At 64.3% G+C, this 55,146-nt stretch carries 57 protein-coding genes and 1 riboswitch (1 of these 58 only partly in view); of the genes, 28 read left to right on the top strand and 29 right to left on the bottom strand.

Annotated features, from left to right (window positions below; all coding sequences use genetic code 11):
• The 4 genes from C0V72_RS06645 to C0V72_RS16370 all read left to right on the top strand — a co-directional run.
• Nucleotides 1-389: the final stretch of a phosphotransferase family protein gene (locus tag C0V72_RS06645; protein WP_101792476.1), read on the top strand. Its footprint begins 694 nt before the window's first position; only the last 389 of its 1,083 coding nucleotides appear in the window; its start codon lies beyond the left edge, outside the window; its stop codon occupies nt 387-389.
• A gap of 275 nt (nt 390-664) precedes the next feature.
• Entirely contained in the window at nt 665-1,501 is an 837-nt protein-coding gene (dapD, locus tag C0V72_RS06640; RefSeq protein ID WP_101792474.1) for a 2,3,4,5-tetrahydropyridine-2,6-dicarboxylate N-succinyltransferase, read from the top strand.
• 111 nt (nt 1,502-1,612) lie between these two features.
• Nucleotides 1,613-1,870, top strand: a complete 258-nt coding sequence (locus C0V72_RS06635; RefSeq protein ID WP_199797773.1) for a hypothetical protein — start codon at nt 1,613-1,615, stop codon at nt 1,868-1,870.
• Between the two features lie 81 nt (nt 1,871-1,951).
• Entirely contained in the window at nt 1,952-2,113 is a 162-nt protein-coding gene (locus tag C0V72_RS16370; RefSeq protein ID WP_172438935.1) for a hypothetical protein, read from the top strand.
• Here the strand turns inward: C0V72_RS16370 and C0V72_RS06630 are convergent, their stop codons facing one another.
• Nucleotides 2,114-3,409 (bottom strand): dipeptidase, encoded by a 1,296-nt coding sequence (locus tag C0V72_RS06630; protein ID WP_101792471.1) that lies wholly within the window; start codon nt 3,407-3,409, stop codon nt 2,114-2,116.
• A gap of 52 nt (nt 3,410-3,461) precedes the next feature.
• Between C0V72_RS06630 and C0V72_RS06625 the strand changes: the two genes are divergently transcribed.
• From C0V72_RS06625 to C0V72_RS06615, 3 genes are read left to right on the top strand one after another with little or no spacing between them, the layout of a single operon-like run.
• On the top strand, nt 3,462-3,917 hold the full coding sequence (locus C0V72_RS06625) for a cupin domain-containing protein (protein ID WP_101792604.1): 456 nt from the start codon (nt 3,462-3,464) through the stop codon (nt 3,915-3,917).
• A complete protein-coding gene (locus tag C0V72_RS06620; RefSeq protein WP_101792602.1) occupies nt 3,914-4,312 on the top strand; it encodes a DoxX family protein in 399 nt (132 codons plus the stop codon). Before C0V72_RS06625 ends, C0V72_RS06620 begins: the two co-directional genes overlap by 4 nt.
• Entirely contained in the window at nt 4,309-4,554 is a 246-nt protein-coding gene (locus C0V72_RS06615; protein ID WP_101792468.1) for a DUF3253 domain-containing protein, read from the top strand. The genes C0V72_RS06620 and C0V72_RS06615 overlap by 4 nt, the downstream gene beginning before the upstream one ends.
• Before the next feature lie 46 nt (nt 4,555-4,600).
• Here C0V72_RS06615 and C0V72_RS06610 read toward each other — a convergent pair whose 3' ends face one another.
• Together C0V72_RS06610 and C0V72_RS06605 are read right to left on the bottom strand one after the other, a co-directional pair.
• The gene (locus tag C0V72_RS06610; RefSeq protein ID WP_101792465.1) at nt 4,601-4,852 is read right to left on the bottom strand and encodes an SWIB/MDM2 domain-containing protein; all 252 of its coding nucleotides are present in this window, start codon (nt 4,850-4,852) and stop codon (nt 4,601-4,603) included.
• A gap of 27 nt (nt 4,853-4,879) precedes the next feature.
• Nucleotides 4,880-5,470 (bottom strand): YbhB/YbcL family Raf kinase inhibitor-like protein, encoded by a 591-nt coding sequence (locus tag C0V72_RS06605; RefSeq protein ID WP_101792462.1) that lies wholly within the window; start codon nt 5,468-5,470, stop codon nt 4,880-4,882.
• A 241-nt stretch (nt 5,471-5,711) separates the two neighbouring features.
• Here C0V72_RS06605 and C0V72_RS06600 point away from each other — a divergent pair, with 241 nt between their 5' ends.
• Nucleotides 5,712-7,193 (top strand): S41 family peptidase, encoded by a 1,482-nt coding sequence (locus C0V72_RS06600; protein ID WP_101792459.1) that lies wholly within the window; start codon nt 5,712-5,714, stop codon nt 7,191-7,193.
• 16 nt (nt 7,194-7,209) lie between these two features.
• Here the strand turns inward: C0V72_RS06600 and C0V72_RS06595 are convergent, their stop codons facing one another.
• The 3 genes from C0V72_RS06595 to C0V72_RS06585 all read right to left on the bottom strand — a co-directional run bounded on the left by C0V72_RS06595 (nt 7,210) and on the right by C0V72_RS06585 (nt 8,793).
• Nucleotides 7,210-7,617, bottom strand: a complete 408-nt coding sequence (locus C0V72_RS06595; RefSeq protein WP_101792456.1) for a GFA family protein — start codon at nt 7,615-7,617, stop codon at nt 7,210-7,212.
• Nucleotides 7,618-7,644: 27 nt separating this feature from the next.
• Nucleotides 7,645-8,085: a COG3650 family protein gene (locus C0V72_RS06590; RefSeq protein WP_101792454.1), complete on the bottom strand. Its 441-nt coding sequence runs from the start codon at nt 8,083-8,085 to the stop codon at nt 7,645-7,647.
• A 126-nt stretch (nt 8,086-8,211) separates the two neighbouring features.
• Nucleotides 8,212-8,793, bottom strand: a complete 582-nt coding sequence (locus tag C0V72_RS06585) for a fasciclin domain-containing protein (RefSeq protein ID WP_101792452.1) — start codon at nt 8,791-8,793, stop codon at nt 8,212-8,214.
• 199 nt (nt 8,794-8,992) lie between these two features.
• Here C0V72_RS06585 and C0V72_RS06580 point away from each other — a divergent pair, with 199 nt between their 5' ends.
• Together C0V72_RS06580 and C0V72_RS06575 are read left to right on the top strand one after the other, a co-directional pair.
• On the top strand, nt 8,993-10,228 hold the full coding sequence (locus C0V72_RS06580) for an FAD-binding domain-containing protein (protein ID WP_101792449.1): 1,236 nt from the start codon (nt 8,993-8,995) through the stop codon (nt 10,226-10,228).
• 74 nt (nt 10,229-10,302) lie between these two features.
• Nucleotides 10,303-11,526 (top strand): hypothetical protein, encoded by a 1,224-nt coding sequence (locus C0V72_RS06575; protein WP_101792446.1) that lies wholly within the window; start codon nt 10,303-10,305, stop codon nt 11,524-11,526.
• A 21-nt stretch (nt 11,527-11,547) separates the two neighbouring features.
• Here C0V72_RS06575 and C0V72_RS06570 read toward each other — a convergent pair whose 3' ends face one another.
• From C0V72_RS06570 to C0V72_RS06555, 4 genes are all read right to left on the bottom strand, one after another.
• On the bottom strand, nt 11,548-11,901 hold the full coding sequence (locus C0V72_RS06570; RefSeq protein ID WP_233999823.1) for an HPF/RaiA family ribosome-associated protein: 354 nt from the start codon (nt 11,899-11,901) through the stop codon (nt 11,548-11,550).
• Between the two features lie 90 nt (nt 11,902-11,991).
• On the bottom strand, nt 11,992-12,204 hold the full coding sequence (locus C0V72_RS06565; protein ID WP_101792443.1) for a hypothetical protein: 213 nt from the start codon (nt 12,202-12,204) through the stop codon (nt 11,992-11,994).
• 87 nt (nt 12,205-12,291) lie between these two features.
• On the bottom strand, nt 12,292-12,504 hold the full coding sequence (locus C0V72_RS06560) for a cold-shock protein (RefSeq protein WP_101792440.1): 213 nt from the start codon (nt 12,502-12,504) through the stop codon (nt 12,292-12,294).
• 358 nt (nt 12,505-12,862) lie between these two features.
• Entirely contained in the window at nt 12,863-13,390 is a 528-nt protein-coding gene (locus C0V72_RS06555) for a hypothetical protein (RefSeq protein ID WP_101792436.1), read from the bottom strand.
• A gap of 299 nt (nt 13,391-13,689) precedes the next feature.
• Here C0V72_RS06555 and C0V72_RS06550 point away from each other — a divergent pair, with 299 nt between their 5' ends.
• Entirely contained in the window at nt 13,690-14,142 is a 453-nt protein-coding gene (locus tag C0V72_RS06550) for a YaiI/YqxD family protein (RefSeq protein WP_101792433.1), read from the top strand.
• Nucleotides 14,143-14,168: 26 nt separating this feature from the next.
• On the opposite strand, the gene C0V72_RS06545 is transcribed toward C0V72_RS06550, so the two are convergent.
• On the bottom strand, nt 14,169-14,774 hold the full coding sequence (locus C0V72_RS06545) for a DUF4276 family protein (protein ID WP_172438934.1): 606 nt from the start codon (nt 14,772-14,774) through the stop codon (nt 14,169-14,171).
• Entirely contained in the window at nt 14,767-15,945 is a 1,179-nt protein-coding gene (locus C0V72_RS06540) for an AAA family ATPase (RefSeq protein WP_172438933.1), read from the bottom strand. The genes C0V72_RS06545 and C0V72_RS06540 overlap by 8 nt, the downstream gene beginning before the upstream one ends.
• A gap of 224 nt (nt 15,946-16,169) precedes the next feature.
• Between C0V72_RS06540 and C0V72_RS16725 the strand changes: the two genes are divergently transcribed.
• Together C0V72_RS16725 and C0V72_RS06535 are read left to right on the top strand one after the other, a co-directional pair.
• Nucleotides 16,170-16,304, top strand: coding sequence for a hypothetical protein (locus C0V72_RS16725; RefSeq protein WP_267886197.1), 135 nt, complete (start codon nt 16,170-16,172; stop codon nt 16,302-16,304).
• A 195-nt stretch (nt 16,305-16,499) separates the two neighbouring features.
• Nucleotides 16,500-17,129, top strand: coding sequence for a hypothetical protein (locus C0V72_RS06535; protein WP_172438932.1), 630 nt, complete (start codon nt 16,500-16,502; stop codon nt 17,127-17,129).
• Nucleotides 17,130-17,188: 59 nt separating this feature from the next.
• On the opposite strand, the gene thiC is transcribed toward C0V72_RS06535, so the two are convergent.
• The 3 genes from thiC to C0V72_RS06520 all read right to left on the bottom strand — a co-directional run bounded on the left by thiC (nt 17,189) and on the right by C0V72_RS06520 (nt 21,637).
• On the bottom strand, nt 17,189-19,093 hold the full coding sequence (thiC, locus tag C0V72_RS06530) for a phosphomethylpyrimidine synthase ThiC (protein ID WP_101792424.1): 1,905 nt from the start codon (nt 19,091-19,093) through the stop codon (nt 17,189-17,191).
• Nucleotides 19,094-19,133: 40 nt separating this feature from the next.
• Nucleotides 19,134-19,242: riboswitch (TPP riboswitch) on the bottom strand.
• A 33-nt stretch (nt 19,243-19,275) separates the two neighbouring features.
• Nucleotides 19,276-20,559: a metal-dependent hydrolase family protein gene (locus C0V72_RS06525; protein WP_101792421.1), complete on the bottom strand. Its 1,284-nt coding sequence runs from the start codon at nt 20,557-20,559 to the stop codon at nt 19,276-19,278.
• Between the two features lie 91 nt (nt 20,560-20,650).
• Nucleotides 20,651-21,637, bottom strand: coding sequence for a MipA/OmpV family protein (locus C0V72_RS06520; protein ID WP_143704537.1), 987 nt, complete (start codon nt 21,635-21,637; stop codon nt 20,651-20,653).
• A 129-nt stretch (nt 21,638-21,766) separates the two neighbouring features.
• Between C0V72_RS06520 and crtY the strand changes: the two genes are divergently transcribed.
• The 7 genes from crtY (at nt 21,767) to C0V72_RS06485 (ending at nt 30,451) form a co-directional block, all read left to right on the top strand.
• Nucleotides 21,767-23,029, top strand: coding sequence for a lycopene beta-cyclase CrtY (gene crtY / locus C0V72_RS06515; RefSeq protein ID WP_101792419.1), 1,263 nt, complete (start codon nt 21,767-21,769; stop codon nt 23,027-23,029).
• Between the two features lie 59 nt (nt 23,030-23,088).
• Nucleotides 23,089-24,597: a phytoene desaturase gene (locus C0V72_RS06510; RefSeq protein WP_101792593.1), complete on the top strand. Its 1,509-nt coding sequence runs from the start codon at nt 23,089-23,091 to the stop codon at nt 24,595-24,597.
• A 71-nt stretch (nt 24,598-24,668) separates the two neighbouring features.
• Complete coding sequence (locus tag C0V72_RS06505) at nt 24,669-25,094, top strand: endonuclease domain-containing protein (protein WP_101792418.1); 426 nt, start codon at nt 24,669-24,671, stop codon at nt 25,092-25,094.
• Entirely contained in the window at nt 25,091-25,672 is a 582-nt protein-coding gene (locus tag C0V72_RS06500) for a TIGR00730 family Rossman fold protein (protein WP_101792417.1), read from the top strand. The genes C0V72_RS06505 and C0V72_RS06500 overlap by 4 nt, the downstream gene beginning before the upstream one ends.
• 8 nt (nt 25,673-25,680) lie before the next feature.
• A complete protein-coding gene (locus C0V72_RS06495) occupies nt 25,681-26,637 on the top strand; it encodes a phytoene/squalene synthase family protein (protein WP_101792416.1) in 957 nt (318 codons plus the stop codon).
• Nucleotides 26,638-26,764: 127 nt separating this feature from the next.
• The gene (locus tag C0V72_RS06490) at nt 26,765-28,690 is read left to right on the top strand and encodes an acetyl/propionyl/methylcrotonyl-CoA carboxylase subunit alpha (protein ID WP_101792415.1); all 1,926 of its coding nucleotides are present in this window, start codon (nt 26,765-26,767) and stop codon (nt 28,688-28,690) included.
• Between the two features lie 207 nt (nt 28,691-28,897).
• Entirely contained in the window at nt 28,898-30,451 is a 1,554-nt protein-coding gene (locus tag C0V72_RS06485; protein ID WP_101792414.1) for an acyl-CoA carboxylase subunit beta, read from the top strand.
• A 139-nt stretch (nt 30,452-30,590) separates the two neighbouring features.
• On the opposite strand, the gene C0V72_RS06480 is transcribed toward C0V72_RS06485, so the two are convergent.
• The gene (locus C0V72_RS06480) at nt 30,591-31,862 is read right to left on the bottom strand and encodes a multidrug effflux MFS transporter (RefSeq protein ID WP_233999822.1); all 1,272 of its coding nucleotides are present in this window, start codon (nt 31,860-31,862) and stop codon (nt 30,591-30,593) included.
• 128 nt (nt 31,863-31,990) lie between these two features.
• Here C0V72_RS06480 and dinB point away from each other — a divergent pair, with 128 nt between their 5' ends.
• Complete coding sequence (dinB, locus tag C0V72_RS06475) at nt 31,991-33,124, top strand: DNA polymerase IV (RefSeq protein WP_101792412.1); 1,134 nt, start codon at nt 31,991-31,993, stop codon at nt 33,122-33,124.
• Nucleotides 33,125-33,195: 71 nt separating this feature from the next.
• Here dinB and C0V72_RS06470 read toward each other — a convergent pair whose 3' ends face one another.
• The 5 genes from C0V72_RS06470 to C0V72_RS06450 all read right to left on the bottom strand — a co-directional run bounded on the left by C0V72_RS06470 (nt 33,196) and on the right by C0V72_RS06450 (nt 36,891).
• On the bottom strand, nt 33,196-33,669 hold the full coding sequence (locus tag C0V72_RS06470) for an NUDIX domain-containing protein (RefSeq protein ID WP_101792411.1): 474 nt from the start codon (nt 33,667-33,669) through the stop codon (nt 33,196-33,198).
• A gap of 4 nt (nt 33,670-33,673) precedes the next feature.
• Entirely contained in the window at nt 33,674-34,288 is a 615-nt protein-coding gene (locus tag C0V72_RS06465; protein WP_101792590.1) for a 6-phosphogluconolactonase, read from the bottom strand.
• 78 nt (nt 34,289-34,366) lie between these two features.
• Entirely contained in the window at nt 34,367-34,828 is a 462-nt protein-coding gene (locus C0V72_RS06460; protein ID WP_101792410.1) for a Dps family protein, read from the bottom strand.
• Nucleotides 34,829-34,952: 124 nt separating this feature from the next.
• Nucleotides 34,953-35,516 carry a hypothetical protein gene (locus C0V72_RS06455; RefSeq protein ID WP_101792409.1) on the bottom strand — a complete coding sequence of 188 codons (564 nt, stop codon included), beginning with the start codon at nt 35,514-35,516 and terminating at the stop codon, nt 34,953-34,955.
• 10 nt (nt 35,517-35,526) lie between these two features.
• Nucleotides 35,527-36,891, bottom strand: a complete 1,365-nt coding sequence (locus C0V72_RS06450) for an alkaline phosphatase PhoX (RefSeq protein ID WP_101792408.1) — start codon at nt 36,889-36,891, stop codon at nt 35,527-35,529.
• Nucleotides 36,892-37,059: 168 nt separating this feature from the next.
• Here C0V72_RS06450 and C0V72_RS06445 point away from each other — a divergent pair, with 168 nt between their 5' ends.
• The 7 genes from C0V72_RS06445 (at nt 37,060) to C0V72_RS06415 (ending at nt 47,054) form a co-directional block, all read left to right on the top strand.
• Nucleotides 37,060-37,854 (top strand): SDR family oxidoreductase, encoded by a 795-nt coding sequence (locus C0V72_RS06445; RefSeq protein ID WP_101792407.1) that lies wholly within the window; start codon nt 37,060-37,062, stop codon nt 37,852-37,854.
• 157 nt (nt 37,855-38,011) lie between these two features.
• Nucleotides 38,012-39,082: an NAD(P)-dependent alcohol dehydrogenase gene (locus tag C0V72_RS06440; protein WP_101792406.1), complete on the top strand. Its 1,071-nt coding sequence runs from the start codon at nt 38,012-38,014 to the stop codon at nt 39,080-39,082.
• Nucleotides 39,083-39,347: 265 nt separating this feature from the next.
• Nucleotides 39,348-40,316 carry a DUF6733 family protein gene (locus tag C0V72_RS06435; protein ID WP_101792405.1) on the top strand — a complete coding sequence of 323 codons (969 nt, stop codon included), beginning with the start codon at nt 39,348-39,350 and terminating at the stop codon, nt 40,314-40,316.
• A gap of 460 nt (nt 40,317-40,776) precedes the next feature.
• Nucleotides 40,777-41,577: a TorF family putative porin gene (locus tag C0V72_RS06430; protein WP_442792564.1), complete on the top strand. Its 801-nt coding sequence runs from the start codon at nt 40,777-40,779 to the stop codon at nt 41,575-41,577.
• Nucleotides 41,578-41,703: 126 nt separating this feature from the next.
• Nucleotides 41,704-43,983: a penicillin acylase family protein gene (locus tag C0V72_RS06425; protein ID WP_101792587.1), complete on the top strand. Its 2,280-nt coding sequence runs from the start codon at nt 41,704-41,706 to the stop codon at nt 43,981-43,983.
• Between the two features lie 96 nt (nt 43,984-44,079).
• Nucleotides 44,080-45,294 carry a nucleotidyltransferase family protein gene (locus C0V72_RS06420; protein ID WP_101792403.1) on the top strand — a complete coding sequence of 405 codons (1,215 nt, stop codon included), beginning with the start codon at nt 44,080-44,082 and terminating at the stop codon, nt 45,292-45,294.
• Nucleotides 45,291-47,054, top strand: coding sequence for an ATP-binding cassette domain-containing protein (locus C0V72_RS06415; RefSeq protein ID WP_101792402.1), 1,764 nt, complete (start codon nt 45,291-45,293; stop codon nt 47,052-47,054). The genes C0V72_RS06420 and C0V72_RS06415 overlap by 4 nt, the downstream gene beginning before the upstream one ends.
• On the opposite strand, the gene C0V72_RS06410 is transcribed toward C0V72_RS06415, so the two are convergent.
• The 8 genes from C0V72_RS06410 to C0V72_RS06375 are packed head-to-tail and all read right to left on the bottom strand — an operon-like array spanning nt 47,041 to nt 54,683.
• Entirely contained in the window at nt 47,041-47,298 is a 258-nt protein-coding gene (locus C0V72_RS06410) for a TrbC/VirB2 family protein (RefSeq protein ID WP_101792401.1), read from the bottom strand. The genes C0V72_RS06415 and C0V72_RS06410 overlap by 14 nt on opposite strands.
• Entirely contained in the window at nt 47,295-48,269 is a 975-nt protein-coding gene (gene virB11, locus C0V72_RS06405; RefSeq protein ID WP_101792400.1) for a P-type DNA transfer ATPase VirB11, read from the bottom strand. Before virB11 ends, C0V72_RS06410 begins: the two co-directional genes overlap by 4 nt.
• Nucleotides 48,269-49,342 carry a TrbI/VirB10 family protein gene (locus C0V72_RS06400; RefSeq protein ID WP_233999821.1) on the bottom strand — a complete coding sequence of 358 codons (1,074 nt, stop codon included), beginning with the start codon at nt 49,340-49,342 and terminating at the stop codon, nt 48,269-48,271. Before C0V72_RS06400 ends, virB11 begins: the two co-directional genes overlap by 1 nt.
• Nucleotides 49,339-50,049: a TrbG/VirB9 family P-type conjugative transfer protein gene (locus tag C0V72_RS06395; RefSeq protein WP_101792399.1), complete on the bottom strand. Its 711-nt coding sequence runs from the start codon at nt 50,047-50,049 to the stop codon at nt 49,339-49,341. The genes C0V72_RS06400 and C0V72_RS06395 overlap by 4 nt, the downstream gene beginning before the upstream one ends.
• Nucleotides 50,046-50,816: a virB8 family protein gene (locus tag C0V72_RS06390; RefSeq protein WP_101792398.1), complete on the bottom strand. Its 771-nt coding sequence runs from the start codon at nt 50,814-50,816 to the stop codon at nt 50,046-50,048. Before C0V72_RS06390 ends, C0V72_RS06395 begins: the two co-directional genes overlap by 4 nt.
• The gene (locus tag C0V72_RS06385; RefSeq protein WP_101792397.1) at nt 50,813-52,027 is read right to left on the bottom strand and encodes a type IV secretion system protein; all 1,215 of its coding nucleotides are present in this window, start codon (nt 52,025-52,027) and stop codon (nt 50,813-50,815) included. The genes C0V72_RS06390 and C0V72_RS06385 overlap by 4 nt, the downstream gene beginning before the upstream one ends.
• Nucleotides 52,027-54,417: a VirB4 family type IV secretion/conjugal transfer ATPase gene (locus C0V72_RS06380; protein WP_101792396.1), complete on the bottom strand. Its 2,391-nt coding sequence runs from the start codon at nt 54,415-54,417 to the stop codon at nt 52,027-52,029. Before C0V72_RS06380 ends, C0V72_RS06385 begins: the two co-directional genes overlap by 1 nt.
• Entirely contained in the window at nt 54,396-54,683 is a 288-nt protein-coding gene (locus C0V72_RS06375) for a type IV secretion system protein VirB3 (protein ID WP_101792395.1), read from the bottom strand. Before C0V72_RS06375 ends, C0V72_RS06380 begins: the two co-directional genes overlap by 22 nt.
• Between the last annotated feature and the right edge of the window lie 463 nt (nt 54,684-55,146).

Here is a 55,146-nt window from a genome sequence, read left to right as displayed (position 1 = left end):
AGACGGAAGCCCGCATTATCGCGGTGCTCGACTGGGAGTTGTCGACACTGGGTGATCCGATCGCGGACTTCAGTTATCTGATGCTCAACTGGCACAACCCTGCCGATGGCCGCGCTGGGCTGGTGGGGCTGGACCTCGAAGCGCTCGGCATCCCGTCTCAGGACGAAGCGGTAGAACGATATGTGGCGCGCACCGGCTATCCCGTGCCGCCGATGGACTGGTACTTTGCCTATAACCTGTTCCGCCTCGCCGGGATCATGCAGGGCATCAAGAAGCGCGTGATCGACGGGACGGCCTCCTCTGCCCACGCGCAGGCGATGAGCGAGCGGGTGCGTCCACTGGCAGAGCGGGCTTACGAATTCGCACGGGCAGCGGGGATGGATTCCTAGATTTTTCGCATGCGCAGCCGCGCTTGTGGCCGTGCGTGCTGAAAAACTGGGCAGGTCTGCGTGACTTACGTATGCGTGCCTCATCCGTGTGCAGCGCGCGCTTGCCGCCAGCGCGCAGCGCGGCTACGGCGAGGCCGAATTCTGACCCGTTCCCGTTCATCCTGCGCCCGTCGAAGGGCCGGAGCTTCTCTTTTTTGTGCGCTGGCCCCGAAGGAAAGACAGTCCTTCGGCAAGCTCAGGATGAACGGGGATCGGAGTCTTTCTGGAGACCGCGCATGACCGAAGCCCTTATCACCGCCATCGAAGCTGCCTGGGACGACCGCGCTTCGGTCACCGCAGGCCATCCGGTGGGCGATGCTGTGGAGAAAGCGCTCGCCCTGCTGGATAGCGGTGCGGCGCGGGTGGCCGAGCCCGATGGCAACGGCGGGTGGACAGTCAACCAGTGGCTCAAGAAAGCCGTGCTGCTCAGCTTCCGCCTCAACGACAACCGCGTGATGGATGGCGGCGCAGCCAGCGCGCCCGCCTATGACAAGGTGCCGATGAAGTTCGCAGGCTGGGGCGATAACCGCTTCCGCGAGGCCGGCTTCCGCGTCGTGCCCGGCGCAGTGGTGCGGCGCGGTGCGCATATCTCCAAGGGCGTCGTGCTGATGCCAAGCTTCGTCAACATCGGCGCTTATGTTGGCGAAAACACCATGATCGACACTTGGGCCACCGTCGGCTCCTGCGCGCAGATTGGCGCGAATGTCCACATCTCGGGCGGGGCCGGGATCGGCGGCGTGCTTGAGCCGCTTCAGGCCGAACCCGTCATCATCGGTGACAACGCCTTCATCGGTGCCCGCGCTGAAGTGGCCGAGGGCGTGCGCGTGGGGACAGGCGCCGTGCTGTCGATGGGCGTCTATCTCGGCGCGTCGACCAAGATCGTCGACCGGGCAACCGGCGAAATCCATATCGGCGAAGTGCCGCCCTATGCGGTGGTCGTCCCCGGCTCGATGCCCGGCAAGCCGCTGCCCGATGGTTCGCCCGGCCCCAGCCTGTATTGCGCGGTGATCGTCAAGACAGTCGATGCGCAGACACGCTCCAAAACCGGCATCAACGAACTGCTGCGCGACTAGGGCAAGCCCCGCTTCTGCCTGCGGCGTCGGGCGCTGATGGATCGGTGACGCGGCGGAACATTCCTGCTGCGCTTCGGCTTATCCTCTGCGTGAACCAAGCAGGAGACTTCAATGCCGACCCCCGAACCGCAAACCCGGATCGACCAAGCCGATGCCAAGGCGGGCAGCAGGGAAGGCGTGGTGCGCTGGGTCTTGCTCATCAGCCTCACTCTGGCCATCCTTGCCATGACGCTGATTTGGGTGACAGGCGCGCTGACGCAGGACAACGTCGAAAGCCAGGGGACCGCCACCGGCAGGGTCGAGGCTGAGGCCGAAGCGCGCGATGCGCCGCCTGCTGACAGTGCAGCAGCAGTCCCCAGCCCGGACTGATCGGGAACCAATCACGGCCGCTTGACTTGATTGACGTAGCGGAAGATGTTTCCGTTACGTCAAACCATGGGGAGAGCCGTGATGTCCGATCAAAACGACGCCATTCGCATCAACGACGAAGCCGCACGCGGGGCCGTTACCAACACCGGGCTGCGCTATGTGCTGGGCTTCAGCCTGGGCTTTGCAGTGATCGCGATGAGCCTCGTCTGGATCATTCCAGCGCTCTACAACGCGAGCCATTGATCATTTCGGTTTGGCGGGCGGGCTGATCAGCGTCTCAATCGGCGCTTCGCCCGCCATGCTTGCCGCATAAGCCTCGGCTGCCCGCATCACGCGCAAGGCATTGCGGCTGGCGATCATCTCCAGTTCGGCTTGCGAATAGCCGCGCTGCGCCAATTCGGCAAACAGCAGCGGATAGCCGCGCACGTCCTCGAAACCGACCGGGCCGGACGGCATCCCGTCAAAATCGCCGCCAATTCCAATCGATTCGACCCCGGCAACCGCCCGGATATGGTCGATATGGTCGGCCATGTGCTTGATGGTGGTGGCCGGTTCAGGCGAAGCCTTGTCCCACGCCGCCATCGCTTCGGTGACCTTGGAGGGTTGTCCCTGCCACAGCGCCTTCAACCGCGCTTCTTCTGCCGAACGACGCGCAAACCACTGCCGGCGCTCTTCATTGAGGAAGCCCGGCAGGGCGACCACCATCACGATCCCCCCGTTTTCAGGAAGCCGCTTCAAGACACTGTCGGGCACATTGCGCGGATGCCCATTGACCGCGCGCGCGCCGGAATGGCTGAAGATCACCGGCGCCTTGGCCACATCCAGCGCATCAAGCATGGTATCCTCGCTCACATGGCTGAGGTCCACCAGCATCCCGAGCCGGTTCATCTCGCGCACCACATCCTTGCCGAATTCGGTGAGGCCGCCGTGCACCGGCGTGTCGGTGGCCGCATCGGCCCAGGGCGTATTGCTGTTGTGGGTAAGAGTCATGTAGCGCGCGCCCAGCGCATGCAGCTGGCGCAGCACCCCAAGGCTTGACCCGATCGAATGGCCGCCTTCCATCCCCAGCAATGACGCGATCTTGCCCTCGGCCATCGCGCGTTCGACCTGATCGGCGGTTTCGGCGAACCGCAGGCCTTCAGGGTAGCGCGCGATCAGACGGCGGGTCACATCGATCTGCTCGATCACCTCGCGCACGGCTTCGTCCTCATCAGGGTTCGAGGGGACATAGACCGACCAGAACTGCGCGCCCACCTTGCCTTGCTTCAACCGCGCCAGATCGGTCTGCATCACCGCACCTTGCGGATGCGCTGCGCCGGTGTGGCTGGTGTCCTCGAAGTCAAAGGCGTTGATCTGGTTGGCGACGCGCGCGCGCAGCTGATTGGGCACGTCATTATGCCCATCGAAAATCGGCGCTGCTTCCAAGGCCGCATTCGCGACTGCGGTGGCCGCATCGGCAGGCGCATCTTGCGCAGCCAGCGGGCTGGCCAGCACCAGACCGGCAGCAAGAGCAAGACGAGAGGGCGCGAAACGTTGCATGGAGGTGGCTCCCGAAGCTAGAGCGCCCGGATACATGGGCAAGGACACTGGCATGGGTGATAGCGCGGCCGCACTGATCGAACAATTGGGCCTGACCGCCCATCCTGAAGGCGGGTGGTATGCCGAAACCTGGCGAGGCGGCGCAGGCCCCGACGGGCGCGCCAGCGGCACCGCAATCATCTTCCTGCTGCGCGCAGGCGAGGCCTCGCACTGGCACACAGTCGACGCAGCGGAGCTATGGCTGTGGCAAGCGGGCGATCCGCTGGAATTGCGACTGGCCGCCGACCATTCAGAGCCGGCGCGGTCCGTGATTCTTGGCAGCGACGTGGGCGCGGGCCAGCAGCTACAGGGCCTTGTCGCTCCGGGCGAATGGCAGGCGGCCAGAGGATTTGGCGAACCGCGTCATGGCTACAGCCTGGTATCTTGCGTGGTGGTGCCGGGGTTCGATTTTGCCGGATTCACGCTCGCACCGCCGGGGTGGGAACCGGGATGCGGACAGCCCGCATGATCCGGCCTGTCCTGCGCTGGGTGTTGGCCGCGTTCTACTTTGCGGCGGGCGTGATCCACCTGATCAACCCCGCCCCCTTTCTGACCATCACTCCAGCATGGGTTCCAGCGCCTGACGCTGTGGTGCTGCTGACAGGCGTGGCCGAGATCTTCGGAAGCCTTGGGCTGGTGCAGCCGTTCTCCTTGAAACTGCGGCAGGCGGCAGGATGGGGGCTGGCGCTGTATGCGCTGTGCGTGTGGCCCGCCAATATCAACCATTTCGCGCTGGACATGGCGCGCGGCGATGGTGGGCTTGGGCTGGGCTATCACGTGCCGCGCATGTTTGCACAGCCGGTGATTATCTGGCTCGCTCTATGGGTGGGCGATTGCTTGCCCCTACCCCGCCGCCGCGCGTGACCGGGGAAGAAGCGATCCTCAGCCTGCTGGACGAGCGGGCAGCCGGGGCAACAATCTGTCCGAGCGAGGCCGCCCGCCGCCTTGCCGAGTCCGTGGCGGGGCCCGAGGGCAATTGGCGCGAACAGATGGACACCATCCATGCGGCCACCGACGCGCTATCCACACGCGGCGCCATCGTTCTCTCGTGGAAAGGCATCGCCATGCAAAAGCGGCGCGGACCCTATCGGATCGCGCGCCGCTGATGTCTGGCCAAAGCCATGCGGTGCCGCACGGACACCGCAGCCACTCTTAGCTGAGGTGCTTGGAAACCGCAGCCGTCATCTTGAACATCGAGATCTGGTCCTTGCCGATCACCGCGCCCAGCTTGGCATCGGGATTGATCTGACGCTTGTCCGTCTTGTCCTGCAGGTCGTTCGCCTTGATGTATTCCCACACCTTCGAGGTCACCTGAGCGCGCGTCATCGGGCCTTTGCCGATCACCGCTTCAAGATCGCCCGAAAGCGTTACCGGCTTTTGCAATGCATTCGTCGTGCCAGCCATCGTCTACTCCCTTATGTAAGTGGCAGGTTAATCGAGATCATCATCTTCCCAGCCTGCATCATCGTCTCCGCCGCCGGTGAAGGTGGCATGGAGCACTGCACAGGCCGTAATCGTCCCTTGCAGCGATGCAAGCAGTTCCGCTCGTCCCGCGCCAGGCATCAGCACCAGCGGCAGGTCGGTCGCGAACAGTTGAAACAGGTAATGGCGCGTTTCGCCCTCGGGCGGGTCGGGCAGCAGCCATTCGGAATTGCCGACCGCATTCTTGCCGGCGCGCGGCGGGGTTTCGCCTTCGAGCAGCTTGCCGCGCTGGCCTTTCAGCCCCCAGACAAGCCAGTGGCAAGCCGGTTCGGCATTGGTGGTGGACGCCTCTTCGACCACCAGCACCAGTTCGGCAGAGCCGGGCGGCGGCGCGCTCCATTCGAGCGGCGGGGCCACCGCGTCTTCTTCGGTCGCGGTGAAGCTGGGGTCGAGCGGTTCGCCAGCGGCAAAGGCCGGGCTGGTCAGAGCAAATCCGCCGCGCGCAAAGGTCTGCGCCGACCCCAGCTTCGCAATCGCGAGGCCGGGATGGCGTGCGGCCGCAGGCACACGGGGTGCAAGCCAATCAGGAAAATCAGGCATGATTCTGTCGTTTCATCGCCCTCGTGCTAGTCTCTTCGGCTGCGCGATACGAGACTTGTCACCGCGGTTTTGGGCAGTTTCTGCGGAAAACCCAGCAAATGCAGACAAAAAGGTCACGCTTTGGGCTGGATTCACAGGGATAATCACCCGCGCGCCTTGCTCTTGACCCGGTGCCATTGCATTCCTCCTGCATCCGGCCACGCCGCGTGGCCCGACGGTTTCTTCCGGAGATGTCCGCCGCATGAAGGTCGCCCGCACTGCGCTTAGTCTGGTTTTGGCAGCACAGCTGGCTGCGTGCGGCGGAGGCGGGTCTTCATCGTCGCCGCCGACCAGTGGCGGCGGTGTGGTAACCCCCACGCCGCCAACCACGCCGCCGCCCGCCGCGGCCTGCGGTCTGCGGGCCCAGCAGGATTTCGCCGATCAGGTGTTGAACGAGTGGTATCTGTTCCCCAATCTGCTCGCAGCCGCCAGCCCGGCATCGTTCAACAATCTCGATGATTATCTTGATGCCCGCGTTGCGCCGGCCCGCGCGCAGAACCGTGACCGGTTCTTCACCTTTGCGACCTCGATCGCTGAAGAAAACGCGCTGATCAATTCCGGCTCCTCGGCCGGGTTCGGCATTCGCTTGTCCTATGACACCGCGGCACGGCGGGTGTTTGTGGCCGAAGCCTATGAAGGTGCGAGCGGTTTTGCGGCCGGGCTCGACCGCGGGGCCGAGATCACGGCGATCGGGACAACGGCCAACACCTTGCAGAGCGTCAGCAACTTATTCACCACCGGCGGAGCGCAGGCGGTGGCCGACGCACTGGGCCCGTCCACCGCAGGCACGGCGCGGGTGCTGCGGTTCACGCAGCCTGGCGGCGCCGTGATTGAGCGGGCCATCACCAAGACCGACTTTGCGCTTGATCCCCTGTCGGACCGTTATGGCGCGCTGATCCTGAACGATGGCGCCAAGCGGGTCGGTTACATCAACCTGCGCACTTTCATCATCGCCGATGCCGCCGCCCAGCTGCGCGCCGCCTATGGCCAGTTTGCCGCACAAGGCGTGACCGAACTGATCCTCGATTTCCGCTACAATGGCGGCGGGCTGGTCAGTGTCGCTGATACAATGGGCGATCTGATGGGCGCGGGCCGGGTCGGGCAGGTGTGGAGCCGCGATGTGCTGCGCCCGTCCAAGGCGGCGGAAAACTCCACCCGATTGTTTCGCACCGAACCCAATGCGATTGCCCCCACCAAGGTCGCGGTTATCACCACCGAGGCCAGCGCATCGGCAAGCGAGCTGGTCACCAATTCGCTGATCCCCTACCTCGGCAATGGTCTGGCACTGGTGGGCCGCAATTCGTTTGGCAAGCCTGTCGGGCAGTTCGGGTTTGATCTGGCGGCCTGCGACCTCAGAGTGCGCGCCGTGGCGTTCCAGACAGTCAACGCCAGTGGTCAGGGCGAATATTTCTCCGGGCTCGCCAGCGTGGTGCCCAATACCTGCCGCGCGGCCGACGATCTCACGCGCCCGCTGGGGGATCCGCGCGAAGCATCGATTGCCGCCGCGCTCGATTTTCTGGGGGGTCGCAGCTGCACGCCGATCAGCGGCGCTGTTGCCGCCAGCACGGCAAGCGCGCCGGTGCAGCGGCAAAGCGCGCGGCAGGCCGCCAGCTTCACGGATCACGAACTGCTCCAGCCGGACCGGCCCAATACCGTCCAGCGTGAATTGCCGGGCCTGTTCTAACCCGGCCTGGCGCGTGTCATAGCCCCTGAGGCACAGTCTCGAAGGCCGGAATGTCGCCGAGATCGACCCAGTCCTGCTTGCTTTTGGCATAGCAGTGAAAGGCCGGCTTCAGAATGCTCGTATCATCCAGCGTCCCGGCCTTGATGAACATCATGCCGGGCGGGCTGTCGACGCGGGTGAATACCGGCGATCCGCAAGTGCCACAAAACTGCCGCCGCACGGTCGCGCCGCTATCGCCGGCGTCATTATAGGTTGTCAGCTCGCCTTGGAAGGTCACCGCGGCATCCGGCACACCGACAATCACCGATAGCGCGCTACCCGCCTGCCGCTGACAGTTCTTGCAATGGCAGGTGACGCATAGCAGCGGTTCAGCGTCGCACGTGTAAAGCACCGCGCCGCACAGGCAGCCTCCGGTGATGGTCATGGCATCTCTCCCCCCGTTTGCGCATCACTACGGCGCGTCGTCGCCGGCCGGCGCTTGACTGGTGGTATAGCCGCACCCCGCCAATGTCTCCCCGCCCAAAGCGATAGTGGCAACGAAGGGGAAGCGCCGGTCGCTCATGCCGTCGCTGCATTCACCCGGCGTCAGTGTCGCCGTCAGCGACTTGCCATCAAGCATGCCGGTAAAGCTGAGGCCGTTGTTCCCGGCAAAGCGCGTGACGGCAATCTGCGTGCCCGGTTGATTATCGGGCGTGGTCCAGACACCGTTCTGCCCGTCGACCACGAGGTTCCAGAATGGTTCTGTGCCGGTCAGAGTGACCACCTCGTCCGGCGCAACGGCATCGAAGGTCTTGCCGGCGGGGTCGATCCCGTCAGCTGCCGGGCTGCATGCAGCGGGAAGCGCGGCGGCCAGCAGCAGGCTTGCAGCGACGCGGTACGAGTGAATGAACATGACAGGCCTCCTTTAGCCCCCCTTGGTAACCCGCACCCGGCACGATGGCAAAGGCCGGACGTGCCAAGGGCGGACCCCGCTTGCGCGGCGCCCGCCCCTGATGTGGCTTGCGATGATGCGCCTGGCTTACTTGGGCATCAGCACCGTATCGATCACGTGGATCAGGCCATTGGACGCGGCGACATCGGTCGCCGTGACCTTGGCGATATTGCCCGCTGCATCGGTCAGCACAACGCCGCCATCAACGATCTTGGCGTTCAGCGTGCCGCCGGCCACGGTCTTGATGGTGTAACCAGCATCGCCGGCCTGCGTAATGGCCGTTGTCAGCGTGGCGGCATCAACAGCGCCTTCCACCACATGGTAGGTCAGGATCGCCTTCAGCGTGTCCTTGTCATCGGTGGTCAGCTTTTCCACGGTGCCGGCAGGCAGCTTGGCAAAGGCATCATTGGTCGGCGCGAACACCGTGAACGGTCCGGTGCCTGACAGCGTTTCGCCAAGCTCGGCTGCGGTCACGGCCGTCACCAGCGTCGAGAATGTGTCATTGCCCTGCGCCACTTCGACAATCGTGCCCGCAGCCGTGGCATCGTCAGCAACGGCGGTGGTGTCAGCGGTCGTGTCGGTTGTCGTCTCTTCAGCGGGGGTTTCGCTGGCACAGGCGACCAAAGCGAGCGCAGCAACCGAAGCGAGCGTGAGATGCATGATCTTCATAGGGTAATCCTCAATAAGGGGGCAGAGGGCCGCGCGGCGCCCCGGTTCAGCGATTGATCCGTGGCAGGCAGGGGTATGGCCAATGCAGCGCGGCCTGGTAACACTACGAAGGCCCGGGGCGAACAGATGTTCCATCCAAGCGGCGTGTTGACCTCAGTTCGTCCGGAACCATGACCGGGTCACCGGGTTGCCGTCTTGCATGACCCACACTCCCACTCGCGCGGCCGCTCTTGCCCGCCTCGCCCAGTTCCTTCCCGCCGCGGGCCGCCGCTATGCCGAAACCCGCAATGCTGATGACGGTCCTGCCGGGGGCGGCCGAAGCAATGTCAGCGAGTTATCGCCCTGGCTGCATGCAGGCCTGATCGGTGCCCCCGAAGTGCTGCAAGCGGTGCTGGCCCAGCACAGCCCCCGCGCGGCGGAAAAGTTCATCGCCGAGGTGTTCTGGCGGATCTACTTCAAAGGCTATCTCGAACAGCGTCCGGCGGTCTGGGCGGATTATTGCACAGGCCGCGACGGGGCGCTGGCGGCGATGGCGCGCAATGCCGGGCTGCAAAAAGCCTATGCCGAGGCCACCGACGGTCGCACCGGGATCGAAGCCTTCGATGTGTGGGCACAGGAACTGGTGGAAACCGGCTATCTCCACAATCACGCCCGGATGTGGTTTGCCAGCATCTGGATTTTTACCCTCAAGCTGGACTGGCGGCTGGGCGCAGACTTCTTCCTGCGGCACCTGATGGACGCCGATGCCGCATCGAACACGCTGTCGTGGCGCTGGGTTGCCGGGCTGCACACCAAGGGCAAGCATTACCTTGCCCGGGCTGATAACATCGCCCGCTACACCGCCCGGCGGCCCGGCGGCGCGTTGGCGGCCAAGGGCTTGGTGCAGGATGCCGAGCCTTTGTCCGAACCGCAGGATTATGGACGGCAGAGGCTTGATCTTCCTCGCCCCATCAGCCCGGCTGACCTTACCGAACCGTTTGTCTTGCTGCTGCACGATGAAGCGGCGCACCATGCCCCGCTGGCCCTTCCCGCGGCGCCCGCCTTCATCATCGGTGCCGCCCGGCCCGATGCGCGATCACCCGGTGATATCGGCGCGAAGGCGCGTGCGTTCGCGGCCGGTGCTGTCACGAGCGGAATGGCAGAGGCTGCGGCGACCTTTGGCTGCCCCGCAGCCGAATGGCACGCGGGCGACCGGTTGGCAGATGTGCTTGCCCAAACCGGGGCCAAGCGCATTGCTCTGCCCTACCTTCCCACTGGCTGGACTCGCGATTCGCTGTGGCCTGACCTCGCCCCGCTTGTAGCAAGCGGGAAAGTGACCACGATCCTCAGCGACGTCGACCGCGCGACCTGGCCTTATGCCAAGGCCGGGTTCTTCGGCGTGGCCAAGGCGATCGATGACGTGCTGCGCGAATGCGGGATTGGCACCGCGGGCTGACGGCATCAATCGGGGCTTAACCATCTGGCATTATCGCTGAGCAGACGTTCCCCACGCCTGAGGCTTTGTGCGCCATGCTCTACCCCAATCGCCTTCAGGCCGCGCTGCTGTTTGATCGCCCGCTTCATACCCTTGATGCGATTGTGCGCGATTTCATCCGGATCGAGGCCATGCGCAGCGGCGCTGCCTTTGCCGTGAGTGAAGAGAACCCGGGCCGCTTCACCCGCCTGTTCTGCCCGACCGAAGAATTGATGCTGACCTTCGAATACTGCGATATGCCTGCGGTAGCCCAGGTCTTTCGCGGGGCCTTGTCATCGCCTTATACGGGTATCCTGACGCCCGATATCCGTGACCGGATCACCGACAGCCGCAGCCACATCCTGCTCGAAGTGTCGCACGGCGTCATGGCCGGGGTCGAGGATGATCCCAAGATTGCCGCCATGTTCGAAGCCATCGGGCGCCCGCCATCAGGCGCAAGCCAAGCCCAATTCGAGCGGCGGCTCGGCGTCCTGTCGTTGATGAGCCGGATTGCGACGGACCATGCTATGCCGCAGGCCGTCCACTGGGTGCAGTCCGACCAGTTGATGAAGGGCGAGATCTTCGACACGCTGGCTGCCGGTGACACCATGCCGGGGCCGCTCCATATCCATCCCTTCCTGTTCGGGCCGCGGCCGGCGCCCGGTGAAGACGCGCTGATCGGCATCCGCAGCTTCGGCGCCCGGCACTGGCTGGGGCGCGAGGTTATCGTCCAGCCCAACGTCTTGCCGTGGGCTGTCAACTTCGAAACGATGCTCGCCTTTATCCGGGTGGCGACAATGCCCAATGGTTACGTGATCCCGGATGGCGACACCTTCGGACCGGAGGATCGCAGCCTGTCGTACCGCGTCATCCACCATGCCGCCGGCGCCGATATCGGCTATGCCGTGGCCGAGCCGGCCGACATGGCGCTTTATGAACTGATCCCCTTGAAGCATGTCGCGCAAAGGTTTGTCGCACCCGACCACGTGCCTGACGCGAATGTGTTCGATGATCGCGCGTTCCCCGCCGCCATCATGCCAGCCGGTCAGGACGAAAAGGCCGCCCTTGCCAATGAATGGGCGCACAAACGCCGCCTTGCCGAAGGGATCGGAGGGCAGTTCGAGGTGCGCGCGGCGAGCGGGGCGGATGCTCATCAGCCGCCGCCCGCGCCCACCACGCCGCCCACACGGGTCGCATCCCCCACCCCAAGCCAGCCGGCCATGCCGGGGCTTAGCGGCAGAGGTCTGCGGACGCGCGTCTTCGGGCGCAAGGGCCTGTAAACCCTCGTCTCTTAGGCCGCGTCAGTCTTGCTTGTCGGGGGACGGATCGCGGTGGTGGCGCTCGGCCTTGCCCAAGATGCGCCCGAGCCGTTCGGCCATCGTGTTGGCCGCGATCCGCGCCGCAGCGTCGACATCTGCAGCCTTACCAGTGACCCCGATCGGACGACTGCCGCGCGGGCGGGCTTCGATGGTGCAATGCTTGTCATCCGCGCCATGCTTGCGGCCATTGACGTCCGAGACATGGACTTCGATCCGGGTCAGACGGTCGGAAAATCGCTCCAGCCGCTTGCGCACCTGCGCCTCGATGCGCTGCGCAACATCCCGCGTGCCCATCACCGAACTATCGGTGTTGAACTGGAATTGCATGGTGGTCATAGCTGATTCTCCTTTGGCTTCAGTATCCTGTTGCCCAAGAAGAATATGGAGCGGGCGTATCGCGCTTGCCAGCACAATACGCCGAACCGTTCAGGAGAGCAGGCTTTCTGCGGCACGCTTTTCCGTGCGCGCCAGATCGGCCTTCACCCGTTCTTCGGTGGTCTTGCGGGCCTGTTCGGCAAGGCCGCGCCACGTTTTCTCGGAGCGCAGCTCACGGTCGCGCACATTGTCCAGCGTGGCTTTTTCAGCGAGCACTGCGGCCTCATCGGCGCGTTCGGAGTAGAATTCGTAGGTCTGAGCCATCGGGATGTCCTGCCGCAGGAGGGGGTAGGCGGGAGTCTGTCGTGGCGGGGCAGGACGCGGCTGCGCCCTGCCCCGGTATGCAGTGGCTTAGGCAGCCGAAAGGTTGACGGCGCTTTCCTTGCCGTTGCGCCCGCGCTCAAGCTCGAAGCTCAGACGCTGGTCCTTTTCGAGGCTGTGCATGCCAGCGGCCTGCACGGCCGTGATGTGGACGAAGCTGTCCGACGAACCATCGTCAGGCTGAATGAAGCCGTAGCCCTTGTCGGTGTTGAAGAACTTAACGGTTCCGGTCTTGGTAGTCATAGTCTGTTCCCTTCAAGAACAATGTATTGCGCCCGGCAACAGGCCGCGCGGTTAGTGCGTCGTATCGTCCGATGAAAGGAAGTCGTCTTCTGGTATACGCCGGGGCCCGAGGGTAAACCTGTGGCAAGCGGCGGAGCACAAATTTCGAAGTCCGTCGCAAATTTCGACGTCAGCGGGAATGCTGTAGCACACAACGGGGGTATCTCCTAATCGTGGGATGAAACGACTGTTCCGGCGCGCAGCACCGCATGCGCGGCCGCGCGCCCGCAGGTGCCCGCGCGAAGCGCCAAACGCACCGAGGACGCCTGCCCGCATGAGCCGGCGGAACGCAAAAACGGGTGACGAAGGTTACACCCTGTCACTCTGGCGCTTTCCAGCCATTCTCTTGTAATGCCGCCATTAATTCGTCATCGCCGAGGCCGGACGGACAGGGGAACGCGGCCCGTTTGCGGCCCTGTCCGGGGATGCTGGAAAAGGCGCGATGCAGCGTCTCGATCTCGCCCGGCTCGTGCGGCAGCAGCGCGCCGGTATCGACCAGTTCGCCCTGTTCCAGCTTGTCCAGCAGCGTTTCGAAATCGCGCGCATGGCGTTCGGCCACCGGCGCCAGCCGCCCGAACAGCGGATTGCCCCCGGCCGTAAACCGCCCGAGCAAGGCCACCGTCAGCCGTTCGTCATAGCGGCGATAGGCGCCCACCTGCTCACCCTGAAAGAACACCGGCACCTCGACCCCGTTCAGCGCCCTTTCGAGCGCAGCATGGGCCAGCACATCATAGGAATGGTGGAAGGCCACCTCCCACGCCAGATCAAACGGCAGGCCTTTCAGCCGTGATCGCAGGCGGTAAGCCGATTGCCGGCTCATCCCGACCGATCGCGCCGCTTCGGACACCGAGTGGCTGGCCGAAAGCGCGCGCAGGAACGCGGCCTGCTTGGCCCGAGTCCAGCCATCATGGCGCGGCGGCGGTTCACCTGCGCCGGGACCAGTAGCGGGCCCAGTAGCAGGCGCAGTGGCGGGCGCAGTAGCGGACGCAGCGGGGGAGGACGGGACGGCTTTCAACCGGGGTGATGGACGCGAACTGCGCGGGGGGCGGGCGTTTGGCATCCGGGCAGGATGACGCCAGAACAGCCAAGTAGGAAAGAGGGCTCGCACCCCTTACCGCACGCATACCGCTCGGCTAGAGCAGCGCGATGACATCCATCACCATCCTGATCGACGCCGACGCCTGCCCGGTAAAGGACGAAATCTACCGCGTCGCCGAGCGGTTCCGCGCCGAAGTCCGCGTGGTCAGCAACGCCCCGTTCCGCATTCCCGACAGCCCGCGAGTGAAGCGTGTGGTGGTGAGCGATGGCTTCGACGCGGCGGACGACTGGATTGCGGAGGCGGCGGATGCGCGGTCGGTGGTGGTGACCGCCGACATCCTGCTGGCCGACCGCTGCCTGAAAGCCGGCGCGCGGGTGCTGAAACATAACGGCGAGGAGTTTACGGCGGCCAGTATTGGCGGCGCGATTGCGACCCGCGCGATCATGGCTGATTTGCGCGCCGGGATGGACGGGGTTGGGGGTGGCCCTGCACCGTTCGGGAAGGCGGATCGGTCGCGGTTTTTGCAGGCGCTGGACCGGGTGCTGGTGGGGATGGGGTGATGGGGGGTGAAAGAAATCGGGGGAAGTTATAGCGCCAGCATCAGATCAAGATCAGGATACTCGATTCCAGTTGTGGCCTTTACAAACCGGCGAAAGGATCTGTCTCGCTGGTAGAGTTTGGAAGGGTCAATTCTCTTAGCCAACTCGCCTTGGTCTGCTGTTTCACTGTAGCCGTCCTCAAGAAACTTGCGCAATGATCCCTTTGCATCTCGTATAAGATCGTGCCGTTCAATCGGTAAATCTAGTCCTGGCTTTAAATCCGACTCCGGCAATTCTTCCAAAGACGCCAGAAGCCATGCTTCAAATTCACGAATACAGAAGCAAATTTCGATCGACACCCCGTATCGCTCATGAAGTTTATCAATTCGGCCGGCAAGTAAACCACGCTCTGTCACGGGACAGCCATCGTCGAGATCAACGACTATCAGCACTCGCTCACATCCATGACGAGAGGCGGCAAGCTGGACAAAACCCTCTAAGCCACCCGCTTTCTTGATTGAACCCCAGCCGCGCGAACGTATTGGCCGACTTGTGTACAGCGGCAGCCCGCATGACGCCCCTATTTTTGCGACAACGTGTGGCATCGCCACGACATCGCCATGCCCTTCAACGATCAGAACTAGATCAGGCAACATCCAATCCTTCGGCTAAAAGAACGTCCCCTAAAGTCATTAATCCTTCTGCAACGACAGTCTTTTGCCTCAATGACACTTCACCAAATTGGGTGGAATGCCCGTCATTCTGCACAGCAATGACCTCACTCACTTTAAATAAATCCATCAATAATGAGCTATGAGTTGTCACGAACACTTGACCGTTTTCACGATCGTTGAGGTAATTATCGATAGCATCTTTAATTAATTGAAGAAGCGCTGGATGTATCATCTGTTCGGGCTCTTCCAATATAATTTTCGACGGCGCGTTATTCTGATTCAGTGCAACCAGTATCCCTAAAATCCTCAATGTCCCATCCGATATTTGCGACATATTCAACTCATGCGTCTCTCCGCTGACTTTGTCCCTAACCAAGAATGATGGCACGTAGTAACCGGCAGCCGATTTTGTTGTGATGTTTACGAGGCTCGGAAGCACCACACGCAAATCTTTTACTAATCTCTTCCTCCGCTGAGGAGTTAATTGCTTGATTATCGCCGCAATATTACTGCCATCGTGCTCAAGATCGACAGATCGAGAAACAGCCTGAGGAGCCCTAATTGTATTGGGAAATATACTATAGGAGGAAAGCGATTGCAACTCTGCTTGGACCGGAATTACAAAGAAAAATAAGTCATGATAAGCACGAGAGACCCGATATAGTAAAGACGTTACTCCATCTAATTTAAAAAGTCTTTCCTCATCAGATTCACTGATTTCAATTTTTTCTGCAGTCGTCGTGTATTCTAAATTTCCCAACCTATTTCTTTTAATCAAGGTATGGATTTCTTCCTTAAACCACGGCGCCTTACCGTTCCACTCGATCATCTCGTCAATAATTCGGTAGGAATTTCTTGAAGATGAAAATGTTATTCTGTATTGCCCAAAACCATTATCATCTCTTATTTTTACTTCAATTGTAACATGATAAGGTTTATATTTAGAGTATTGGCGAATGCTGTCGGCGCCATGTCGGCGTGTCATCGCATAATCAAGATCTTCGTTTGCGATGTCAGATAGAAACGCAAGTGCATCAACGATATTAGATTTTCCGCTGCCATTTTTGCCGACCAACACGTTAGCGCGCTTCAGGCGAACGGAACCTTCGAAAATCGACTTGTAATGTGAAATAGATAGCTCTTCGATCACAACAAGCTCAACCTCTTGACTCTCTTGTGGTAACGATAGCGCAGATCGCTGCAATGTCCACTATCAGGCTAGAATTCCGCCTTGCGCTCGTATCGGCGTAGTCGCCTTTGCCGGTATCGAGGATCTGGTTACCGCATACGTGAGATGACCCTCCCCCACATTGACACCACCCCCCATCAGGCCCACGCCCGCGCTCGGGCATCTCGCCCCTGATCGGAAAACCTATGGCCAAGGGCCAACAGAAGAAGAGCCGCGAAGCGCGTAAGCCTAAAGCGGACAAGGGGCCGAAGCTCAACGCCAGCCAGCCCAGCACCAAGCCCGGTGGGATCAAGGGGCTGGAGAACATGAAGAACAGCTGACGGGGGATTGCCCCTTCCCTTCAGGGGAAGCGAAGCTGGCGCGCAGCGTCAACGGGTTGGGGATGGGTTTGCGGCGCTCGAAATGACGTCTTGCCCTCTCGCCGCCGAGCCCCCACCCCCGGCCCCTCCCCGTGGGAAGGGGGGAAGAAACGCGCGGATTTGCCATTTGCGACGCCAGCCTTCAGGACGGGCGGCATGATGCATGTCACCCCCGCCTTTTGCGCCGCCGCGCTTCGCCCTGCCGCCCTGCTCGCTCCGCTGCTGGCGCTGGCGGCCTGCGTTTCCCCCGCGACAGGCCGGAGCGATCCCCAAGGCGACTTCATGGCCGCGCTGGCCAGCCATTGCGGCAAGGCCTATGCGGGCCGCCTCGTCTCCTCCGATGCGGCCGATGCCGACATGGCGGGCGCGGCGATGGTGGTGCATTTTCGCGAATGCTCGGCAGGCCGCATGGCGATCCCGTTCCATGTGCGGGGGCAGGACGGCACGTGGGACCGCTCGCGCACCTGGCTCATCACCCGCACCGCGGCAGGCCTCCGGCTGAAGCACGATCACCGCCACGCCGACGGAACGCATGATGCGGTAACGCTGTATGGCGGGGACACGGCGGATGGCGGCACGGCGGGCGCGCAGGACTTCCCGGTGGATCAGGAAAGCATCGCGCTGTTCCGCGCGGGCGGGCGGACGGCGTCGGTCACCAATGTGTGGCGCGTCGAGATCACCCCGGCGACCTACACCTACCAGCTGAGCCGCGCGGGCCGCCTGTTCCGGGTGGAGTTCGATCTCACCCGGCCCGTCACCCCGCCGCCTGCACCGTGGGGCTGGTGATCCGCGACCGCTGACAGGAGGCGGGACGGCGCGCCGATCCGGCCCGCCGCCCCTTGCTCTTAGTCGTGCTCGCGCCCGCCCGCGCCGACATACAGCTCGCGCCCGCCTTCGTTGTAGCGGCGGCTCATTTCCTCCATGCCCTTCAATGCGGCCTGACGGCTGGCCTCGGCGGTGTCGGACCCCAGCTTTTCGGAGGCGAGGAAGCTTTCGGGGCTTTCGTTCTGCTTGGCGGCGAAATCGCGCACGTCCTGGCTGATCTGCATCGAGCAGAACTTCGGCCCGCACATCGAGCAGAAATGCGCCGACTTCGCGCCTTCGGCCGGCAGGGTCTGGTCGTGATATTGCTCGGCAGTTTCGGGGTCGAGGCTGAGGTTGAACTGGTCGCGCCAGCGGAACTCGAACCGCGCTTTGGAGAGCGCATTGTCGCGCACCTGCGAGGCCGGGTGGCCCTTGGCCAAGTCCGCCGCGTGGGCGGCCAGCTTGTAGGTGATCACGCCGACCTTCACGTCGTCGCGGTCAGGCAGGCCCAGATGCTCCTTGGGCGTGACGTAGCAGAGCATTGCGGTGCCATACCACCCGATCTGTGCAGCCCCGATGCCGCTGGTGATGTGATCATACCCCGGCGCGATGTCGGTGACGAGCGGCCCCAAGGTGTAGAACGGCGCTTCGCCGCAGACCTGCAGCTGCTTTTCCATGTTCTCCTTGATCTTGTGCATGGGCACGTGGCCCGGCCCTTCGATCATCACCTGCACATCCTGCGCCCAGGCGCGGTGGGTGAGTTCGCCCAGTGTGTAGAGTTCGGAGAACTGCGCTTCGTCATTGGCGTCGGCGATGGAGCCGGGGCGCAGACCATCGCCGAGGCTGTAGGCGATGTCATAGGCCTTCATGATCTCGGTGATCTCGTCGAAGTGCTCGTAGAGGAAGCTTTCCTTGTGGTGGGCGAGGCACCACTTGGCCATGATCGAGCCGCCGCGGCTGACGATCCCGGTGACGCGCTTGGCCGCCATCGGGACATAGGCGAGACGCACGCCCGCGTGGATGGTGAAATAGTCCACGCCCTGTTCGGCCTGTTCGATCAGCGTGTCGCGGAAGATCTCCCACGTCAGCTCCTCGGCCACCCCGCCGACCTTTTCGAGCGCCTGATAGATCGGCACGGTGCCGACCGGCACGGCGGAATTGCGGATGATCCATTCGCGGGTGTCGTGGATGTTGCGGCCCGTCGAAAGGTCCATGATCGTGTCCGCGCCCCAGCGGGTCGCCCAGACCATCTTGTCGACTTCGGTGGCGACGTTGCTGGCGACGGCGGAATTGCCGATATTGGCGTTGATCTTGACGAGGAAGTTGCGCCCGATCGCCATCGGCTCGGACTCAGGGTGGTTGATGTTGTTGGGGATGATCGCACGCCCGCGGGCGATTTCCTGCCGCACGAATTCCGGCGTGATGATGGTCGGGATTTCCGCACCCCAGCTCTGCCCATCGCGCACCATGTCGGCGGCGATCTCGCGCCCGAGATTCTCGCGCTCGGCAACATATTCCATTTCCGGTGTGATGATGCCTTTGCGGGCATAGTGCATCTGGCTGACGTTCATGCCAGCCTTGGCGCGCAGCGGGCGCTTCACGGCATTGGGGAACTGCGGGACGCCGCCCGAACGATCAGGGCCGAGCTGGCCATTGTCTTCCGGCTTCACCTCGCGCCCGTCATAAGCCTCGACATCGCCGCGGGCCATGATCCAGTCGCGGCGCAGCGGGGCGAGCCCGGCGTTGATGTCGATGTGCGCGGCGGGATCGGTGTAGGGGCCGGAGGTGTCGTAAACCCGCACGCTCGGCTCGCCGCCCTCAAGGTCGATCTCGCGCATCGCAACGCGGATGCCGGAGCCGGTGCGCGCGCCGACATAGATCTTGCGGCTGCCACGGATCGGCCCGGTGGTGACGCCGATTTCGACGGGTGAATTGATGTCGGCCATATCTGCTCTCTCTCCAATGCGGAGGACAAGCGGACCTGTGGCACAGCGACCAACCCGCTCCCTCCGCCGATGCTAATCGGTTCAGGTTCAACGGGTCGGACGGTGCTAACCGCCCCTCTCAGCCTCAGCAGGCTCCCCGGGGATGGCGATGGATTAGAGAGTTTGTGCGGGGGTGTCGAGCCTCACTCGATCACCCGGCCCCGCACCATCACGAAGTCGACCTTTTCCAGCACGGTCACATCACTGAGCGGATTGCCGTCCACCGCGATGATGTCCGCCGAAAAGCCGGGGGCGAGCTTGCCAATCTGGTTGTCCATGCCGAGCACCTTGGCCGCCACCGTGGTGGCGCTGGCCAGCACTTCGCGGTCGGTCATGCCCTGCTTCTTCATAAGTGCCAGTTCCTCACCATTGCGGCCGTGCTGGTACACGCCTGCGTCTGTGCCGAAGGCGACCGTCACGCCATATTGGCGGGCGCGCGCGACGAGGGAGTTCATCAGCGGCTGCACCGCGCGGATCTTGTCTTCGACCACGGGGGTATAGACGCCCTTGCCCAGCCCTTCGCTGACGCCTTCCAGCGCCATCAGGGTCGGCACCAGCACGGTGCCATTGGCCTTCATCGCCTTGGCCGCGGCCTCATCGAGACAGGTGCCGTGCTCGATCGAATCGATGCCCGCTTCGGCAGCCTGCTGGATCCCGCGCGCACCGTGGGCATGGGCCATTACCTTCAGCCCGAGCGAGTGGGCGGTGTCAGCAATCGCCTTCATCTCTTCCGAAGTAAAGTGCGCCTCCAGCCCGCGGCCCTGCTGGCTCAAAACGCCCCCGGTGGCCGTGATCTTGATGACGTCCGATCCGTTCTGGCTGGCCAGCCGCACCTTGGCCGCACATTCCACTGCGCCGGTGCAGGTAAAGCCGGAATCGAGCAGTTCGTTAACTTCGGAGCGGAAGCCATTGACGTCGGCATGGCCGCCAATGATCGCCAGCGCCGGGCCGGCGGCTACAATGCGCGGCCCCGGCACCAGCCCTTCGGCTGTGCCGCGCCGCAGCGAGAAGGCCGTATCCTTGCCGCTGCCCGCTTCGCGCACGGTGGTGAACCCGGCCAGCGCCGTGATCCGCGCGTTCTTGGCGCCCACAACCACGCCCCATTCGTCAGGCTCGGTCGCTTCCTTCCAGAAATCGCCGCCCGGATCGCCGGTCAGGTGGGTGTGGAGATCGATCAGACCGGGCAACACGGTCTTGGTCTTGAGGTCGATTTCGCGATCAGCGGTCACGGCACCGTGACCAGATGTGATCGACACGATCTTGCCGTCGGTAACGAGGATCGTGGCAGCCCCGCTCGGCTCGGCAGCGGCATCGGTGATCACCGCGCCTGCCCGGATCGCCACGGTTTCAGCCAGCAGCGGTGCGCCCGCCAGCCCAGCCAAAATCGTCCCCACAGATAGCGCCCACGCGCGGCCCAGTTTTGCCATGTCTTCAAACTCCCCACGCCGCTATCCGGCTTTGGGGTCTGATGCGCTCAGGCCCGGCGCTTGGCAAGGGGGGTGCGCAGGCGGCCCGCCATCAAAAGGTGTAGGCCAGCCCCAGACCGATAATGAACTGATCGGAATCGCCCCGCAGCGCGGTGTAGGGCGTGTCCGAACTGTCCCCGATGAGGCGCGAATAGCCGCCGACCCCGGTGATCGCCCAGCCGCCGCTCAGGGGCTTGCCATCAAGATCATAGGTCAGGATCGCCACTGTCCCCATGCGATTGAGGCCGCCATCGGCGCGAAACTGCGGCAGGCCGGTGGCCAGCGCCTGCGCGGGGTTCACGGTGAAATAGTAATCGGCAAAACTGTCATCGACGAATTCGGCGCTCGCCTGCACTTGCAGCGCGAAACTGCGGCCCACGGGCGCGCGGTAGGTGATCTGGGGTTCGACAATCATGCCGCTGTGGGCGCCCAGCACATCCCAGCGCGCCTGCACGCCAAAGCCCAGCTGGTCGAAGGTCTTGAACACATTGGGAAAGGTCACCGCGACATTGCCGCCCACTTCCAGCGCGGCATCGAGCTTGCCGGCGCGCGCGACCACTTCGTCGCTGATGCGGTTGTTGCGATCATTGCGGAAGCGGAAGGCCGGACCAAAGGCCACGCGCGCGCCCTTGCGCGGGCCCATTGCGGGCGGGGGCGAATTGACATCGAGGACAAAGCCCGGCCCATTCGGGCTGATGCCGATCCCGCCGACCCGCCCAACGATCAGTGGCAGCGGGAAAGCGATATAATCGTTGGACCCGGCATAGCTCGGCACCATGCCGACGCCGAGGCCGATCGTCGCCCAGGTCTCGTCATAGACCGGCTTGCTGAACGAAAACGGCGGCGCGGCTGCGGGCGGCATGGCGGGCTGGGCGGACGGGGCTGAGACCGCCACAGGCCCGGCTTCAGTGTCCATTGCGGCCTCGGCGTCGGTTTCGCTACTATCGGCCTCGCCCTCCGAAGCAAGGACAGGCGCGGCGCCAAGGGCAGCGATCATAAGTGCAGGTGCCAGCGAGCCAAAGGCAGAACGAAGCGTCACGGAGGCAATCCTTTTGGACGGGGTTGGTGGGCGTGTCTGGCGAGCGCCTTATTGTTTTTGCGTGATGTTGCAACATCCGAATCGCGCGAGTGATTGCGGTGGGCGCGGCGCTGGCCTAGGGCAGAGGCGATGGTCGATTCACCGCACGCAACCGGCACGCACAGCGCCGCCCCCTATGACGTGATTATCGTCGGCGGCGGGCTTGCAGGTGGGCTGATTGCGCTGGCGCTGTACCGCCACGCCCCGGATTGCCGGTTTGTGGTGATCGAAGCGGGCCGCAGCTTTGGCGGGCATCATCGCTGGAGCTGGTTTGAAACCGATATCCGGCCGCGTGCGCGCGGCCTGATGGCAGGCTTTGATCTCAACGGTTGGGACGAAGGCTACGACATCACCTTTCCGCGCCTCGGCCGCACCTTGCCGACATCATACCGCTCGCTCGCCAGCGCCGAATTTCATGCCAAGCTGATGGCCGAGCTGCCGCCGCAGACCGTGATGCTGGATACCAAGGCCGCACAGCTGGATGCGAGCGGGGTGACGCTGGCCGATGGCAAGCGGCTGGCCGCCAAGCGCGTGATCGATTGCCGCCCGTTCAAGCCCTCCAAGGCGCTGTCGGGCGGCTGGCAGGTGTTTCTCGGCCAGCAATTCCGCTGCGAAACGCCGCACGGCCTCACCCGCCCCATCATCATGGATGCCAATGTCGATCAGCTCGCGCCGCATGGCAATGGTGCGGCTTACCGCTTCGTCTATGTCCTGCCGCTGTCGCCGACCGACGTGTTCATCGAAGACACCTACTATGCCGATCAGCCCAAGATGGACGCTGATGTGTTGAAAGGCCGGATCGCCGAATATGCCCACCTTCGCGGGTGGAAGGGCGAAGTGGTCGATCAGGAAGCGGGCATCCTGCCGGTGATCTCGGGCGGCGATTTCAACGCGGCGCTGGCCGAGGTCGCCATCCCCGGCGTCGCGCTGGCCGGTGCACGCGGGGGCTTTTCGCATCCGCTGACCAGTTACACTCTGCCCTTTGCGGTCGATAATGCGCTGGCCATTGCGCACCTTATCGCCAGCCGTCCGGCGCTGACCGGCGATGAACTCGCCGCTTTCTGCACCCGCCGGTCAAAACGCCACTGGCGCGCGACAGCCTATTACCGGATGCTGACCCGGATGCTGTTCGAAGCAGCCGAGCCTGACAAGCGGGTGGTGGTGTTCGAACATTTCTACGCGCTGCGCGGCGCGCTGGTGGAACGCTTTTACGCCGGCCGATCCACCTGGCCTGACCGGCTGCGCATCCTCACGGGCAAGCCGCCCGTAGCTATCCCGCGCGCGATCCGTGCGCTGTTTTCCTCTGGCAAGCCCCTCGACGCCAAGCCTTTCAACATGGAGACCCCGGCATGAACGCCGACGTGAAAATCAACATCGCTGGCGCCACCACCGGTAAGGGCATCAACCCCGCCATGGCCGAACGCTACGCCGGCAAAACGGCCTGCGTGATCGGTTCGGGCTTTGGCGGCATGGCGCTGGCCGTCCGGCTGCAATCGGCCGGCATTGCCACCACCGTGATCGAAAGCCGCGACAAGCCCGGCGGGCGCGCCTATTTCTGGGAGCGGGACGGCTTCACCTTCGATGGCGGGCCGACGGTCATCACCGATCCGCCTTGCCTTGAGGAACTCTGGGCGCTGACCGGCCATGACATCGCCGAAGATGTCGAGCTGATGAAGGTCATGCCGTTCTACCGGCTCAACTGGCCCGATGGCACCAACTTCGAATATTCGAACGACGAGGAACAGCTCAACGCGGAAATCGCCAAGCTGAACCCGGCGGATGTTGCTGGCTATGCCCGGTTCCTCGAATATTCGGCACGGGTGTACGAGGAAGGCTATCTCAAGCTCGGCACCAAGCCGTTCCTCGATTTCAAGTCGATGCTGAAGGCCGCTCCTGCCCTGATCAAGGAGCAGGCCTGGCGGAGCGTCTATTCGATGGTGTCGAGCTATATCGAACACCCCAAGCTGCGCGAAGCCTTCAGCTTCCATTCGCTGCTGGTGGGCGGCAACCCGATGAACACCTCGTCGATCTACGCCCTGATCCACAAGCTGGAGAAGGACGGCGGCGTGTGGTGGGCGCGCGGCGGCACCAACCGGCTGATCGCGGGCATGGTGCGCCATTTCGAGCGGCTCGGCGGCACGATGCGCGTCGGCGATCCGGTCGTGCAGGTGCATACCCTCGGCACCAAGGCGACCGAGGTGGAGACCAAGAGCGGCTTCCGCCAGCGGTTTGATGCCGTCGCCAGCAACGCCGACATCATGCATTCCTACAAGGACCTGCTGTCGGGCAGCGATCGCGGCAAGCAGATGGCCAAGAGCCTGAACCGCAAGAGCTTCAGCCCGTCGCTGTTCGTGGTGCACTTTGGGCTGGAAGGCACCTGGCCCGGCATCCCCCACCACATGATCCTGTTCGCCAAGCGTTACAAAGGCCTGCTCGACGACATCTACAAGAACGGCGTGGTGCCCGAAGATTTCGCGATCTACCTCCACCACCCGACCGTCACCGACCCCAGCATGGCACCCGCCGGCAAGAGCACGTTCTACGCGCTCGTCCCCGTCAGCCACATGGGCAAGATGCCGATCGATTGGGACGAGGTCGGCCCGAAGCTGGAAAAGATGATCCTCGACGAGCTGGGCCGCCGGTTGATCCCCGATATCCATGACCGGATCATCACCAAGTTCAGCTACGCACCCAAGGACTTCAAGCAGGACTTGAACGCCCACATGGGCAGCGCCTTCAGCCTTGAGCCGGTGCTGTGGCAAAGCGCGTACCTGCGCGGCCACAACCGCGATGACGTGATCGACAACTACTACCTCGTCGGCGCAGGCACCCACCCGGGCGCAGGCATCCCCGGCGTGGTCGGCAGCGCGAAGGCCACCGCCGGGCTGATGCTGGAGGATTTGGCGAAGGTCGGGGCATAAATCCTCCCGTTGGCTGCGCCGAACTGCGTTTCCAGGGGAGGGGGACCACCGTAGGTGGTGGAGGGGCGAGCATGATCAGAGGCCAAAGCACGACGATCAAACTCGCCCGCAAACTCCGCGCCGAAATGACGCCGCCCGAAATCGCCCTGTGGCAAGCCCTGCGCACCCGCCCCGGCGGCCTCAAATTCCGCCGCCAACACCCGGCGGGCATCTACGTGCTCGATTTCTTCTGCACCAAGGCACGGCTGGCGATCGAGGTGGATGGCAGGGCGCACGACAGTGCTTCGGTAGTCGCCAAAGACGAAGTGCGATCGCGGTTTTTGCGCCAGCAAGGCATCGCCACCACACGCATCCCGGCGCAACTTGTGCTTGAAGATATCGAGGCGGTGGTTCAGCGGGTCGTGCAGATTTGTGATGAAAGAATGGAACGCATGACCTGCCCGCCCCTCCCCCATCCTTCGGATGGTCCCCCTCCCCGTTCCGGGGAGGACTCATGAAACGTCTCGCCGTTTATTGCGGTTCGGCCTCGCCCGAAGACCCGCGCTATATCCAGCTTGCCTATGATGTCGGCGCGGAACTGGCGCAGCGCGGGATTGGCCTTGTCTATGGCGGCGGCAAGCTCGGGCTGATGGGTGCGGTGGCCAAGGGCGCGAAGGATGCGGGCGGCGAGGTGATCGGCATCATCCCCGAACACCTCGTCAAGGCCGAAGTCGCCAACCACGACTGCGACGAACTCGTCACCGTCAGCGGGATGCACGAGAGAAAGCAGCGCTTCACCGATCTTTCCGACGGCTTCGTCACCATCCCCGGCGGCGTGGGCACAATGGACGAGCTGTGGGAAGCGATGAGCTGGTCGCAGCTGGGCTATCATTCCAAGCCCGTCGGCCTGCTCAACGCGTTCGGGTTTTATGACGAATTGCTCGCTTTCAATGCCAAGATGGCGGCGGTCGGCTTTGTCCGGCCCGCGCACCAGAACATCCTGATCGCGGCGACCTCGATCCACGAATTGCTCGCCAAGATGGAAGCCTATCAGCCGCACACCCCGATCTTCCGCATGAAGGCCGAGGAGCTGTAAGCCTCGCCATGGCGGTCGATGCCACCACCCGCGCCGCGCTGGTCGAGCACGCACGGCTGTCGATCAAGCGCGGATCGCAGAGCTTTTCCGCCGCTGCGCGCCTGTTCGACCGCCAGACGCGGGAACGCGCCTGGCTGCTCTACGCCTGGTGCCGCCGCGCGGATGACATTGCCGACAATCAGGACATGGGCGGCGAGCTGGGCGACCAGAGCGATCTGGGCGAACGCCTCGCCCTGATCCGCCGCCTGACCGCGCTGGCTTTCGCAGGGGAGCCGACCGGCGATCCGGCGTTCGATGCGCTGGGCGTCGTCGCCGCCGAAGTCGGCCTCACCCCGCAAATGGCCGAGGACGTGATCGCCGGCTTCCAATTGGACGCCGAAGACTGGCGTCCCCGCACCGAGGCGGACATGCTGCGCTACTGCTACCACGTGGCGGGCGCGGTGGGCGTGATGATGGCGGTGGTGATGGGGGTCTCGCCTGACGATCAGGAAACGCTCGACCGCGCCAATGATCTGGGCCTTGCCTTCCAACTGTCGAACATCGCGCGCGATATCGTCGAAGATGACGCGGTGGGCCGCTGTTACCTCCCCGAAATCTGGCTGGTCGAACAGGATATCGAGCCCGGCCAGCACACCAAACCGCACCACCGCAAGGAACTTGCCGCACTGGCCGCGCGGCTGGTGGCGCTGGTGGAAAAGCACGAGGCGGCCGCAAGGGTTGGCGCGGCCAAGCTCCCGTTCCGCAGCCGCTGGGCGGTGCTGTCCGCTGCACGCATCTATGGCGCGATCGGGCGCAAGGTTCGCAGCCGAGGGCCCGAGGCATGGGCCAGCCGCACCTACGTTCCGCGCGGGGAAAAGGCGCTGTACGGTGTGCGGGCGTTCCTTTCGGCGGTGCTCAACCGCGAGAAGATGCCGGAGGGCGGGATCCATTGGGGGATTGCGGATTACCGGCCTACTTCCCGCTAATCGTCATTGCGAGCCGAAGGCGCGGCAATCCAGCATCTGGCGATGCATGAGCGCAAAGGTTGAAAATGGATTGCCGCGTCGCCTACGGCTCCTCGCAATGACGAAAAATCTAGGCTAACCCTCCCCCATGATTACCAAACTCCTGATCGCCAATCGCGGCGAGATCGCCTGCCGGATCATGCGCACTGCCCGGGCGATGGGCGTGGCGACGGTCGCGGTCTATTCCGATGCCGACGCCAAGGCGCTGCATGTGCGCTCCGCTGACGAGGCGGTGCATATCGGCCCCTCGCCCGCTGCGGAAAGCTATCTGGTCGGCGCGAAGATCATCGCTGCGGCCAAGCAGACGGGGGTGGATGCGATCCATCCGGGCTACGGGTTCCTGTCCGAGAACGCCGATTTTGCGCAGGCCGTGATCGATGCGGGCCTGATCTGGGTCGGCCCCAAGCCTTCCAGCATCCGCGCCATGGGATTGAAGGACGCGGCCAAGCAGCTGATGCGCGCGGCGGGCGTGCCGGTGACGCCGGGCTATGACGGCTCGGATCAGTCGGTGGAGCGCCTCACCGCTGAGGCCGAGGCCATCGGCTATCCCGTCCTCATCAAGGCGGTCGCGGGCGGCGGCGGCAAGGGGATGCGCAAGGTCGATGCCCCCGCCGATTTCGCCGCCGCGCTGGAAAGCTGCCGCCGCGAGGCCAAGGCCAGCTTCGGCAATGACGAAGTGTTGCTCGAAAAGTGGATCACCTCGCCCCGCCATATCGAGGTGCAGGTGTTCGGCGACGCCCACGGCAACGTCGTCCACCTGTTCGAGCGCGACTGCTCGCTCCAGCGCCGCCACCAGAAGGTGATCGAGGAAGCCCCCGCCCCCGGCATGGACGCCGCCACCCGCGAAGCGATCTGCGCCGCCGCCGTGCGCGCCGCCAAGGCGGTCGATTACGAGGGCGCGGGCACAATCGAATTCATCGCCGATGCCAGCGAAGGCCTGCGCGCCGACCGCATCTTCTTCATGGAGATGAACACCCGGCTGCAGGTGGAGCACCCCGTCACCGAAGAAATCACCGGGGTCGATCTGGTTGAGTGGCAGCTGCGCGTGGCAAGTGGCGAGCCACTGCCCAAGCGGCAGGAGGAACTGTCGATCAACGGTCACGCGATCGAGGCGCGGTTGTATGCAGAAGACCCGGCCAAGGGGTTTTTGCCGAGCACGGGCAACCTCAAATATTTCGACATCCAGCCACCAATGCGTCACCCGGCACGGATCGACACAGGGGTTGAACAAGGCGCCGAGATTTCGCCGTTCTACGACCCGATGATCGCCAAGATCATTGTCCACCGCAATTCGCGTGAGGACGCCATAGCGGCGCTGGTGCAAAACGCGCAGGGTGTCTCCTGTTGGCCAGTCAAGAACAATGCCCGGTTCCTGAGCAACCTGCTATCCGACGAGGATTACCGCGCAGGCAATATGACGACGGGACTGATCGAGGCTAAAGCTGACACGATTATTCCTGATGACGTTCCCTCGCCGAAGGCACTCGGCTTTGCGGCACACTATTTCCTGCTTGAAGGCCGAGTGAATGAGCCGCTTTACCCAAGCGAGGACGATCAGGAGCGCCTTGCCGCGTGGAAGGCGCCGACCGGCTTCAGACTCAATGCTGAACCTCGCAAGGCGAGAATCGCCTTGGCTCGTGGTAACGACACATTCCTTGCCGAACCGGAGTACAACTATCGCTGGGCCGAAGTCGTTTCTGAAGGATTGTTGGTCAGGGATGACGGCCTCTCCCACGTATTCACTCTCGCACGCCACGACGGCACCGGCCAAGCCTCCGCCGCCGATGGCGCGATCATTGCGCCGATGCCGGGCAAGGTCATCGCGGTCGATGTCGCGGAAGGTCAGGCCGTCACCGCCGGGCAGCGGCTCATGGTTCTGGAAGCGATGAAGATGGAACACGCCCTCACCGCGCCCTTCGACGGGGTGGTCGAGGGGCTGGAGGTCAGCGCGGGCGCGCAGGTGCAGGTCGATGCGGTGTTGTGCCGGGTGGTGCCTGCCGCTTCAGACGAATAATCCGTCACCCCAGCGCAAGCTGGGGCCTAGGGCCTCTTCTTGCGGCGCTTGCCGCTCTAGGTCCCAGCTTTCGCTGGGATGACGAATGCAGCCCTCCCTTTTTCGTCATTGCGAGCGTCAGCGAAGCAATCCAGAGCGGTTCGCGAGGTGCTCTGGATTGCCGCGGCGACTGCGTCGCCTCGCAATGACGAGGGAGAGGGATCGGAAATGACCTGGGCCAAGGAACTCGAAGAACTGCGCGCGCGCGAGGCGCTGGCCGAGCAGATGGGCGGCGCGGACAAGGTTGCGCGGCAACACGGGCGCGGGAAGATGGATGCCCGCGCGCGGCTCGCGGCGCTGTGCGACGAAAGCTCCTTCCGCGAGATCGGCAAGATCGCAGGTAGCGCCAAATATGATGCGAACGGTGACCTGCAAAGCGTCACCCCCGCCCCCTTCCTGTTCGGCAAGGCCACCATCAATGGCCGCCCGGTCGTTGCCACCGCCGACGACTTCACCATCCGCGGCGGCGCGGCGGATGCAGGCATCGCGCGCAAGATGGTGCAGGCCGAGATGATGGCGCATCAGATGAAGCTGCCCATCATCCGTATGATCGACGGCACGGGCGGCGGCGGCAGCGTCAAAACGCTCGAACAGATCGGCGCGACCTATATCCCCGCCGTGCCCGGCTGGGGCGATGTGGTGACCAACCTCGACACCGTGCCGGTGGTGGCGCTGGCGCTGGGGCCGACAGCGGGCCTCGGCGCGGCGCGGACGGTTGCCAGCCACTATTCGATCATGGTCAAGGGCCTCAGCCAAATCTTCGCCGCTGGCCCTGCCGTGGTCGATGGGCTGGGCGAGGCCTACAAGGGCGGCGCGGCCAATCACGAAGAGGCCAAGGAAGCGCTCGGCGGCAGTGCGATCCACACCCGCAACGGGGTGGTCGATGACGAGGTCGCCAGCGAGGCCGAAGCCTTCGCCCGGGCGCGGCATTTCCTGAGCTTCATGCCCGAATATGTCGGCCAGCCCGCGCGGCGTTCCGCCTGCGACGATCCCGCCGACCGGCGCGAGGAGGCGTTGCTCAGCCTCGTCCCCCGTGACGCGAAGCAGGTCTATTCGATGCGCCGCTGCCTTGACATGGTGTTCGATCACGGCACCGTGTTCGAGATCGGCAAGCACTGGGGCCGCGCCGCGATCACCGCGCTGGCGCGGCTCGATGGCTGGCCGGTCTGCGTTATCGCCAGCGATCCCAGCTACCTCGGCGGATCATGGGAGGCCAAAACCAGCGAGAAGGTCGAACGCTTCGTCCGCCTTGCCGACCAGTTCCGCCTGCCCATCGTCCACTTGGTCGACAACCCCGGCTTCATGATCGGGCGCGAGGCGGAGATGGCGGGGACGATCCGCTACGGCGTCAATGCGATGAACGCGATCTACCGCGCCACGGTGCCGCTCGCGAGCATCGTGCTGCGCCGCGCCTATGGCATTGCAGGCAGCGCGATGAGCAATGCCGACCGGTATCAATACCGCTATTGCTGGCCCTCAGGCGATTGGGGGAGCCTGCCCATCGCGGGCGGCTTGGAGGTCGCTTACAAGGCGGAGCTGGAGGCCGCAGACGATCCGCAGGCGCTGCTGGAGGAGATCCGCGAACGGCTGGCCAAGGTCACTTCACCCTTCCGCAGCGCCGAGCGTTTCAATGTCGAGGACATCATCGACCCCCGCGACACCCGCCCGCTGCTGTGCGAATTTGCCGGGCTGGCGTGGCGGCGGTTGGCTGCGGACACCTAGTCCCTCCCCGTTCCAACGGAATGGGGAGCTGGGCAAGGTCGTCAGGCCTTGCTCGGAGGGGTATGGTGGCGGAGGACTACCCCTCCGTCACGCGCTTGCGGCGCGCGCCACCTCCCCATTGCTTCGCAACGGGGAGGGACTATTCAAACGCCTTCGAGACTTTCTGTCCTTCGGCCATGTCCGCATCCGACGGCCCGAACAGCTTGCCCTTCTCGCTCAGCAGCACCAGCACCAGACACACGAGGCCCGCCGCCAGCAGCGCCAGCGCCAGCGGGCGCGCGGTGCCATCGAAGGCGTAACCGATCGCCCCGCCCAGCACGGCGGCCATCGTCATGCGGACAAACCCATGGGCCGAGCTTGCCGCGCCCGCGATATTGAAGAACGGGTTCATCGCAATCGCGCCGAAATTGCTGCCGATAAAGCCCAGCAGTGCCATGTTGATCGCCATCAGAGGGACGAACACCCACAGCTGTTCTTCGGGCTGGAAGGCAAACATCACTTGCGCAGCGCTCACCGCGATGAAGGCGAACAGCGCGGTGTGGCTCACCCGGCGCGCGCCAAAGCGTTCGACGATGCGCGAATTCGACCAGCTCGCCAGCGCCATCGACCCGGCACAGATCGCAAAGATCATCGGGAAGATGTCGCCTGCACCAAAGGTTTCGGAGATCAATTGCTGCGAGGAATTGATGAAGCCGAACAAGGCGCCAAACACCAGCGCCGATCCGATGACGTAGCCGGCGGTGCTCGGCAGGGCGAGCGCGCGGGTCATGTTGGCGCCGATGGTGCGCAAGTGGATCGGCTGGCGGTTCTCGTCCGTCAGGCTCTCGGGCAGGCGGACGAACACCCACGTGCCCATCAGCACCCCCAGCACCGCCATCGCACCGAAGATCGCGCGCCAGCTGCCGAATTGAAGAATGGCCTGACCGATGCTGGGCGCAACGGCCGGCACCATCAGGAAAATCACGAAGATCAGGCTCATCATGCGGGCCATCTTGTCGCCGCCCACCCGGTCACGGATGATCGCCGGCGGCAGCGCAACGATACCGGCGGCAAAGAAGCCCTGCACCGCGCGCACCGCAATCAGCGCATCATAGGTCGGCGCAATCGCGCTGAGGACCGACAGCACGATGTAAACCGCGACCGACCCCAGCAGGATCGGCCGCCGCCCGAAGCGGTCAGCCAGGGCGCCCGGCACCAGCGAACCGATGCCGCCCGCCAGCAGAAAGACACCGATCACGAATTGCCGATCATTGCCGCCAACCGAAAGATCCGCCGCGAGCGCATCCAGCGCCGGCAGGATCGCATCAATCCCGAAGGCATTGAGCGCCATCAGCATCGCCATCATCCACAACAGCTCGGTATCACCGACAGCCTTGCGGAGCGGCATCGAAGGGGCAGTTGCGGCAGGCATGGCCGGCCCTTTGCCGAGGGGTTCACCCGATGACCACTGTTCTTTTCGCATATGCACAAAATCGTGTGCAGACTGAATTGTTCCAGCAACAGTTCCTTCGCGGGCAGGAAGGTTCTATTTGACACGCCATGGCCAGCACGCCGCCCCGATCCGATGATAACGCGGTCTTGCCGCCGGATCAGCCGGGCCTGCGCAAGATCATCCATGTTGATATGGATGCCTTTTTTGCCAGCGTCGAACAGCGCGATGATCCGGCGCTGCAGGGCAAGCCGGTCGCGGTCGGCGGATCGGGCGGACGCGGGGTGGTGGCCGCCGCCAGCTATGAGGCCCGCAAGTTTGGGGTCCGCAGCGCCATGCCCTCTGTCACCGCGCAGCGATTGTGCCCCGACCTCATCTTCGTGCGCCCGCGTTTTGATGCCTACAAGGAAGCCAGCCGCCAGATCCGCCGGGTGTTTGAACATTACACGCCCATCATCGAACCGCTGAGCCTGGACGAGGCCTATCTCGATGTCACCGAAGACCGCCTGGGCATCGGCAGCGCGACCCGCATTGCGCAGCTGATCCGGCAGGAAATCCGTGCCAAGACCCGGCTGACCGCGAGCGCGGGGGTAAGCTACAACAAGTTCCTCGCCAAGCTGGCCAGCGACCAGAACAAGCCTGACGGGTTATGCGTCATCCGGCCCGGCGAGGGCGCGGAATTTGTAGCAGGCCTGCCGATCCGCCGCTTTCACGGGGTCGGCCCCAAGGCCGAGGAGCGGATGCAGAAGCTTGGTATTGCCACCGGCGCGGACCTTGCCGCCAAGGACATCGCCTTTCTGCGCGCGCATTTCGGCAGCATGGCCGATTACCTGTTCCGCGCCGCCCGCGGCATCGATCTGCGGGCCGTCGCCGCCCACCGGGTGCGCAAGTCGGTCGGCGGGGAGCGGACGTTCTCCGAAGACATCGGCAGCGGCGCGGCGCTGCGCGAGACATTGGAAACCATTATCGGCATCGTGTGGGACCGGATCGAGGCCGCCGGCGCGAAGGGCCGCACAGTCACCCTGAAACTGAAGTTCACCGATTTCCAGATCATGACCCGTAGCACATCGCTGCCCGATTACGTCAGCGGCAAGGATGCCTTTGCCGCGCTGGCCCGGGCGCTGCTGGAAGCCGAGCTGCCCTTGCGCGGTCCTATCCGGCTGATGGGACTGACGCTGGGCAATCTGGAAGGGGCCGAGGAAGAGAAACCGCCGCGCGACGAAGCGCAGCTCAGTTTGTTGTAGAACCCGTTCGCGCGACATCACGAAGGACGGCGCTGCGACAGGCTCAGCACAAACGCAATTGCGGTCGGCTTTTACCCCGTCCCCCGCGCCCGCCATGCCGCGATCCGGGTGCGGGTGGTTCGGCCCAGCGGTTCAGGCAGGGAGTGGGAGGGGAAAAACCGCGCCTCGATAACCTCTCGGCGATCCGGCTGCGGTTGGCGGTCACACATGCCGGTAAAGATGTAGGCCGTGTGCGGACTGCCCGACAGCACTTCCTCCAGCATGCCGACACATTCGATCCGCGCCAGATCCACCCCCAGTTCCTCGCGCACTTCGCGCCGGGCGGCGGCTTCCGGAGCCTCGCCGCGACCCAGCCCGCCGCCGGGCAGGCTCCACACCGCCGGACCGTAGGAATGCCTGAGCAGCAAGACATCGCCGCCAAGATTGGTCACAATCACGCTGACCCCGGCGATCGGCGCCTTGCGCCAGCGCCGCCAATGGTGCCGCACCCGGTGCGCCAGCGGCAGCAGGGCGCGGTGGAGCGGGGCGGGAAGCCACTGCACCATGGGGTCAGGCAAAGACCGTTACGGGGATATCGCGGTCGCGCGCGGCGCGCAGCAGGCGGGCAACCGGAAAATCGTGCTCGCCCCGCATCGCTGCGGCGAAGACCGCCCGCTTGTCCGCCGCACCGCCGAGCGTGAACAGGATGGCATCGGTTCGGACAAGCGCGGGGATCGTCAGCGTGATCCGGTCAAACGGCGCATGCGCGGGCAGCGGATCAGGGGTCAGGCGGGCTACGGCGTCAGGCGCGTCAATCGCGGGATCGGTGTTGGGAAAGAGCGAGGCAATATGCCCGTCCGGCCCCATGCCCAGCCAGGTGAGCGCAAAGTGCGGCGGCGCGGCGTCTTCGTTCAAAGCGACAATCCGCGCCCCCACCGGCTCCAGCAGGCTGCGCAGCTTGCCGGTGTTGGAGGCTTCGTGGTCTTCGGGCACGATCCGGTCGTCATTCGGCCAGACCTCCCACCCGTTCCATTGCACGCCGCCCTGGCGGATCACTTCGGCGAGTATCGGAAACGGCGTCGATCCGCCGGGCAAGGTGACGGCACCCGATCCGGCAAGCCTGTCAGCAAGCCAGTCAGCAACCCGCGCCTGATCGGCGGCTTCGAACATGGTGACGTTTTGCATGGCGCCGGGCATAGCAAAAGCGCCGCCCCCATCAATGGCGGATGGGGGCGGCGCGGTATGGATAGCTATGCGCCCCGATCAGGCCAGCAGCGAGCGCAAAAACCATGCGCGCTGTTCGGCCATGTCGGTCCAGTCATCCAGCAGCCCGTCGGTGGCATTATCGCCCGCCTGCTCGGCCAGATCCTTCATGCCCTTCAACCGCGCGATCACGGTCTCGTTGTCGTTCAGCAATTCGGCGATCATGTCTTCGGCGGCCAGCGTGGTGCTGTCCTGATCCTTGATCTTGGTGTGCTTGCCCATCGTACCGATCGAGGTCAGCGTATCCGCGTCGAGCTTGCGCACACGCTCAGCGATCAGATCGATCTGGTCGCGCACTTCGAGGGCCTGCGTGTCGAACAACAGGTGCAGATCGTGAAAGCGCGGGCCCTTCACGTGCCAATGGAAATTCTTGGTTTTGATGAACAGCGCAAAGTGATCGGCCAGCAGGCCGTTGAGTTCAGCGATCAGCGCGGTTTTGGAATTGGTTTCGGCCTTGGCCATGATAAGCTCCTGTGGGTCTTCGGCAGCACGCGAAAAACCGCGCGGCGCATCAGTGTCGCCGGGTTAAACTGCCAAAACGCGCGAATGTTTCATGACAGGTGCAATTGCTGACGTCGGCCTGCGGTCAGGCTGCGGCAAAGCGGGCATCAAGCCCGACGAACAGCGCCGCAACGGCCAGACACGCAGCCAGTCCCCAGCGCAGCTTGGTCAGCGGCCAGCGTGCCAGACTTGCACTCCCCACCGACCATCCCAGCGTGACGGCCGCCGCGCCGCCCAGCGCGCCGCCCAGACCCGCGGTCAGCGGAACCACTGTCCACGCCGACAGCGCGAAGACAGCAAAACGCGCCCCATCGCCGACTTGGCGGGCCAGCAGCACCACGAAAAGTGCGCCCAGCGAACGGGTCGGCTCTTGCGGTGATGTAAGCCGCACCGGCAGCGCCAGTTCGATCGCCGCCACAGCCAGGGCAAAGGCCACCAGCATCTGCGCGGCGCGGCGCGGCAGCAAGGCGGCAAATTCGGCCCCCACCCACGCCATCGCGCCAGCACTGAGGCAGGCCGAGAGCGCTGCAACCACCAGCAACGCCGGGCTGCGGTGCAGCGCGCTGGCCCATTGCGCCACCATCCGCTGATCGCGCCCGCCGGTGGCCAGCGCGAACACCAGCAGCAAGGCGATGAGAAACCCGTCCACGCCTAGGCGATCACGCCGCCCACGGCCCCGTGATTGCCAGTGTCGCTGCGGGCCCATAGGCATTGACGAACAGTGTCTTGCCATCGGGCGCAAAACACGCGCCAGCCAGTTCCGTCTGTGCCGTCAGCCGCGCCAGCGTGTAAGCCTGCCCGGCGGGCGTGATGCCGCGAATGTGGTTATCGACCACATCGGTATATTGATCCTCGCACACGATCAGGTGGCCGTTGGGCGCCACGGTCAGGTTGTCGCCGTAATCGAACTGGGCCTTGCTTTCGCTTTCGAAGAACAGCTCGACCGTGTCAGGCTCGCCAGCCAGCCCTGGGGTCAGCTTGAGGATTTGCCCCAATTGCTTCGCGCCGCCGCTGGTGCAGCAGGCGAACACTTCGCTGGCGCCGCGGCTCACCCCCATGTGCAGGCCTTCCCCGCGCGCGACCAGCGCGGCGCCCTTGGCGGCGGCGCGCTGGCGCAAATCGTCCTTGGGCGCATCGACCGCGTCGAGATCGGCCCAGCGCACCGCATAGGGCCTGCCCACCGGCATGGCCGGGCTGTGCCAGTTGCGGGTGTCGGCCAGCCCTTCGACAACCATCGCCTGCAAGCGCCCGCCTTCGGCCAGGCGGCCCGGCGTCTTGGGCACGAAGCGATACAGGACCCCGTCGTCGCGGTCCTCGGTCATGTAGACATAGCCGGTCGCCGGATCGACGGCCGCCGCTTCGTGATTGAAACGGCCCATTGCCGTCAGTGGCACCGGATCAACCAGCCCGCGCGCCGACGCCGGGACTTCAAACACCCAGCCGTGATCGCGCTCCAGCCCTTCGCCGTAGGGCTGCCCGGGGCCCGTCGGCGCCTCTTCGCAGGTCAGCCAGCTGCCCCACGGCGTTACCCCGCCCGAACAATTGCGGATCGTGCCGCCAAGACTGCGAAACTGGCGTTTCACGGCGAGCGTTCGGGCGTCCAGCACAATGGTGGTGGTGCCGCCGGGCACGAATTCGCCATTCCGCTTGCCAAAGCCCTTGGCGATCGGCCCGCCCGCATCGTGGCGCGGTTGCAGCTCATGATTGCGGACCAGTGCGATCTCGCCGTTCCCCAGATCGAAGCACCCCATCCCGTCGGCGCGGTCTGGCACGGTGCCGCCATCGTCCATTGCATCGCCAAGGCGCGAGATCACGCGGTAGGAGAAACCCTCAGGCAGATCGAGCAGGCCGGCCGGGTCGGGCACGAGCGCGCCGTAACCGGTAAACCCGCTGGTGGCTGTACGGGCCGAGCCCGCAGGCGCGCCGCGCGTCACGCAGCCGCTGGCGGCAAGCGCGGCAAAAGCTGTGGCGGTCGCGCCAAGAAAGCGGCGGCGGTCGGGTGCAAAGTGGGGGGCCGGGATCATGCCCGGCGGTTTACTGGCCAGCCTCCAGCGCGGCAAGCCTTTCATCCGGGCGGACAGGCGCGCTTGCCGATTGACGCCTGCCTCAATTGCCATGCCTCAATTGAACAGCTGGCGCAGGCCCGCCGATGGGCTTAGCCTTGGGCAAAAGACAAGCAGGAGAGGACATCCATGAAAATCGAACCGGGCATGGCCGCCGTGGTCACCGGCGGCGCGAGCGGGCTGGGCAAGGCGAGCGCAAAGGCCTTTGCCGACGCCGGCATGAAGGTCGCGATCTTCGACATCAACGACGAAGCGGGTGAGGCCCACGCAGCGGCGATCGGCGGCACCTTCCACCATGTCGACATCATGGACGAGAGCTCCGTCGAGGCTGGTTTCGCCGCGGCGCGCGCCGCCCACGGGCAGGAACGCGTGACGCTGCATTGCGCGATGGCGAGCCGGCGCGGCAAGACTCTGGGGTGGGACAAGGAAGCGGGCGCTTTCAAGCGCCTCTCCACCGAAGATTACGCCTTCGGGGCCGAGGGCATTCTGGTCGCCAGCTACCGCGTTGCCAGCATCTCGGCGCTGGGGATGGCCAATGCAGAAGCGGTCAACGATGATGGCGAGCGCGGCTGCATCATCCTCACCGCCAGCGTGGCCGCGCAGGACGGGCAGATCGGTCAGGTGATCTATGGCAGTTGCAAGGCCGGGGTGAACGGGCTGGTCCTGCCGATGGCGCGCGATCTGATGGATATGGGCATCCGCGTGAATTCGGTCATGCCGGGCATCTTTGCCACCCCGCTGATGCTGGGAATGAAAGACCGCAACCCGCCGATGTGGGCGCAATTGAACGCCTCCGTCCCCTTCCCCAAGCGTCTGGGCGAGCCGGAGGAATTTGCCAGCCTCGTGCTGGAGATTGCCCGCAACAGCTACATCAATGGGCACCAGTTCCGGCTGGACGGGGCCATTCGTATGCCGCCGAAGTAGGTTCAAGATCACCGCGTCGTCATTGCGAGGAGCCGCAGGCGGAGTCGCAGACGACACAAAGTGTCACCCGGCAATCCATCAACAGACCTTTTTCGCAACTGGAACCGGCCGATCATGGATTGCTTCGCTCCGCTCGCTAGGACGAGGAGAGGCCGTAATGACCACTGCCACCAACGAATATCCCACCAAGGCTTACGGCGCGACGGCACCCGACAGCGGGGTCGGCCCGATGCAGATCACCCGGCGGGGGCTGCGCCATGACGACGTTCTGATCGAGATCAGCCACTGCGGCATCTGCCATTCCGACCTGCATTCGGCGCGCAACGACTGGGGCTTCACCACCTATCCGATCGTGCCGGGCCACGAGATCGTCGGCACTGTCAGCGCCGTTGGCGAGAGTGTCACCCGCCACAAGGTCGGCGACCGGGTGGCGATCGGCTGCATGGTCGATGCCTGCATGGCGTGCACGCACTGCGAGGCAGATCTTGAGCAATATTGCCTCGATGGCGGCATGACCGGCACCTATAACGGCCACGACCGGCATGACGGCAGCCTCACCTTCGGCGGCTATTCCGAACGGATCGTGACGCGCGAGGAATTCGTGCTGAAAGTCCCCGCCAGCCTGCCAAGCGCCGAGGCTGCGCCGCTGCTGTGCGCCGGGATCACCTCGTACTCGCCGCTGCGGACATGGAAGGTCGGCCCCGGCAGCAAGGTCGCGGTCGCGGGGCTTGGCGGGCTGGGCCACATGGGCGTCAAGCTGGCGGCGGCGATGGGGGCGGAAGTGACCGTGCTCTCGCGCTCCGAAAGCAAGCGCGCCGATGCCGAAAAGCTGGGCGCCCACGCCTTCCTCAACACCGAGGACAAGGCCGCGATGAAGGCCAAACGCGGCTATTTCGACATGGTCTTGAACACCATCCCGGTGCGCCACGATGTCGTGCCCTATCTGCACCTGCTGCGGATCGACGGGGTGCAGGTGCTGGTCGGGTTGATCGGGATGATGCCCGAACTCCACACCGGCGTGCTGCTGGGCCGCAAGGTGCTGACCGGCAGCGGGATCGGCGGGCTGGCGGAAACGCAGGAAATGCTCGATTTCTGTGCCGAGCACAACATCCTGCCCGATATCGAGGTTATCGCGATGCAGGACATCGCGGCCGCCTACGACCGGATGGAAGCGAGCGACATCAAATACCGCTTCGTCATCGACATGGAAAGCCTTCGCGCCGAGTAACATCTACCATACCTGGTATATTCATGTTTTTGCAGCATCGCATATTTCTAGTCTTTTATCAAACAAATCACTCGAATTGTAATTTGTTTCAAAGCTGCAACACAAGTTAGAAAATCTCACAAAGCAAATATTGATACGAATTGTATCGCGTACCCCAATCGGTATTGGGTTTTCTTGCTGCGGACGTGGTCCATTCGCAAGAAGAGAAGGCCAAGGCGCAGCACGCGGGCGGAACGATCCCACCTCTCTATCTGGAGCGTTCCTTATGACAGTTCGTTTTGCTTGCGCCGCTTCGGCGCTTACTCTGGCGTCTGCTCTTTCGGCCCCCGCTTTCGCGCAAGGGCCCGACAGCCTGAGCGTTGACGCCGCTGCGGCGACCGCGGTTGTGACGACCGCCCGCGGCAACAGCGACGATCCGATCGCCACGTTCGATCTCACCCCGGCGGCACCTGCCGTCGCCGCCGCACCGGGCTCCAGCGAAGTCGCGGTCAGCAGCGCGGTCATTGCCGCTGCCGCCGCCGCACAAAGCGCACCGGCCCCGCGTGACGAACGCTTCAGTGTTGTGCTGAATCAGGATGCGTTCTTCGGCTTTTACCCGACCTTCAACGGGTTGATCCCGGTCGGCGACAATGTCGATTTCAGCTTTTATGGCATCATGTGGACGACAGACGCCTTCGCGACCGCAGTTCCGGGTGCTGTCGTCCCCAATCTCGGCTCGGACCTGTGGACCGAATTCGGCATCGGCGCGAACGTCCTGCTCAATGACGGCAAGCTCCAGATCAAGCCGCAGGTCGGCCTCACCAACGGCGCCTTGTTGTCGCGCGGGGTGCGCGGCCCCAACGCCGTGCCGACCGGCACTGGCGGCAATTTTGCGGACGGCATCGTGCCGAGCCTCACCGTCAACTACGCCGACAGCACCTTCGAGGCCGAATATTACGGTGGTTACTATGCGGCGCTGACCAACCGCAATGATGCCGGCGCGCTCGACTTCCTGCACACCTGGATCAACGCAGGTTACAAGTTCAGCAGCAACGTTTCGGCCGGCGCCCATTACGAGCTGCTCAGCAACACCCGCACCAAGGGCGGCGGCACGGCCGTGGTCTACCAATGGCTTGGCCCCTATGTGCAGTTTTCGCTGAAGAAAGGCTTCTTTGCGCGTTTCACCGCCGGGGCCGATATCGAAGAAGGCGGCGACGGGGACTTCTACAAGCTCGCGGTGGGCATGTCGTTCTGACCTGACCCCAGACTGCAAGGCACCGGAAGGGGCGCTGCGACCACTCTGCGTCGCAGCGCCCCTTTTGCCGTGCGCGATGATGGCGAAATGACGTATCGCTTTCTCTCGCAGACAACGAATATGAGTATCTGCGAACTGTGGCAGGAAAGACACGCAATAAGATAATGTGAAAGCGGTGTTTCACATAACCTTTGTGCGTCCTGCCCGCTTGAACGACTATGACGCTGACGTGACGGGAACCCGACTCATCGGATAATAACTCCCGCATGCCGCGCAGGTGGAACGATCCAAACCTCTCTATGGAGCGTTCCTTATGTCCATTCGTTTTGCTTCGGCCGCATCGGCTGTCGCCTTCATCGCCTGCCTTGCCACTCCCGCTTTCGCAAGCGAGGCGGACGGCGCGGTTTCGGGCCCGGCCGAAGCCACTCAAACCCCGGAGACCGAAGACACCGCCAGCCTCATGCTGCGCGCCATCGAGCCGGTCGATCTGGCGACAGCCACCGGTCAGGACGAAGCCACGCCCGCCATCACCGTTTCGGGCGCAGCCACACTGACCACCGATTACCGCTTCCGCGGCGTGTCGCAGTCCGATGAAGGCATGGCTGTGCAAGGCGGCATCACCATCAGCCACGAAAGCGGCTTTTATGTCGGCGCGTGGGGTTCCAACCTCGCAGGCTGGGGCACCTTTGGCGGCGCCAATATGGAGCTTGATCTGATCGCGGGCTTCAAGCTGCCGGTCGGCGAAGGCACGCTCGATACCGGGCTGGTGTGGTACATGTATCCCAGCGGTGCTGACACCACTGACTTTGCCGAACTTTACGCCAAACTGTCGGGCGCGGTTGGCCCGCTCTCGCTGACCGCAGGCGTCGCCTATGCACCGAAGCAGGAAGCGCTGGGCAATGCCTTCCCGGTGGGCCGCCCTGCCGATCCGGGCGACAAGGAAGACAACCTCTACCTGTCGGGTGATGCCATTTACGGCGTTGCCGATACGCCGATCAGCTTCAAGGCGCATATCGGCTATTCGGACGGCAACCCCGGCCTTGGCCCCAATGGCACCAGCATCGCGCCGACCGGCACCTATTTCGATTGGTCGCTGGGCGCGGACCTTGTCCCGGTTTCGGGCCTGACGCTGTCGGTCGCCTATGTCGATACCGACATTTCGGAAGCCGAAGCCGCGCTGATCCGTCCCAACTTCGCCACAGTTGCAGGCGATTCGATCTCGGACGCCACGGTGGTGTTCTCCATCACCGCGTCGTTCTGATTGCGATAAACCAGCAAAGGGGCGCTCTGCCGTGCGGCGGGGCGCCCCTTTACTTTGCGTCCCCGCTTGCCGATAGGTTGCACGCCGAGACCCGATAACGGGCGCGGGCGAGCGAGAGGGATGGACATGCGGATTGCGGTTCTTGCAGCGGTTTCAGCGGCGCTGATGGTGGTGGTGCCAACCAACGCGGCGCTGGCAGGCAAGCGCTACAAGGCCACGATCACCCGCACCACTTACGGCATCCCCCATATCCAGGCGCGCGACTGGCGCGGGGTCGGTTACGGCGTCGCTTATGCCTATGCCGAGGATAACCTGTGCCTGCTGGCCGAGGAAATCGCCACTGTCGCCGGAGAACGATCGCTGCATTTCGGCCCCGAAGCCAAGGCCGTGCTCGGCTTCGAGGAGGTCGACAACCTTTCGTCTGACATCTTCTTTCGCGCAGTGATCGACCTTCCGGCCTTGCGCGCCAGCGCCAAGGCCTTGCCAGCGCGGGTGCAAATGCTGCTGGATGGTTATGTCGCAGGCTACAACCGGTTCCTGAAGGATGCGGGCGCGGATGGCATTCCCGCCGAGTGCCGCGGCAAGCCGTGGGTGCGGCCGATCACCGCTGACGATATGCTGCGGCTGAACGAAAAGCAGATGCTGCTGGCCAGTTCCCTGAACCTCGCCCCCGCCATCGCCAACGCTGCCCCGCCGGGCAGCGCGGCGCCCAAGGTGTCGATCCACCTGCCCAAGCCTGATGAACTGGGCATGGGCAGCAATGGCTGGGCTTTCGGCAGCGAGGCGACGGCGGACGGGCGCGGGCTGGTGATCGGCAATCCGCACTTCCCGTGGAAAGGCCCCAACCGCTTCTGGCAGATGCACGTCAAGGGCCCCGAAGGATACGAGGTGATGGGCGTGGGCCTTGCAGGAACGCCGCTGCCGACACTGGGCTTCAACAAGAACGTGGCTTGGACCCACACCGTCACCGAGGCACGGCATTTCACCATCTATCAGCTGACCCTCGATCCGGCCGATCCCGCCCGTTATCTGGTGGACGGGCAAAGCGAAGCGATGACCAGCCAGACCGTCACCGTGCCCATGCCCGGCGGCGCGCCTGCCGTTACCCGCACGCTGTATTCCACCCGCTTTGGCCCGGTGTTTGTCATTCCGCGGATGGGCGTCACCTGGAGTGCGACCAGCGCTTTTGCGCTGAAGGATGCCAATCGCGGCAACCAGCGCGGGATTGAGGCTTGGCTGCGCATTGGCGAGGCGAAGAACGTGGGCGAAGTGCGCGCCGCTGTCAGCGAGACGCTGGGCATTCCGTGGGTCAACACCATTGCAGCTGATCGTTATGGCGACGCGCTCCATGCCGATGTGACCGCTGTGCCGAATGTCCCGGCTGGCAAGGTGAAGGCCTGTTCGCCGCCGATTGCCGGGCTGTTTGCCGAATTCGCCGTGCTGCTCGATGGCGCGCGTGCGGTGTGCGATTGGGATGTGGCGGCCGGCACCCCTGCCCCCGGCCTGATGCCCGCGACCGATCAGGCGGCAACGCTGGCCAAGACGTGGCTGACCAATTCCAACGATAGCTACTGGATCAGCAACCCGGCGATGCCGCATCGCCAGCTCTCACCAATCCTTGGCAAATATGCGACCGCACGCAGCCTTCGGACCCGGTCGAACTTCATCGAAACGGCTGCGCTTCTGGCGGGCGGCAAGGTCGATCATGCGCGGGCGCAGGCCTTCGCCTTCGCCAATAAAAGCCTTGCTGCCGACATGGCGCTGGATGAACTTGCGGTTATCTGTGCCGCTGCCGCAGCCCCGCCCGAGGCGGCGCTGCGTGGCTGCGCTGCGCTGGCGGGCTGGGACCGCCGGTTTGAGGCGACCAGCCGCGGGGCCGCGCTGTTCCGCGCCTTCTGGGCCAAGGCGGGCAAGCTGCCCGGCCTGTGGGCTGTCCCCTTCGATGCTACCGATCCGGTTGGCACACCCCGGGGCCTTGCCACTGATGGCGCCAAGCGCGACAAATTGCTCACCGCGCTGGCCGAAGCTGTTGCCGAACTGGATGCGGCCACCATCCCGCTGGACGCCCCCTGGGGCGAGGTGCAGCGCGTGATGGCCGGCAATGACGCAATCCCGATCCACGGCGGGCCGGGCACGCTGGGCGTGCTCAACATGCAGGAGTCCGTCTCCGTCCCCGGCGGCCTCACCCCGCGCCACGGCACCAGCTATATCCAGATCGTCGGCTTCGATGACAAAGGCCCCGTTGCCGATGCGATCCTGAGCTACAGCCAGTCCACCAACCCCGCCTCCCCCCACGCTGCCGATCAGACGCGCGCCTATGCTGCCAAACAATGGCACCGCCTGCCTTTCCACCGGCAGGACATCCGGGCCGCCGCGATCAGCAAGCCCAGAAAAATCGCCGAATAAGCGGCAGGCATCCCGCAGAGGACGGCGGCGGGCTCGGCCTGGGTCTGCCCTGTGATACGAGTTGCGATCAGCAGGCCAGCCCCTTATCCCCAAGCCATGGAACCGCATGCCCCCGTCACGCGTCTGATCGCGGCCTGTTGCCGCCGCAGCGATGACCCCGGACGGCCCGAGGCGCTGGCACATCACCTGCCTGCGATCGGCGATTGGGACGAATTTTTGGCGGCGGCGGCGCGCCACCGGGTGCAGACGCAAACCTACGCGGCTTTGAAGACAAATCCCGCTGTCCCCCCACAGGTCATCGCGGCGTTGGCCGTGCGCGCGCGGACCATGCGGATGCGCGGGCTTCAGCAATTGTCGGAACTGGTGCGGGTCACGACCTTTTTGCAAGGCGCCGGCATCCCAGTGGCCGAGATCAAGGGCATGACACTGGGCGTCCTCGCCTATGGGACGACAGATCTTAAGGAAAGCGTCGATCTTGACCTGCTGGTCTCGCCAGCGGCAGCGCTGGATGCAGCGGCGCTGCTGCTCGCCAATGGCTATGCCCACAAGCAGGCCGGAACCGCGCTGCGCACGGATCAGATCCTTGCCCTTGTCCGCAACCGCAAGGATATTCCGCTGACCGGGCCGGGCAAGACCAAGCTCGAACTGCATTGGCGCCTGAGCCAAAGTGCGGGACTGCTGAAGGGGGCTGGCGAGCGGCTGGCATGGCAGAATGTCAGCGTGGCTGCTGGCCAGACCGTACCAACCCTCGCGCTGCCTGATCTGGTGTCCTATCTCGCGGTGCATGGATCGCTGAGCGATTGGGCGCGGATCAAGTGGCTGGCCGATTTCGACGCTGTGTTCCGGCACGCGAGCGAAGCGCAGAAATACGAGTGGATCGCGCACGCCGGCACGCTTGGGGCAGAGCGATGTCTGCAATATGCAGTCGCTGTCGGCGCGCAGGTGATCGGGCCTTACGACGATGATGCCAGCTGCAGGCTTGCGCACCGCTTTGCCAGCGCGCCCCGCACGCGGCGCACCCTTGCGCACGGGCTGCGGTCTGTCGCAGCGCCCTATCCCGCGCTGCCTGCGACGCTGACTCAGAAAGTATCGGCAGCGCGCGCGGATTTCGCCAGCAAACTGCCGCTCTATCCGCGCCTCATTGATGCCAGGGGCCTGGTTCGGCCCTATCTCTTTGTCGAAAAGGACATCTTGCGGTTCCCCCTGCCCGCCCGCCTGCGGTATCTTTATCCCTTGCTGCGCGCGGTTATCTGGATCGGGGACCAGTTGGCGCGCGGGACGCGCAAGCTGCCGGCCGCTCAGCTGAAATGAGCCGCTCTGCCCCCAGCGCCGAAGACGACCTGCCGTCTTCGCACAAGGTCGATGCCCTGCGCACAACGCGGGAGCTTATCGCCCGCGTGCGGGAGGTCAGCGCAAACAGCATCATCCGCATTCTGGCATTGATGATGCTGGGCGCGGTGTTCGACAGCGCCGGGCTGTTGCTGCTGCTGCCGATCCTCTCAATCTTGGTGGAGGCGCCCGCGCCGGGCGGGCTTTCGGGCTGGCTGGACGCTGCCGGGTTCAGCGAGTTGCCGCAGCAGCTGGCGGTGCTGCTGGCCGCCTTCGTGATCGCGGGCCTGCTGCGCGCGCAGGTTGCGCACGCGCGCGACACCAGCGTGGCGGCGTTTCAGGCCGATTTTGCCATGACCGAACGGGCCGACCTGATCGGCCGCATCGCCGCGACGCGCTGGGCCGATATCGCGCTGATCGGTCATGCCCGTGTGGCCAATGCCGTTGTCACGGACATCGACCGGGCCAGCAGCGCGGTTTATCTGCTGCTGCGCATTGCGATCGCGGCCCTGACCCTCATCACATTGCTGGCCGTGGCGGTTTCGCTTTCGGCCCAGCTCACCCTGTTGGCCGGGATCATGTTCGTGCTGGGCGCTGCTTTTGTCGGGCGCAATTGGCGCGGCGCACTCAGCCTTGGCAGCGGAGCGCGCCGCGCAATGCTGGCGATGCATGCCACCACGGCGGGCTTCATGGACGGGCTGAAGACTGCGATGAGCGAAAACTCGCAAGGCGTGTTCCTGCGCCAAGCGGGCCAGATTCTGGAGCAGGCGCGTGCCAACGCCGTCAATCAGCAAGTGGCCCAATCCCGGTCCCGCCGTCTGTTTACATCGGCCACCACGCTGTTTGCCGCCGCACTGGTGGGCGGCGGGGTGATGCTGGGCATCCCGACAACCACGCTGATTGCCGTAATCATCGTGATCGCCCGCATGGCCGCGCCGACCCTGCTGCTCCAGCAGACGATCCAGTCCTATCTTTTTGCCCTCCCGAGCTTTGCTGCAATCCGGTCGCTGCACGCGGAAATCGGTCGGCAGCCCCCAGCACTTCAGAACGCCGCTGACGCCAGCCTTGCGATCGGCCCGATCCGTTTTGACAAGGCGGTGTACCGGCATCATCCCGGCGGCGGGGTCGGCCCGATCAGTCTGGTTATCCATCCCGGTCAGATCGTCGGGATCCAGGGCGCATCGGGCTCTGGCAAAACCACGTTTCTCGATCTGCTGACCGGGCTGATCGAACCGCAAGCGGGCACCGTTACGGTCGGTGCTATCGCGCCCTATGGCGCCGAGGGTGCGGCATGGCGCAGCACGCTGGCCTATCAGAGCCAGTCGACCTTCCAGATCAACGATACGGTCAGGGCAAACCTGCTCTTGTCGGGCGCGGCCGGGCTGGCCGATGCTGACATGTGGCGCGCGCTGGAACTGGTCTGCATGGACGATATCGTTCGGCGGCTTCCCGGCGGTCTTGATGGCACCATGGGCGAAGTGGGCGCGACCCTGTCGGGCGGAGAACGCCAGCGGATTGCGCTCGCCCGCGGGTTGCTGCGCCGGCCGCAGGTGCTGATCCTTGATGAGGCGCTGGCTGCGGTCGACATCCCGGCCGAACACCGCATCCTCGGCAATATCCGCAAGGCCATGCCCGGGCTGACCATGGTGATCGTCGCGCACCGGCCGGAAAGCCTGGCCCTGTGCGATACAATCCTGACGTTCCGGCAGGGCCTGATCGTCGGTGACCCTAGTTCGGGATGAGGGCGGTGAACCCTGCCGCAATCGCCGGAGCGCCGAGCAGGATGAAGCACCCGATCACCACCTCGATCCCGCGGCGCACCGGCATCCGGCCCGACAGCATCATCAACCCCACAGTGGCAACCGCCAGCACACACAGGGTTACAGAAAGCGTGCCAAACAGGGTCTGACCCATCCAGCCCGCCGCCTCGCCAAGCGGCGAATAGAGCGGCGGGTCGAGCAAGGCCGTGGCCGGGGCTGCGCTCATCCTTCGCGCACCATGATTTCGGACACGCGGCGTTTGCCTGCGTTCCGTTCAAGCTGCACGAACACATCGACACTTTCGCGCACATAATGACGCACATCATCGCGCGACAGCCGGGAGCCAGCCTGAAGCACCAGCAAGACCAGCTGCTCGATCGCGCGGCGCGGCGTGTCGGCGTGGATTGTGGTCATCGAACCGGGGTGTCCGGTGTTGACTGCGCGCAGGAACGTGAACGCTTCCACCCCGCGCAGTTCGCCCAGAATGATCCGGTCGGGCCGCATCCGCAGCGCCGCGATCAGCAAGTCTTCGGCGCTGACAGCAGCTTCGGACAAGTGGCCGCGCGCGGCGATCAACCCCACCGCGTTGGCATGATTGACCCGCAGTTCTTCGGTGTCCTCGATCAGGATCAGACGCTCGTGGGCAGGGATTTCGGCCAGCAGGGCATTAAGGAAGGTGGTCTTGCCGGTCGACGTTCCGCCCGACACCAGGATGTTGCGGCGGGCCCGTACGGCCTCGCTGAGATAGGTGGCCGCTTCGGCACCGGCCAGTGTGCGATAGGCCGGATCGCCAGCCGGCGCTGCCTTGGCCGCGCTCAGCCCGTCAAACGCGCCGGCATCGGTCCAGTCGCTCAGCGCCAGATCCGAGGCGACGTGCCGGCGGATGGCAAAGGCATAGCCCGACCGCGTCGCAGGCGGCGCAACCACCTGCACGCGCGAGCCATCGGCAAGGCTGGCCGCCAGCAGCGGCTGCGCGCGGCTGATGCCCTGCGATGCCCGGGCCGCAATCTGCCGGGCCAGCCGGCCAAGCAGCTTTTCATCAAGCAAGGGCTCATGATGGCATTCGGTTGCCCCGCCCAGCGTCTCGACCCAGATTTCATGGGGACGATTGATCCAGATATCGGTCACATCCTCGCGGGCCAGCCAGGGCGCGAGGGGCGCGAGAAAGCTGTCGAGGTAGTAGCCGGTGTCCGCCATCATGGATCGACGTTCGAAAAATCAAGATCGCGCGCGACGAACACGGACAAGCTGGTGCCTTGCCGCACCTTCAGCGTCGGCTGGATCTGCTGTTGTTCGCTGCCCCCGATCGTTTGCGAGCTGCCCGGAAGCGCGACGATGAGGCCATCGGTCACCTGCCGGGTCGCCACGCCCACGCCGATATCAAGCACCGATTGCAGGATCGCTCCGCCAAAGCGCTGAAAGAACTTGTTGTCGACCTTGCCCTTCACACCGGCCCGGCCCAGCGGATCGGATGCGGGAGAATCCAGCTCGATGGTGACGCCGTCGGGCCGCAGCAGACGCAGCCATTGGACCGATGCCCGGCGCTGGCCCACCGTAAGATCGGCCTTGTATTCCCCGTAAAGGCGGCTGCCACGCGGGATCAGGACGCGGCTGCCATCAAAGGCATGGACATTGCGCTGCACCAGCCCGCGCACGGGGCCGGGGCGGGTCGAATCCAGCGCGGTTTCCAGCACCGCCGGGATCACCGTACCGCGCGGCACGGTGTGGGACGGGTTGCTCAGCCGCCGCGCGGTCACCCGGTCCGCGGTCGATGCTGCCGCTGCCCCATTGCCGCGCTGCCGGCCATTGGCTTGTTCAAAGGCCTGATCGAAGCTGGGGCCGGACGATGACGGCGGGGCTGACGGCGCCGCCGGAGGGGGCGGCAGAGGCGGCGGGATGTAGCCCTGCGGCGGCACATAGCGCGGGTAATCCTGCGGGGCCGAACGGCGCGGCGCAGGCGGCAACAGATCCGCCCGATTGGCCGGATTGGCCCGGCGTTGCAGCAGAACGGGCGCATCATCACGGGTATAGGAGGGGATATCCAGCGGCGGGGCCGCGGCAATCCGTCCCTGATTGGTTTCAGAGCCGATCGTCGTCCGGGGAGACTGGAGCGCGGCGCGTTCCGCGTTCAGCGCAGAAAACAGCATGGCCCCGCCCGCCACCAGCACCACGCCGAACAGGATGGGCCCCCAATTGCCTGGCGCCGTCAGCGGAACGACGGGCCGTCCATCATCGCCCGGTGGTTGCGGCGCGGGATCCTTCGCGGTCATTGTGCGCCCCCGGCGCTGGCGGCGCGCACGGCCCGGGCGTTATCCTTGTCGATCCGGAACACGAGTTCGGGATAGACCCGGTCAATCACGAACAGATCGCCGCGCATATAGCCGTTCACCGCTTCTTCCTCGCCCGTCGGCCCGATCGCGAATATCGCAGGCAGGGACTGGTCGTCGGCAAAGGCAATACTGGTGCGCGACCCGTCGTCAGACACGGCTAGCGGAAACACCGAGCGATCGCCCTTGAGCCGGTAGGTCCAGACATTCCCGGCAGGTGCCGCCTCTGCCCCCGCCGCGCTGGGCTTGTCACCCCCGCCATAGGTAAAGCGGACAAGATAGGCAGCCAGCAGGCTGTTTTCGGTATGAACCCGGAAAGGGTAGCTGCGCCGATCCGTCCTGACGCGCACCCTCACACCATCAAGATCGTTTTGCGGCAACAGCAGGATACTGTCCCCTTGCGCCGATATCTGCGCGGTGAGGCGCTGTTCGTCCTCGATGGCGACCTGCACCACCTTTTCGCCCGGTTCGAACATGACGGTAAGCCCGGTGCGCGGCATGGCGGTCAGTGTCACTTCGCGCGCCTCGATCCATCCGATCGTCTGAAGCCGCGGATCAGTGCTCTCCGCGCGCGGCAGGACTTGCGCGGTTGCCGCGGCGGGCAAAACCATCAGCCCTATCAGGCTGCACGCGATCACGGGCCGGATCATTGGCCCGGCACGCCAACGGCCTGCACAGGCGCGGCGCGCGCGGCGCGCTCTGCGGCGGATACCTGCGCTTCGAGCGCGGCGTCGACTTCCGGCAGCCGTTCCGGGTCGCGCCGATAACGGCTCACCTGAAAGCCCAGCGGATTGAGCATCCGGTCAGCCTCGCTCATTGCCGCGTCGCTGAACCCGTAATTGATGACCGAGGCCCAGTATTCCGGCGGCATCTGAGTGCCTCCGCGATCGGTGCGAATGGTCGTGAAGCGGACCAGCGAGCTTTTGGCATTGAGTGACGACACGCTGCGGATTTCCACCTTGATCGCACTGCCGCTGGGCAGCGATGCCAGCGGGCTTTGCGGATTGCTGGCCTGCATCTGGTTGATGTAGCGCTTGCGCTCATCCCCCGTGGTCCACAAGGTGACCTTCCGGTAATCCTCCTGCAAGCTGTCGGGATAGAAGCTTTCCCGCGCCACCACATATTGCACCAGAAACGACCGGGTCAGCGCGGCATCGGGCGTAATGGTGGCAGCATCCAGCGGCGCCAAGGCCTCGACATGGCCGGTCTGGCGGTCGACCAGCAGCGTATAGGGCTCAACGGTCTTGAGCGGCATCAGGACGACCAGCGCGATCCCTTCAAGCAGCGCAATCGCAGCGGCGACCGAAGCGGCAATCCAGCCGCGCCGGGCGGAGCGTTCTGCCGCATCGGTGACGCTCCATGCCCAGCTGTCAGCGACTTCGATATCGGCCGGGTCGAGGTGTTCCGGAGCGTTCATGCGCGGCTATCCCTGCTGCGCGAGGCCAGCGATCCGCGCGGTTCTGTCCGTCTGAAGGAATCGCCCAGCCGCTGGCCTTGGCCCGGCGATGGCGCGGGGCCGCCCTGCCCCCCGGAGGCGGCGCCGTCGCCGCGCAGATTATTGCTCAAAGCGGCCGATGTCTGGCGCTGCATATCGCGTCTTTCCTCACGCTGGATCAGTGTTTGAACGCTGTCCGCGATCCGCTGGGCCCGGCCCGTCCGGCCATTGTCCGAAGGACCGGCCATGGCGGTCTCGATCGATGGGGCGCGGGTCATGGGTATGGCCGGAAGCGTAAGGCCGGGGAAGGTCGGCCAGCCTTTGTAAAACGCCACCTTGGACAAGGCGGCGATCATCGCGAACTGCAAGACGCCAAACGCCAACGTGATGGCGAACAGTTCCAGCGGGGTGGCGGGCGTGGCATAGCCCAGCGCGCGCACTTTGAGCGCATCGGTAATCCACGGCTCCAACACGGTCAGTTGCACCGTCAAGACCACGCTCGCCCCCAGCGTACCCAGCATCGCCAGCACCAGCCCGCGCAGCCAACCGGCGAAAATCCCGCGGCTTGCATCGAACAGTAACAGGCCTGCCATGATCGGAGCGAGCGCCAGCAGCAGGCCGGCCAGCAAGCGCAGCAGCCCGATGGTGCCAATCGTGCTGGCAAGAAACAGCAAACGCGACCAGCCAAAAGCCGCGTCTTCCTGAAGCGAGCTACCCGCGAAAGTCGCGCCGGTGGGCTGATTGTTGAGGGACGCTCCGGACGCGCGGCCCGTGCCGGTGTCGATCATCGCGACAATGCCGTTATCAGCGCTTTGCAGCCGGGTTATCAGCGGCCGCGTTTCCTCGCCAAGAGGGTTGACGATGAACGTCGCCAGCTCAGCCGGACCATCCACCACGACATTGTAAACCACAGTGCGAAAGGCGGGCCACGAAAAGGCCAGCGTCACCACGATGCCGATCTTGATCACATCCAGCACCGTATCGCGCATACCGGGCGGCGGGCCGAACATCAGCCGGATGCCAAAGAATGCAACGAACACCGTCAGCGCCACAGTCGCCACCACACCCGCGGGCGATCCCGGCTGCGCGAGCGCCTGATAGCCAAAGCTGCCGATGACCTGCGCCTGGCAATCAATGTGCGCAATCACCCGGGCCAGAAAGATATCGCCGGTGACAATGGCAGGACAGGCCATCAGGCGGCCTTCTCGATCAGCAGCTGCATCCAGCGATCAGGATCAGGGCCGGTGGTTTTCACCAGTTCATCAAACAACCGCACTGTGCTTTCGCGCCCCGACAGGATCGTCAGCAAATCCTGCTCGCCCGTGAGGTTGAGCCGCGCGACCACGCTTTCGCGGCCGTGGCGGATCAGGAAACAGTGCGAATTGTCAGGCAGGGTACGCACCAGTTCAAACTCGTGGCGGCTCAGCCCGAACCCGTTGATATAATCTTCGGCGCGGGCCTTGGGATTGATCATGAAGATCTGGGTGGCGGCCTGCTCGATAATTGCGCTGGAGATGCGGCTTTCCAGCGCGTCCTGCGCGCTTTGTGTGGCAAATCCGACGATCCCGTTGCGCTTGCGGATGGTTTTTTCCCAGTCCTTGATGCGGCGCACGAACACCTCATCATCCAGCGCTTTCCACCCTTCATCAATGACGATGATCGCAGGCGTCCCGTCCAGCCGCTGTTCGACCCGGTGGAAGAAATAGAACATCGCCGGCGTGCGCACGGCCGGGTTGTCGAGAATGGCGGTCATGTCGAAACCCACAGTCTCGGCCGAAAGATCGGTGGTGTCGGTTTCGTTGTCGAACAGCCAGGCACGCTCGCCTTCGCCCCACCACGGCTTGAGGCGCGCGTACAGATCATCGGCGAGCGGGCGATCGCCGCCGCGAAACAGTTCGACCAGATAGCGCAGCCGCCGCCGGGTGGGGGGCTGGGCAAAGCTGGTGTCGATGGCATCGCCGATGTGATCGAGTTCGGCGGTCGATGCCCCCCCGGCCAGCAAGGACAGCCATTCGCTCAGGAACTGGCGGTTTTCCGGCGTATCATCCAGTTGCAGCGGGTTGAGCCCGGCAGGCGTTCCGGGGTTGAGGCGATCATAATGGCCGCCGATCGCGCGGATAAACAATTCCGCGCCGCGATCCTTGTCGAAGAAGATCACCCGCGGCGAAAACCGGCGGGCCTGTGCCAGCAGGAAGTTCATCACCACGGTCTTGCCCGACCCCGACGGGCCGATAACGGTGAAATTGCCCAGATCATTGTGGTGAAAGTTGAAGAAATAAGGCCCCGCCGCCGTCGTCTCAAACAGCGTGACCGCCTCACCCCAGTGATTGCCGCCAGCTTTGCCGACCGGGAAATTGTGCAGACTGGCAAGCCCCGCAAAGTTGCGGGTGGAGACCAGCCCGCGCCGGGCAATGTAGCGGAAATTGCCGGGGAATTGCGCCCAGAAGGTCGGCTCCAGCGCCAGATCCTCGCGCACGGCATTGATGCCGAGGTCGGACAACAGCGCGATGACTTCGGCAACCTGATTGTCCAGCGCGCCCAGATCCTCGCTGTGAACCGCAATCGTGGTGTGATGTTCGCCAAACTTGGCGCGGCCCGCTGCGACCTGATCCTTGGCCGAGGCCAGCTCATCGCGCAGCGACAGCGCATCATCTTCGGCCGAACGCATCCGGCGCAGCGCCAGATCCATCTGGCCCAGCGCCGCGCGTTGTTCGACAAAGGCAAAGCTCTGCGACACGGTGAGATCGAAGGGCAGGCGGTACAATTCATCGAACATGCCCGGCATCGTCTGGCCGGGGTAATCCTTGATCGAAACCAGCGCCACAAACCGCCGGGGATGGGGCGCGCTTTGGCCCAGTTCGACCGTATCCCTGCCAAAGCTGATGCGCCGCGCAGGAATGTGGTGCCCGATATCGCCATGCGGCATGGCCAGCGGCTTCATCTCGCCGTTGAACAGGTAGGACAGAAACTCGACCATTTCCGAACGCCGCCCGTGCGCGGTGTCATAGGCGCTCAGCAACTGCGGATCATAAGGGCCGAGCGCCGCCATCAGCGCCTCACGCGCCTTGTCGAGCGCGCGTTTCTCCTCAGCCCGGCGAAGCGCGCGCTGCGCCGAGGTCCGGCCGAGCCAGGTGCCAACCCGCTCGGCCAGCCCGACACGGCCTTGCAACGGGCGCCGCACAATCGTGAGAAACAGGTCGTTGACATACAACTGGCGCCCCGCCAGCCGGTCGCGCCAGCGTTCATCCAAGCCGGCCGAAAAGGCATCGGGAAAACTGCCATGCAGCGCGACTTCCGCACGGCGCCGGCAGACGTGGTGATAGATGGCAAACCGCGATGACCCGAGCGTTTGCAGCATCGCATCGCGCAGCGCCGCGCGGTAATTCAACTCGCCCGATTCCGCGGTTTCAAACAGCAACCCGCGCAGCCGGATCGTTTGCAGCAGCAATCCGTCACGCGTTTCGATGGTCACATCGTCAATATGCCGGGCGAATGGCAGGTGCACACCCGCCGGCGTTTCACGCGCGGCGAGTTTGGGGTCGCGGGCAACAGCTGGCCGGATCAGGGGCGGTACGAATTGCATCGCCACAAACCGTAATTGCGCACCCGCGGACAATGCCGCACCCGGCTGATCCACAGATCGAAAAAGCGCGGTTCCCGCAAAGACAGGATCATGCCGACCCCGTGGATCGCCAGCGCTGCGGGCAAGACCCAAAAGCTGCGGAAAATCAGAAACAGCTCCAGCCCGATGACAAGGTTGATCACGAAAAAGGAATAGGTGACCCCGGCAAACATCTGTGGCCGTGTCAACGCGACGAACAAGGTGTCCTGACGAATCTGCTCGTCCATCAAAGATCCGTACCCCCCCATCCCCGTTAGGCACTCTTACTGCGCAAAACGGCCACCGAAGGCAACCACCATCCGATCCGGCGGTGCTGTGCCAGCATGCGGATCGTGCTGCCGATAGGCTCCAAATTTCAGCATTGTGGCAAAAATCGCGTTACAAGTTGCATGAAATGTGTAGTTTTGCGTAGGGACGTAAGGGTAAGTTTTAAGGGGGGGTTCGAAGTCATGAATTCACGAAAATTTGTTGCATCCGTGGCGCTGATGTCAGCCGCATTGGCCGCCGGGACCCCGGCCCAAGCAGGGTATTTGCCCTTCATCGGTGAAATCATCCCTTACGGAATGAATTTTTGCCCGCGCGGCTGGGTGCCGGCTGTCGTTGCCCCTTAATTCCCGGACAGTTCCTCACTGGTTGATTGGGTGATGTATTCGCGCGGGGCGAGATAGCCAAGGGCGCGATGCGGGTGGA

The sequence above is a fragment of the Porphyrobacter sp. TH134 genome (genome assembly GCF_002855495.1).
Lineage (GTDB): Bacteria > Pseudomonadota > Alphaproteobacteria > Sphingomonadales > Sphingomonadaceae > Erythrobacter.
Note: the sequence above shows the minus strand (reverse complement) of the source record. Positions and strands in the feature narration are given on the sequence as shown.

Bases quoted from the DNA above. Each gene is read 5' to 3' on its own strand.
- dapD (WP_101792474.1), top strand. From the start codon at position 665: ATGACCGAAGCCCTTATCACCGCCATCGAAGCTGCCTGGGACGACCGC.
- C0V72_RS06635 (WP_199797773.1), top strand. From the start codon at position 1,613: ATGCCGACCCCCGAACCGCAAACCCGGATCGACCAAGCCGATGCCAAG.
- C0V72_RS16370 (WP_172438935.1), top strand. From the start codon at position 1,952: ATGTCCGATCAAAACGACGCCATTCGCATCAACGACGAAGCCGCACGC.
- C0V72_RS06630 (WP_101792471.1), bottom strand. From the start codon at position 3,409: ATGCAACGTTTCGCGCCCTCTCGTCTTGCTCTTGCTGCCGGTCTGGTG.
- C0V72_RS06625 (WP_101792604.1), top strand. From the start codon at position 3,462: ATGGGTGATAGCGCGGCCGCACTGATCGAACAATTGGGCCTGACCGCC.
- C0V72_RS06620 (WP_101792602.1), top strand. From the start codon at position 3,914: ATGATCCGGCCTGTCCTGCGCTGGGTGTTGGCCGCGTTCTACTTTGCG.
- C0V72_RS06610 (WP_101792465.1), bottom strand. From the start codon at position 4,852: ATGGCTGGCACGACGAATGCATTGCAAAAGCCGGTAACGCTTTCGGGC.
- C0V72_RS06605 (WP_101792462.1), bottom strand. From the start codon at position 5,470: ATGCCTGATTTTCCTGATTGGCTTGCACCCCGTGTGCCTGCGGCCGCA.
- C0V72_RS06600 (WP_101792459.1), top strand. From the start codon at position 5,712: ATGAAGGTCGCCCGCACTGCGCTTAGTCTGGTTTTGGCAGCACAGCTG.
- C0V72_RS06595 (WP_101792456.1), bottom strand. From the start codon at position 7,617: ATGACCATCACCGGAGGCTGCCTGTGCGGCGCGGTGCTTTACACGTGC.
- C0V72_RS06590 (WP_101792454.1), bottom strand. From the start codon at position 8,085: ATGTTCATTCACTCGTACCGCGTCGCTGCAAGCCTGCTGCTGGCCGCC.
- C0V72_RS06585 (WP_101792452.1), bottom strand. From the start codon at position 8,793: ATGAAGATCATGCATCTCACGCTCGCTTCGGTTGCTGCGCTCGCTTTG.
- C0V72_RS06580 (WP_101792449.1), top strand. From the start codon at position 8,993: ATGACCCACACTCCCACTCGCGCGGCCGCTCTTGCCCGCCTCGCCCAG.
- C0V72_RS06575 (WP_101792446.1), top strand. From the start codon at position 10,303: ATGCTCTACCCCAATCGCCTTCAGGCCGCGCTGCTGTTTGATCGCCCG.
- C0V72_RS06570 (WP_233999823.1), bottom strand. From the start codon at position 11,901: ATGACCACCATGCAATTCCAGTTCAACACCGATAGTTCGGTGATGGGC.
- C0V72_RS06565 (WP_101792443.1), bottom strand. From the start codon at position 12,204: ATGGCTCAGACCTACGAATTCTACTCCGAACGCGCCGATGAGGCCGCA.
- C0V72_RS06560 (WP_101792440.1), bottom strand. From the start codon at position 12,504: ATGACTACCAAGACCGGAACCGTTAAGTTCTTCAACACCGACAAGGGC.
- C0V72_RS06550 (WP_101792433.1), top strand. From the start codon at position 13,690: ATGACATCCATCACCATCCTGATCGACGCCGACGCCTGCCCGGTAAAG.
- C0V72_RS16725 (WP_267886197.1), top strand. From the start codon at position 16,170: ATGGCCAAGGGCCAACAGAAGAAGAGCCGCGAAGCGCGTAAGCCTAAA.
- C0V72_RS06535 (WP_172438932.1), top strand. From the start codon at position 16,500: ATGATGCATGTCACCCCCGCCTTTTGCGCCGCCGCGCTTCGCCCTGCC.
- thiC (WP_101792424.1), bottom strand. From the start codon at position 19,093: ATGGCCGACATCAATTCACCCGTCGAAATCGGCGTCACCACCGGGCCG.
- C0V72_RS06525 (WP_101792421.1), bottom strand. From the start codon at position 20,559: ATGGCAAAACTGGGCCGCGCGTGGGCGCTATCTGTGGGGACGATTTTG.
- crtY (WP_101792419.1), top strand. From the start codon at position 21,767: ATGGTCGATTCACCGCACGCAACCGGCACGCACAGCGCCGCCCCCTAT.
- C0V72_RS06510 (WP_101792593.1), top strand. From the start codon at position 23,089: ATGGCCGAACGCTACGCCGGCAAAACGGCCTGCGTGATCGGTTCGGGC.
- C0V72_RS06505 (WP_101792418.1), top strand. From the start codon at position 24,669: ATGATCAGAGGCCAAAGCACGACGATCAAACTCGCCCGCAAACTCCGC.
- C0V72_RS06500 (WP_101792417.1), top strand. From the start codon at position 25,091: ATGAAACGTCTCGCCGTTTATTGCGGTTCGGCCTCGCCCGAAGACCCG.
- C0V72_RS06495 (WP_101792416.1), top strand. From the start codon at position 25,681: ATGGCGGTCGATGCCACCACCCGCGCCGCGCTGGTCGAGCACGCACGG.
- C0V72_RS06490 (WP_101792415.1), top strand. From the start codon at position 26,765: ATGATTACCAAACTCCTGATCGCCAATCGCGGCGAGATCGCCTGCCGG.
- C0V72_RS06485 (WP_101792414.1), top strand. From the start codon at position 28,898: ATGACCTGGGCCAAGGAACTCGAAGAACTGCGCGCGCGCGAGGCGCTG.
- C0V72_RS06480 (WP_233999822.1), bottom strand. From the start codon at position 31,862: ATGCCTGCCGCAACTGCCCCTTCGATGCCGCTCCGCAAGGCTGTCGGT.
- dinB (WP_101792412.1), top strand. From the start codon at position 31,991: ATGGCCAGCACGCCGCCCCGATCCGATGATAACGCGGTCTTGCCGCCG.
- C0V72_RS06470 (WP_101792411.1), bottom strand. From the start codon at position 33,669: ATGGTGCAGTGGCTTCCCGCCCCGCTCCACCGCGCCCTGCTGCCGCTG.
- C0V72_RS06465 (WP_101792590.1), bottom strand. From the start codon at position 34,288: ATGCAAAACGTCACCATGTTCGAAGCCGCCGATCAGGCGCGGGTTGCT.
- C0V72_RS06460 (WP_101792410.1), bottom strand. From the start codon at position 34,828: ATGGCCAAGGCCGAAACCAATTCCAAAACCGCGCTGATCGCTGAACTC.
- C0V72_RS06450 (WP_101792408.1), bottom strand. From the start codon at position 36,891: ATGATCCCGGCCCCCCACTTTGCACCCGACCGCCGCCGCTTTCTTGGC.
- C0V72_RS06445 (WP_101792407.1), top strand. From the start codon at position 37,060: ATGAAAATCGAACCGGGCATGGCCGCCGTGGTCACCGGCGGCGCGAGC.
- C0V72_RS06440 (WP_101792406.1), top strand. From the start codon at position 38,012: ATGACCACTGCCACCAACGAATATCCCACCAAGGCTTACGGCGCGACG.
- C0V72_RS06435 (WP_101792405.1), top strand. From the start codon at position 39,348: ATGACAGTTCGTTTTGCTTGCGCCGCTTCGGCGCTTACTCTGGCGTCT.
- C0V72_RS06430 (WP_442792564.1), top strand. From the start codon at position 40,777: ATGCTGCGCGCCATCGAGCCGGTCGATCTGGCGACAGCCACCGGTCAG.
- C0V72_RS06425 (WP_101792587.1), top strand. From the start codon at position 41,704: ATGCGGATTGCGGTTCTTGCAGCGGTTTCAGCGGCGCTGATGGTGGTG.
- C0V72_RS06420 (WP_101792403.1), top strand. From the start codon at position 44,080: ATGGAACCGCATGCCCCCGTCACGCGTCTGATCGCGGCCTGTTGCCGC.
- C0V72_RS06415 (WP_101792402.1), top strand. From the start codon at position 45,291: ATGAGCCGCTCTGCCCCCAGCGCCGAAGACGACCTGCCGTCTTCGCAC.
- C0V72_RS06410 (WP_101792401.1), bottom strand. From the start codon at position 47,298: ATGAGCGCAGCCCCGGCCACGGCCTTGCTCGACCCGCCGCTCTATTCG.
- virB11 (WP_101792400.1), bottom strand. From the start codon at position 48,269: ATGGCGGACACCGGCTACTACCTCGACAGCTTTCTCGCGCCCCTCGCG.
- C0V72_RS06400 (WP_233999821.1), bottom strand. From the start codon at position 49,342: ATGACCGCGAAGGATCCCGCGCCGCAACCACCGGGCGATGATGGACGG.
- C0V72_RS06395 (WP_101792399.1), bottom strand. From the start codon at position 50,049: ATGATCCGGCCCGTGATCGCGTGCAGCCTGATAGGGCTGATGGTTTTG.
- C0V72_RS06390 (WP_101792398.1), bottom strand. From the start codon at position 50,816: ATGAACGCTCCGGAACACCTCGACCCGGCCGATATCGAAGTCGCTGAC.
- C0V72_RS06385 (WP_101792397.1), bottom strand. From the start codon at position 52,027: ATGGCCTGTCCTGCCATTGTCACCGGCGATATCTTTCTGGCCCGGGTG.
- C0V72_RS06380 (WP_101792396.1), bottom strand. From the start codon at position 54,417: ATGCAATTCGTACCGCCCCTGATCCGGCCAGCTGTTGCCCGCGACCCC.
- C0V72_RS06375 (WP_101792395.1), bottom strand. From the start codon at position 54,683: ATGGACGAGCAGATTCGTCAGGACACCTTGTTCGTCGCGTTGACACGG.